Source organism: Thalassotalea nanhaiensis, assembly GCF_031583575.1.
Classification (GTDB): Bacteria; Pseudomonadota; Gammaproteobacteria; order Enterobacterales; family Alteromonadaceae; genus Thalassotalea_A; species Thalassotalea_A nanhaiensis.
Window position 1 is genome coordinate 3,921,657 of record NZ_CP134146.1, and the last position, 57,671, is coordinate 3,979,327.

At 40.4% G+C, this 57,671-nt stretch carries 40 protein-coding genes, 1 tRNA gene and 5 rRNA genes (2 of these 46 cut by a window edge); 14 read left to right on the top strand and 32 right to left on the bottom strand.

The genetic code is table 11. The annotated features are described in order from the left end of the window. The 4 genes in view from RI845_RS17015 to RI845_RS17030 are tightly spaced (at most 19 nt apart) and all read right to left on the bottom strand, a layout consistent with a single transcriptional unit that may run on beyond the window. On the bottom strand, window positions 1-519 hold the 5' portion of the coding sequence (locus RI845_RS17015) for an arylsulfatase (RefSeq protein ID WP_348387371.1). Its footprint begins 1,374 nt before the window's first position; only the first 519 of its 1,893 coding nucleotides appear in the window; its start codon is at window positions 517-519; its stop codon lies beyond the left edge, outside the window. Window positions 520-538: 19 nt separating this feature from the next. Then, window positions 539-1,753 carry an alpha/beta hydrolase family protein gene (locus tag RI845_RS17020; RefSeq protein ID WP_348387372.1) on the bottom strand — a complete coding sequence of 405 codons (1,215 nt, stop codon included), beginning with the start codon at window positions 1,751-1,753 and terminating at the stop codon, window positions 539-541. Between the two features lie 18 nt (window positions 1,754-1,771). Next, window positions 1,772-3,673 carry an arylsulfatase gene (locus RI845_RS17025; RefSeq protein WP_348387373.1) on the bottom strand — a complete coding sequence of 634 codons (1,902 nt, stop codon included), beginning with the start codon at window positions 3,671-3,673 and terminating at the stop codon, window positions 1,772-1,774. A gap of 14 nt (window positions 3,674-3,687) precedes the next feature. Continuing rightward, window positions 3,688-5,337, bottom strand: coding sequence for a sulfatase-like hydrolase/transferase (locus RI845_RS17030; protein ID WP_348387374.1), 1,650 nt, complete (start codon window positions 5,335-5,337; stop codon window positions 3,688-3,690). Between the two features lie 293 nt (window positions 5,338-5,630). Here RI845_RS17030 and RI845_RS17035 point away from each other — a divergent pair, with 293 nt between their 5' ends. Further along, window positions 5,631-6,542, top strand: a complete 912-nt coding sequence (locus RI845_RS17035; protein WP_348387375.1) for a GntR family transcriptional regulator — start codon at window positions 5,631-5,633, stop codon at window positions 6,540-6,542. Between the two features lie 77 nt (window positions 6,543-6,619). Here the strand turns inward: RI845_RS17035 and RI845_RS17040 are convergent, their stop codons facing one another. The 12 genes from RI845_RS17040 to RI845_RS17095 form a co-directional block, all read right to left on the bottom strand. After that, window positions 6,620-7,999 (bottom strand): ATP-binding cassette domain-containing protein, encoded by a 1,380-nt coding sequence (locus tag RI845_RS17040; protein WP_348387376.1) that lies wholly within the window; start codon window positions 7,997-7,999, stop codon window positions 6,620-6,622. 183 nt (window positions 8,000-8,182) lie between these two features. Further along, window positions 8,183-9,322 carry an FMN-dependent L-lactate dehydrogenase LldD gene (gene lldD / locus RI845_RS17045; protein WP_348387377.1) on the bottom strand — a complete coding sequence of 380 codons (1,140 nt, stop codon included), beginning with the start codon at window positions 9,320-9,322 and terminating at the stop codon, window positions 8,183-8,185. 47 nt (window positions 9,323-9,369) lie between these two features. After that, complete coding sequence (locus tag RI845_RS17050) at window positions 9,370-10,218, bottom strand: fumarylacetoacetate hydrolase family protein (protein WP_348387378.1); 849 nt, start codon at window positions 10,216-10,218, stop codon at window positions 9,370-9,372. Window positions 10,219-10,288: 70 nt separating this feature from the next. Continuing rightward, a complete protein-coding gene (locus RI845_RS17055; protein WP_348387379.1) occupies window positions 10,289-10,627 on the bottom strand; it encodes an L-rhamnose mutarotase in 339 nt (112 codons plus the stop codon). 23 nt (window positions 10,628-10,650) lie between these two features. Beyond that, the gene (gene fucP, locus RI845_RS17060; protein WP_348387380.1) at window positions 10,651-12,036 is read right to left on the bottom strand and encodes an L-fucose:H+ symporter permease; all 1,386 of its coding nucleotides are present in this window, start codon (window positions 12,034-12,036) and stop codon (window positions 10,651-10,653) included. 39 nt (window positions 12,037-12,075) lie between these two features. After that, the gene (locus tag RI845_RS17065) at window positions 12,076-12,852 is read right to left on the bottom strand and encodes an SDR family NAD(P)-dependent oxidoreductase (protein WP_348387381.1); all 777 of its coding nucleotides are present in this window, start codon (window positions 12,850-12,852) and stop codon (window positions 12,076-12,078) included. Window positions 12,853-12,866: 14 nt separating this feature from the next. Further along, window positions 12,867-13,694: an amidohydrolase family protein gene (locus tag RI845_RS17070; RefSeq protein ID WP_348387382.1), complete on the bottom strand. Its 828-nt coding sequence runs from the start codon at window positions 13,692-13,694 to the stop codon at window positions 12,867-12,869. Between the two features lie 11 nt (window positions 13,695-13,705). Continuing rightward, window positions 13,706-14,728, bottom strand: a complete 1,023-nt coding sequence (locus RI845_RS17075) for an aldo/keto reductase (protein ID WP_348387383.1) — start codon at window positions 14,726-14,728, stop codon at window positions 13,706-13,708. 13 nt (window positions 14,729-14,741) lie between these two features. Then, entirely contained in the window at window positions 14,742-15,935 is a 1,194-nt protein-coding gene (locus RI845_RS17080; protein WP_348387384.1) for a UxaA family hydrolase, read from the bottom strand. Beyond that, window positions 15,935-16,237: a UxaA family hydrolase gene (locus tag RI845_RS17085; RefSeq protein ID WP_348387385.1), complete on the bottom strand. Its 303-nt coding sequence runs from the start codon at window positions 16,235-16,237 to the stop codon at window positions 15,935-15,937. Before RI845_RS17085 ends, RI845_RS17080 begins: the two co-directional genes overlap by 1 nt. Before the next feature lie 298 nt (window positions 16,238-16,535). Then, complete coding sequence (locus tag RI845_RS17090) at window positions 16,536-18,308, bottom strand: bifunctional protein-serine/threonine kinase/phosphatase (protein ID WP_348387386.1); 1,773 nt, start codon at window positions 18,306-18,308, stop codon at window positions 16,536-16,538. 19 nt (window positions 18,309-18,327) lie between these two features. After that, on the bottom strand, window positions 18,328-19,797 hold the full coding sequence (locus RI845_RS17095; protein WP_348387387.1) for a NarK family nitrate/nitrite MFS transporter: 1,470 nt from the start codon (window positions 19,795-19,797) through the stop codon (window positions 18,328-18,330). A 238-nt stretch (window positions 19,798-20,035) separates the two neighbouring features. Between RI845_RS17095 and thpR the strand changes: the two genes are divergently transcribed. After that, window positions 20,036-20,548 (top strand): RNA 2',3'-cyclic phosphodiesterase, encoded by a 513-nt coding sequence (thpR, locus tag RI845_RS17100; RefSeq protein WP_348387388.1) that lies wholly within the window; start codon window positions 20,036-20,038, stop codon window positions 20,546-20,548. Between the two features lie 80 nt (window positions 20,549-20,628). Then, a complete protein-coding gene (locus tag RI845_RS17105) occupies window positions 20,629-21,528 on the top strand; it encodes a UbiA prenyltransferase family protein (RefSeq protein WP_348387389.1) in 900 nt (299 codons plus the stop codon). Here the strand turns inward: RI845_RS17105 and RI845_RS17110 are convergent. Together RI845_RS17110 and pepB are read right to left on the bottom strand one after the other, a co-directional pair. Beyond that, window positions 21,525-23,147, bottom strand: a complete 1,623-nt coding sequence (locus RI845_RS17110; RefSeq protein WP_348387390.1) for a mechanosensitive ion channel family protein — start codon at window positions 23,145-23,147, stop codon at window positions 21,525-21,527. The genes RI845_RS17105 and RI845_RS17110 overlap by 4 nt on opposite strands. Before the next feature lie 198 nt (window positions 23,148-23,345). Next, complete coding sequence (gene pepB / locus RI845_RS17115; protein ID WP_348387391.1) at window positions 23,346-24,635, bottom strand: aminopeptidase PepB; 1,290 nt, start codon at window positions 24,633-24,635, stop codon at window positions 23,346-23,348. 386 nt (window positions 24,636-25,021) lie between these two features. Here pepB and RI845_RS17120 point away from each other — a divergent pair, with 386 nt between their 5' ends. The 8 genes from RI845_RS17120 (at window position 25,022) to panC (ending at window position 31,448) form a co-directional block, all read left to right on the top strand. Beyond that, the gene (locus tag RI845_RS17120; RefSeq protein WP_348387392.1) at window positions 25,022-25,468 is read left to right on the top strand and encodes a MaoC/PaaZ C-terminal domain-containing protein; all 447 of its coding nucleotides are present in this window, start codon (window positions 25,022-25,024) and stop codon (window positions 25,466-25,468) included. Beyond that, window positions 25,458-26,165, top strand: coding sequence for a DNA/RNA nuclease SfsA (sfsA, locus tag RI845_RS17125; RefSeq protein ID WP_348387393.1), 708 nt, complete (start codon window positions 25,458-25,460; stop codon window positions 26,163-26,165). Before RI845_RS17120 ends, sfsA begins: the two co-directional genes overlap by 11 nt. Before the next feature lie 175 nt (window positions 26,166-26,340). After that, window positions 26,341-26,790 carry an RNA polymerase-binding protein DksA gene (gene dksA / locus RI845_RS17130; protein WP_348387394.1) on the top strand — a complete coding sequence of 150 codons (450 nt, stop codon included), beginning with the start codon at window positions 26,341-26,343 and terminating at the stop codon, window positions 26,788-26,790. 19 nt (window positions 26,791-26,809) lie between these two features. Continuing rightward, window positions 26,810-27,706: a tRNA glutamyl-Q(34) synthetase GluQRS gene (gene gluQRS, locus RI845_RS17135; RefSeq protein WP_348387395.1), complete on the top strand. Its 897-nt coding sequence runs from the start codon at window positions 26,810-26,812 to the stop codon at window positions 27,704-27,706. 129 nt (window positions 27,707-27,835) lie between these two features. Beyond that, window positions 27,836-29,221: a polynucleotide adenylyltransferase PcnB gene (gene pcnB / locus RI845_RS17140; protein WP_348387396.1), complete on the top strand. Its 1,386-nt coding sequence runs from the start codon at window positions 27,836-27,838 to the stop codon at window positions 29,219-29,221. Window positions 29,222-29,231: 10 nt separating this feature from the next. Further along, a complete protein-coding gene (gene folK / locus RI845_RS17145) occupies window positions 29,232-29,729 on the top strand; it encodes a 2-amino-4-hydroxy-6-hydroxymethyldihydropteridine diphosphokinase (protein ID WP_348387397.1) in 498 nt (165 codons plus the stop codon). A 75-nt stretch (window positions 29,730-29,804) separates the two neighbouring features. Then, window positions 29,805-30,599 (top strand): 3-methyl-2-oxobutanoate hydroxymethyltransferase, encoded by a 795-nt coding sequence (panB, locus tag RI845_RS17150; protein ID WP_348387398.1) that lies wholly within the window; start codon window positions 29,805-29,807, stop codon window positions 30,597-30,599. A 3-nt stretch (window positions 30,600-30,602) separates the two neighbouring features. Then, window positions 30,603-31,448 (top strand): pantoate--beta-alanine ligase, encoded by an 846-nt coding sequence (gene panC / locus RI845_RS17155; RefSeq protein WP_348387399.1) that lies wholly within the window; start codon window positions 30,603-30,605, stop codon window positions 31,446-31,448. Between the two features lie 172 nt (window positions 31,449-31,620). Here panC and RI845_RS17160 read toward each other — a convergent pair whose 3' ends face one another. From RI845_RS17160 to RI845_RS17180, 5 genes are all read right to left on the bottom strand, one after another. Further along, entirely contained in the window at window positions 31,621-36,888 is a 5,268-nt protein-coding gene (locus RI845_RS17160; protein ID WP_348387400.1) for a S8 family serine peptidase, read from the bottom strand. A gap of 504 nt (window positions 36,889-37,392) precedes the next feature. Continuing rightward, window positions 37,393-39,027, bottom strand: coding sequence for a pyridoxal-dependent aspartate 1-decarboxylase PanP (gene panP / locus RI845_RS17165; protein WP_348387401.1), 1,635 nt, complete (start codon window positions 39,025-39,027; stop codon window positions 37,393-37,395). Window positions 39,028-39,145: 118 nt separating this feature from the next. Next, a complete protein-coding gene (gene trmB / locus RI845_RS17170) occupies window positions 39,146-39,808 on the bottom strand; it encodes a tRNA (guanine(46)-N(7))-methyltransferase TrmB (protein ID WP_348387402.1) in 663 nt (220 codons plus the stop codon). Beyond that, window positions 39,808-40,581: an ABC transporter permease gene (locus tag RI845_RS17175; RefSeq protein ID WP_348387403.1), complete on the bottom strand. Its 774-nt coding sequence runs from the start codon at window positions 40,579-40,581 to the stop codon at window positions 39,808-39,810. Before RI845_RS17175 ends, trmB begins: the two co-directional genes overlap by 1 nt. Before the next feature lie 2 nt (window positions 40,582-40,583). Then, entirely contained in the window at window positions 40,584-41,519 is a 936-nt protein-coding gene (locus RI845_RS17180) for an ABC transporter ATP-binding protein (RefSeq protein WP_348387404.1), read from the bottom strand. 160 nt (window positions 41,520-41,679) lie between these two features. Between RI845_RS17180 and RI845_RS17185 the strand changes: the two genes are divergently transcribed. Then, window positions 41,680-42,123 carry a hypothetical protein gene (locus RI845_RS17185; protein WP_348387405.1) on the top strand — a complete coding sequence of 148 codons (444 nt, stop codon included), beginning with the start codon at window positions 41,680-41,682 and terminating at the stop codon, window positions 42,121-42,123. Here the strand turns inward: RI845_RS17185 and RI845_RS17190 are convergent. Then, window positions 42,120-43,481 (bottom strand): MFS transporter, encoded by a 1,362-nt coding sequence (locus RI845_RS17190; protein ID WP_348387406.1) that lies wholly within the window; start codon window positions 43,479-43,481, stop codon window positions 42,120-42,122. The genes RI845_RS17185 and RI845_RS17190 overlap by 4 nt on opposite strands. Window positions 43,482-43,558: 77 nt before the next feature. Beyond that, window positions 43,559-43,954, bottom strand: coding sequence for an acyl-CoA thioesterase (locus RI845_RS17195; protein ID WP_348387407.1), 396 nt, complete (start codon window positions 43,952-43,954; stop codon window positions 43,559-43,561). A 94-nt stretch (window positions 43,955-44,048) separates the two neighbouring features. On the opposite strand from RI845_RS17195, the gene RI845_RS17200 reads away from it, so the two are divergent. Together RI845_RS17200 and RI845_RS17205 are read left to right on the top strand one after the other, a co-directional pair. Then, window positions 44,049-44,744, top strand: coding sequence for a 2OG-Fe(II) oxygenase (locus tag RI845_RS17200; RefSeq protein WP_348387408.1), 696 nt, complete (start codon window positions 44,049-44,051; stop codon window positions 44,742-44,744). A 13-nt stretch (window positions 44,745-44,757) separates the two neighbouring features. Further along, window positions 44,758-46,326 (top strand): amidohydrolase family protein, encoded by a 1,569-nt coding sequence (locus RI845_RS17205; protein ID WP_348387409.1) that lies wholly within the window; start codon window positions 44,758-44,760, stop codon window positions 46,324-46,326. Window positions 46,327-46,348: 22 nt separating this feature from the next. Here RI845_RS17205 and pssA read toward each other — a convergent pair whose 3' ends face one another. The 7 genes from pssA to RI845_RS17240 all read right to left on the bottom strand — a co-directional run. Beyond that, the gene (pssA, locus tag RI845_RS17210; RefSeq protein WP_348387410.1) at window positions 46,349-47,692 is read right to left on the bottom strand and encodes a CDP-diacylglycerol--serine O-phosphatidyltransferase; all 1,344 of its coding nucleotides are present in this window, start codon (window positions 47,690-47,692) and stop codon (window positions 46,349-46,351) included. 557 nt (window positions 47,693-48,249) lie between these two features. After that, window positions 48,250-48,364, bottom strand: a 5S ribosomal RNA gene (gene rrf, locus RI845_RS17215). Between the two features lie 209 nt (window positions 48,365-48,573). Continuing rightward, a 23S ribosomal RNA gene (locus RI845_RS17220) occupies window positions 48,574-51,463 on the bottom strand. A 478-nt stretch (window positions 51,464-51,941) separates the two neighbouring features. Beyond that, a 16S ribosomal RNA gene (locus RI845_RS17225) occupies window positions 51,942-53,484 on the bottom strand. 1,167 nt (window positions 53,485-54,651) lie between these two features. Continuing rightward, window positions 54,652-54,736: transfer RNA gene (locus tag RI845_RS17230), tRNA-Tyr, on the bottom strand. 34 nt (window positions 54,737-54,770) lie between these two features. Continuing rightward, a 5S ribosomal RNA gene (gene rrf / locus RI845_RS17235) occupies window positions 54,771-54,885 on the bottom strand. Between the two features lie 152 nt (window positions 54,886-55,037). Beyond that, window positions 55,038-57,671, bottom strand: a 23S ribosomal RNA gene (locus tag RI845_RS17240) (it continues 256 nt past the right edge of the window). Together the 16S, 23S and 5S rRNA genes with 1 tRNA gene alongside form the textbook arrangement of a ribosomal RNA operon.

Genomic DNA, 57,671 nt, shown 5'->3' on the forward strand with positions numbered 1-57,671 from the left:
ATCAGGTGTTTGACCTACGCCGCCACCGCCATGCATTAAGACATGTTCAAAACCTTGATCTTGAGGGCGGAACGGGTAGCTATCACCTAAATGCCATTTGCCTACCAGAGCGGTATTATAACCAACCTCTTGTAGAGACTCAGGTAATGTCTTTATTTCTGTCGGTAACATATGGCGTCCCATCACTGTATGCCACACACCTGAGCGTAAAGAGTATTGTCCGCTCAACAAAGCGGCTCGTGTTGGTGAACAAGTAGGATCAACATGAAAGTCGGTTAAACGAATACTTTGGTTAGCTATTTGATCCAGTACAGGAGTTTGTACAATTGGGTTTTTATTATGGCCAAGATCGCCATAGCCCTGATCATCTGTCATCACTATGATGATGTTAGGTTTTTTCTCTTGTTTAGTGGCTAATTGGCTATTTCTATCTTGTTTTTCACTAGTGCAGGCGGTTAACGCTAGCAGGCCTATTATTGCCCCACACCTTCCAATAGCTTTATTGATATCTTTTAACATTTTAGTCTCTTTGATGTTTTTATTGTTTACGCTCATATAACTCACTACTAAAGAGCAAGTTGTTATGTTCAATATTGAATATCCAGGCTGTTGCACTTGCCGGTAATTTCGAGATTAATAAAGTTCGCTCGCCTCTACTTTCAATGGTTACAGGCAACTGCTGCCAAACTCTGTTAAATGTATGGCCAACATCGTTACTGTAAAAAAGTACTGCTGAGGTTATTCTATTTGCTTGCGTAGCATTGCCTTGATGCATATTAGTAGTCACACTGACAACATTATTGACCAACTTATGCTGAGCAAAATTAGGCAACAAGTCGCCGTTGATAACAGCTTTTGCAAATTCATATTGCTCTTTTGGAGCCCAACCAGCAGGATGGTTATGTTTTAATTTAGGCTGTATGCTCTGCACATGTTGTCCATGTAATAATTTATAAGTCTTTGCTTGGGCGTCTAACGAAAAGTTGTTTTCTTTTAATCCTGTTAACCAAAAAGTGGGATTTTTAAAGTTAGCAATACGCAATGCTGGTTCCCAAACAGTTTGATAAGTTCTGTTGTCTTTGAGTGCTTCGCCATAATGATTTTCCAAATCATTAAGAAAGCCACTGCCATAAATTGGAATAGCAAAAGCAAACCTTTGATCAAAACCAATAACCGTTGAGGTAACAACTCCGCCCCAAGAAATACCTGATAAGCCTATTTGCTCTTGATTTATTTCAGCGAACGAGCGTAGTAAATTATGGGCTTTAATTACCGCACTGGATGCATGAAACATCCACTGATCAAATAAAGGATTATCTGCGTCTTCATAAATACCGGCGCGTTTAGGGCCACTCCACTGATGCTTTTCCCATTTATTTGGTGGGCGTTTATTTATTTGTGTTCCCGTTTGTCCTTCCACAGCAATTGAAATAGCAGCAAAACCGGCATCATTCCATTTTTTTACCCATTGCTTATACGCACTTCCACCACCACCGTGTACCAATACGATTGCAGGGAAAGGGCCGTCACCCGCTGGCTTATTGTAATAAGCAAATATCCTGGTGGCCTTTCCTTTATATGGCGAACCTTCGAAATAAAACGACTGAACACCATCGGCTAACACTTGCTGCTGATGAACAATAGGAGCCTTGTTATTTGAGGCAAGGCTATTAAGTTCATCTATGACCGTATTTGCGGAAGAAGTACCAGCAATTAAAGTCAAACTGAGCAGCAAGTAATGGGCAAAATTCATTGTATATTTTCTTTAGCTTTACTTTTCAACGTACATATAAAATGCCGGTAAGCCTGTGCTTAAACCGCTATCATTGGCTTGGTTATCAAACCAAGCACGAACATCTAAATCGCCAGCTTCTAACATAACCTTAAAGTTTACTGACTTAGCTCCTTCAGCAATCGCTAATGTTTCGACCTTGCCGTTTAATTGCAAATGTGCAAAACGCTTGCCGATCACTTTTTCAGCAGGAATATCATGCAAATAAAGCGTCATACTGTATTGGCCTTTTGCAGCAACCTTTAATGCCCATGGTGATATTAAAAATTGATCTTCCTTACCTAGCCAAGCAACGTTACTTTTTTTACCCCATTTATCATCACCAAAGCCTGGCCACCAAGGTACTTGCTCGGTATTAGGTGATAACCAGTCCATGCCAGTTAAACGAGACGGGTTCTCAAAAGCACTACCAATTACAATGCGAGTCGTTGGTGTCCCTGCGCCCGTTGCATGTAACCACCACTGCTCGTAAGCTTTTGCCAGTTCTTTAACTTTTTCAGGGTGTTGAATACTAAGATCATCTTGCTGGCTCGGATCTTCGCTGACATAAAATAATTCGATGCCGCCTTCCTCATCACCATGAACGTAACGCCAATTGCCCTGCATAACCGCATATGGTCGGTTAGGATCGGGATGCAATACGCGCTGGTTAGTTACTATTAGTGTTCTGTCTGGCAAGCTTTTACTGTCACGAAGTGCTGGAGCTAATGAAATACCGTCTGTATCAATAGTGCAGCTATCAATGCCGACAAAATCAAGTAACGTTGGTAGCACATCAAAATGTGCAGTTAAATCACTAATGTCTCTTGGCTGCCCTAACTCACCATTTGGCCAATGAATGAAAAATGGTACACGATGACCACCTTCATAAGTAGAGCCTTTGCCCTGACGCATAGCACTGTTTAGTGTCGTTAAGCGTTGACCAGTTTTTGCTTCAATCGCAGCAATGGTATCTTTATCTAATCGATTAAGTGGTTCGCCATCGCTTTTTGCCGCCATTGATGAACCATTGTCTGTCATAAATATAAAGATGGTATTGTCATCAATATTACTGTCTTGCATCGCCACGCGAAGACGAGCCAGATTATCATCGATATTAGTGATCATGCCGTAGAAATTAGCCAAGTCGTCCCCTAAGCCTAAGGCTTTGTATGGCTCTATGTATTGCTCGGGTGCACGCCATGGCACATGTGGCGCATTAAGTGACAGGTAAAGGAAGAATGGCGAATCTTTTGTCGCTTCTTGTTTAACAAAATCTATTGCTTCATCAAACCAAACATCTGTTGCAAAGCCCGGATAAGCCTTTTCTTCGCCATTTAAATAATAGGTATCATCAAATTGCGTATTTCCCCAATAATCTGGCGCTTGCCCTACACCACCGCCGCCATGCATCAACACATGATCAAAGCCTTGGTCTTGAGGGCGGTACGGGTAGTTTTCACCTAAATGCCACTTACCTAACATTGCCGTACGGTAACCATTATCTTTTAAAATTTCGGGCAAGGTATAATGTTGGTCATTTAACATATGACGTCCCATCACGGTATGCCACACGCCTGCTCTAAGTGAGTACTGGCCACTTAACAGTGCCGCACGGGTTGGTGAGCATGTCGGATCTACATGAAAATTTGTTAAACGCTGGCTTTGTGCGGCTAACTGTTCAAGATTTGGCGTTTTAACGATAGGATTATTGTGCATTGAAAAATCACCATAACCTTGATCGTCTGTCATCACTAAGATGATATTTGGCTTGTTGTCTTTAACGCCACTTTGGCTTGCTGAAGCTTGTTGTTCTGATTGGCCACAGCCAGTGATAGCAGCGGCACAAAATACCATCATTGCGATCAATTTATTTTTTCTTATATTTAATAAAGTTTTCATCAATAATCCCTTATTTAACCCACAAGTGGATCAACAGCTTTAGGTTTTTCTTTACTAATATGAGTATTTAAAGGGCCTGTTCCACGATACTTTTTAACCAGTTCCGCATTTTTACTACGAAGTTGTTCAATAATTTTTTTATGCCCAGGTTCATTAATTAAATTGTTTATCTCATGAGGATCATTTTCGATGTCAAAAAGTTCTTCATAAATAGGCTGTTCACCATTAATTGAGTTATTAATGGCAACCTCATACGGGCCATCATTTTTCTTGTCAAAATAACGAATGTATTTCCATTTATGGGTTCTAACCGACTCTGTTCTTGGATAATTTTGGATCATCATCATATTCTCTAAGAATATTTCTTGACGCCAATCAGTGGTTTCGCCTTGCATTAATGGTTTTAAACTTTCGCCATGCATTTCCTCAGGGATTGGGGTAGAAGTTAAATCAAGCAAAGTCGGAGCAATATCAACTAGTGCCACTAAATCGTTATTGTTATCAGCTTTTTCAGTAGCTGGTTGGCGAGGATCATATATCACCATAGGAATACGAACTGACGGTTCATATAAAAGTGTTTTTCCGCCCATACCAAATTCACCATGCATTAAGCCATGATCTGAGGTAAATACTATAATGGTGTTATCGGCAACACCTTGTTCTTCAAGGTGCTTAATCAGCTTACCAACTAATTTATCTATGCCTGAAATGGTTTGCATTTCTCTGATTTTTCGCTCTTTAAGCGTCTCAGGTGTTTTAACGTAGTTGTAGGTTTTTATATATTCACCGTTATACACATGCTTAGGCAGTTTCGGTTCTTTAATGTCTTTTTCGGCGATATAGGTTTTAGGTACAGTGATTTCATCAATTTGATCACGATAAGCTGTTTTATATAAATCTAAGTCAGTATCACGCAGCTGCATTGAGCTCGTACTGTTGGCATGCGGCACATTAAAGTTTAATAATAAAGCAAACGGCTGATCTTTAGGGCGACTATCTAAAAAGCTATAACCCGCTTTAAAGGCTTCATTAGGCGCCATGAAGTTTTCAACGCCTTCTTCCATAATTTCAATTTGGGTGTCGGCCTTAGCATTTTTAAATATCTTATGTGCTTTTTTATCTTTTGGATAAAAGCTCAAATGTTTATGGCTGGCATACCAGTAATCAAAACTGGTATCCATTAAGCCACTTTTATAACCAAAGCCACCATCTTGGTTTATACCAATTGGCGTATGGTTTTTACCAACATAACCAACAAAATATCCTGAATCTTTTAATAACATAGGATAGGTATTGGCCCATGCTTTTTCAGTCATTGTACTGTTCGAACCAAAGTTTACACCATGGCGACGCTCATAAAGGCCAGTAAGTAGATTCGTACGACTAGGCGTACAAACTGGACTCGTTGCAAATGCTTTACCAAAAACTGTTCCCCCTGATGCTAATTTATCAAGGTTGGGGGTTTTTATTATTGGGTGTCCTTCATGCCCCGTTACCCCTTTTTGCATATCATCAGCAAGAATTACGATAACATTAGGTCGGCTCTGTTGTTCAATAGCAAAACTTGCTGAAACATTCTCACCTTCATTATTTTTCGATTCACTGCAGCCAGTTATAGCTAGCGTTAATGAAATTCCAAATAGGACAAATGCATTAATTCTCATAAATTTTCCGTATTTTTATTATTTATATATGCAATGGCGCTTACTCTAATAGCTAAACCACACATCAATGTCTTTTTATATATAGAAAGTACAGATTATCGTGAGAAATTGCACAAGTCAACTGTTGGATTTGTAAAATTCCCTATAATTTCAACAAATATATTGGTGTATTTATTTTTTAAAAAGCATAACTTTTTCATAAAAAGCTATACTAATGTGCACAAATACTAGTAATATTATTTATAATAAAACCCAAAGTTAAATTTAATATCAATTAACACTAAAATAAGGTCATGGATGTGAGTAATAAAACTTATTTATTCAAAAAATCAATAAACAGCATGCTTAAATTAATCGTTGATCTTACTGACGGGCAAAATGTTATGCCTAACGATATTGAATTGACTCGATTACTGGGTATTAGTAGAACAACGGTCAGAGCATGTGTTGAGCACCTCTGTGATTCTGGTATCGTCAAAAGGGATGGAGCTGATAAAGTTGTATTGCGCCAGCCTAACACGAAAGATTATTTTGATATTGAAAATAAAAACTCCACCAAAGATGAACAAATAGAAAAGTATTTCCTCAATCTAATTAACACAGGCCAATTGTTACCAGGTGACAGATTTTCAGAATTAAGCTTAGCTAAAAACTCGGGCTGTACGACCATCACCGTGCGTGAATTTTTGATCAAATTTTCGAATTACGGTCTAATTGAAAAAATACCTCGTGGTCGCTGGGTGATGGTTACGTTTGATGAAGAGTTTGCCAGAGAACTGATTTCATTTAGAGAAATGGTTGAAATGAAAGCCATTACAGAGCTTTTAAAACTACCCAAAAACCATTCAACTTGGCTAGAGTTACAGGAGTTACTACATAAGCATCAGGAAGTGCGAAAAGATATGGAGAACCGTTATCAAGAGTTCCCAGATTTAGATAGAGCGCTTCATCTTATTATTCAAAATTGTGCAAAAAACCGCTTTACTAAGCAGTTTTTCGACATCGTATCATTTGTTTGCCACTATCATTACCAATGGGATAAAACAGGTGAGTTAGAACGATTTACCGTTGCAATTGATGAACATATCGATTTATTAAATAATTTGATCACCCATAATAATGCTGGTGCTATCATGAGTATGGAAAAACATTTAAATAGTGCCGAAAGCACTTTGTTACGTTGTGTGCATGGATTAGAAAGTTAATAGAAATTCACCTACGCAATTTCTGCTCAGAACCAATAAAAGGCAATGTTAAAATTGCCTTTTTTATTTCTAATAAGCTACAAGCAAATGTGTTGCTTAAATATTGATAAATGCTCATCTTTTCGATGACTTACTAAAATCATAGTACTGTGTTTTTGCTCGGCTAAATGCTCGATAAAATTCAGTACTCTATGTCTATTTAATTCGTCTAAACCTTGGGTTGGTTCATCTAAAATTAATAAATAGGGCGATTTAACCAAGGCTCTGGCGATAAGTGCAAGTCGCTGCTCACCATAGCTCAAATCTTTAAAACTCGTGTATTGATGATCCAGCAAACCTACTTTGTTTAACCATTGTCGCGCGATATCAATTTGATAATGTTCTGGTTGTTTATAAAGGCCGATTGAATCATAAAAGCCTGAGGTCACCACAGTTAACAACTCTCCGTTTACTCGATATTGCCGATGCAATTCCGAGCTAACAATGCCCATGTGTTTTTTTAAATCCCAAATACTCTCGCCTGAGCCTCGCTTATGCCCAAGAACTTGAATGTCATTACTGTAGCACTGGGTACAATCACCGGTGATCAATTGCATTAAGGTAGATTTGCCACTGCCATTGGCGCCGGTTATCAAGGTATGTTGCAGAGGTTTGATAGCTACATCTAAACCAGAAAAAACGTTAGTACCGTTATAATGCACCTTTCCCTGCGTTAATTTAACTAAATAAGGATGCTGATAGTCTGATAATTGATTGCTAGATTTAGGCCAATCCAACTCGTCAGGTACCGGGGCTAATAAAGCATCTAACTGCAGTTGAGTATCAGTGCAGTTAAGGCTGCCGATAACATCAAGCTGTCCTCGCTCTATAAAGGCAACCTTATTACACCAATCTGGAATGTCTTGGCGATTACTCAGCATCAACAACACCGTGATCCCGCTTGCAGATAAACGCTTTAAAGCTGTAGATAAAGCTAAGCAAGAGTCTTCATCTAAGCTATCAAAAGGATTGTCACAAACTAAAAGCTCGGCGCCATTTAATATGGCTTGCAGAATAAGTAATTTGCGCCCTTCTCCAGTACTTAATTGCCGATAACCACTGTCGAGACGATGAGATAAGCCTAGCTCACTAATAAGTGGATCTGTAAGTTTGTCTTGTGGAAGAAAATCTTTAGCCTTGGTGCCTACATCATTAATATCGAGGTAGTCAGTAGCATCAAGCTTTAATTCATTTTCATAAATTTGTTGTTGTACTTCAAATGACACTAGCGCCACTTTGTCAAAATGGGGTAATTGACACAACTTAGAAGTTGCATCGGTTAACTCCCCCGTAAACAATTGGTTTAGATACTGTTTACCGGAGCCATTTCGCCCTAAGACACACCACGCATCATTGTGAGTGACCTGCCAATGATTGATACTTAGTTTAGGATGATGAAAATTATTAATAGTTATCATAACTGCTCTGTAAAATGCAAAAATATAGATTCATCGCGGATTAGAGAAATTTGAAACTTACCGAAACTTTTACATCCGTGTAGTTTCGGCATACCCCACGTCGTGTGGGGCAAAAAATAGCGCTATAAAGCCAATTATAGCGCTAATTAATTTTCAATTATAACGTCGTTTACAATGATTGCACTAAAGCGATTGCATTAGCGAATTTTGATTTATATCGCCAATACTTTTCGCGCCAGTTAAGGTCATTGCTACTCGCATTTCCTGCTCATAAAGGTCAAGTAAGTTTTCAACGCCTGCTTGCCCTTGGGCAGCTAATGCATAAATATATGATCGACCTAACATGGCGCAATCTGCTCCTAAAGCAAGCATACGCACAACGTCTAGTCCTGAGCGAATACCTGAGTCTGCAAAAATTTTCAGGTCGCTTTTTACCGCATCAGCAATAGCAGGTAATGCTTTGGTTGAAGACAATACACCGTCTAATTGACGTCCGCCATGATTAGAAACAACAATACCATCAGCACCAAACCTCACTGCATCTTTTGCATCTTCAACGTCAAGGATCCCTTTGATCACCATTGGGCCATCCCAGAACTCTCTGATCCACTCTAAATCTTTCCATGATATTGACGGGTCAAAGTTATTACCCAACCAACCAATATAGTCTTCAAGATTTGTAGCTTCTCCACGATAAGCTGAAACGTTACCTAAATCGTGGGGTTTACCAAATACACCCACATCAAATGCCCATTTAGGATGTCGCATTGCTTGAAAAATGCGGCGAGCAGAAGAGAATGAGCCACTCATGCCAGAATGCATATCACGATAACGCGCACCTGGAATAGGCATATCAACGGTAAAAATAAGTGTTTTAACCCCTGCCGCTTTTGCTCGCTCCAAGACGTTCTTCATAAAGCCTCGGTCTTTAAGCACATAAAGCTGGAACCACATAGGTCTTTGAATTTCTGGTGCCACCTCTTCTATAGGACAAACTGAAACTGTAGACATGGTAAACGGAATGCCTTTGTTTTCAGCGGCCTTTGCTGCTTGTACTTCCCCCCTCCTAGCATACATACCCGTTAAACCAACGGGAGACAGCGCGATAGGAAGGTTAAGTTTTTCACCAAATAGCTCTGTCGACAAGTCTAAACCGGTCATGTTATTTAACACACGTTGTTTTAGTGCAACATCAGCTAAATCATCAACATTACGTCGAAGTGTATGCTCATCATAAGATCCACCATCAATGTAATGAAACAAAAATGGCGGCAAGGTTTTCTTAGCAGCAGCACGGTAATCGCTAGGGGCTGAAATAATCATGTTAAGTTTTCCTAATGGTTATACCAAGTCCAATAATGATCGGATTACTAAGCTTTGTATCGTTCAACTTTTTGTTGTTGCACACCGAGTCCTGAAATACCTAAGCGCATGGTATCGCCTTCTTTTAAGTATTTAGGTGGATTAAAGCCTAAGCCAACTCCTGGAGGTGTTCCGGTACTAATAATATCGCCCGGTTGTAAGCTCATAAACTGACTAATATAAGAAACTAGGAATGGTACTTTGTAAACCATGGTACGTGTATTACCATCTTGGACACGTTCACCGTTTAGCTCTAACCAAATATCTAATTCATTAGAATCTGTTATTTCGTCTGTTGTTACCAGATAAGGACCAATTGGGCCAAAAGTATCGCACCCTTTGCCTTTACACCATTGGCCTTCTTTTTCTATTTGAAATTCGCGCTCAGACAAATCATTCACTACACAGTAACCGGCAACATGATCTAAAGCATCAGCTTCAGATACGTATTTTGTTTCTTTACCTATAACGACACCAAGCTCTACTTCCCAATCAGACTTCTCTGACTTTGGCGGCATTAATACAGTATCGTTTGGACCAATGATTGAAGAAGTCGCTTTCATAAACAATACCGGCTCTGAAGGTACATCCATTCCGGATTCTGCAGCATGATCAGCGTAATTTAAGCCCACGCAAATGAACTTACCTACCTTTGAAATAACTGCGCCTTTACGTAAGTTATTATCAAGCACAGGTAATGAGTTCAGATCAAGCGCAGCAATTTTTTCAGGATTGCCGTTTGCAAAAAAATCTCCATCAATATCAGCAATATGAGCAGATAAATCGCGAATAACACCAGCGTCATCTAGTATTGCAGGCTTTTCTTGACCTAAGTCACCTACTCGTAATAATTTCATTTATTTAATCCTATTTACAACGTCAATAATACTTCACATTTAACACTAAATTAGTCGCTCTAATTTAGTGTTAAAGCGTAAAAATTTGTTCCATCAACAGCCATTTTTCATTACCTTTTGCCCAAGGCAATTGCTGCTGAAATGTCCACATTAAATCTTCCCAGGCAACCACTTTAGGATTACTTTCATCGGCTGTTTGTTTATCTTCAAATGAAAAGGTTTCATTAACTTCCATGATCATAAATAAACGGTTACCGACAAGGTATATGTCTAATGATTCAATGCCTGAGCCTTTAATACTGGCAACTATCTCTGGCCAAATATGCTCTGCACTATGGTATTTTTTATATTCTGCAATTAAGCTTGGATCATCCTTTAGATCCAGAGCAAAGCAATGTCGTTTGGTCATTTAGCCTAGTACCTTAATTTGATTTAGTTTGGTAAATGTTGCTGAGAACGTTTACCGTAAATCGCAATCACTACAAAACAAAGTAGCGGTAATATAAACGATGCTTTTGTTGCTGAAAAACTGTTGAATACAACGTTCATATCAATAATTGTTGCCTGTGCCATTGGTAAGAATGTTCCGCCGACAATTGCCATAATAAGCCCAGCTGCGCCTAACTTAGCATCATCCCCAGTGCCGGTTAAAGCAATACCATAAATGGTTGGGAACATTAGTGACATACAAGCAGAAATACCAACTAAGGCATACATGCCCATAATGCCTTCAAGGAAAATAGTTGCGCCAGTAAAGCACATACCACCAGCAGCAAGTACCATTAGTAACTTACCTGGGTTGATGTACTTTAATAAAAACGTGCAAACAAATCGGCTTAAACAAAAAATGACCATGGCATAAATATTAAACATTTGCGATTTAGCTTCTGCCGCTTGTTCAGTCATTCCCAGCTTCATAAAAACTTCAGTACCGTAATGAATAATGAAGGTCCAACACATTATTTGCGCGCCAACATAAAACATTTGCGCTACAACACCTTCACGATAATTTTGATTAGCCGTTAGACGCTTGAAGGTTCCTTTAATATCTAAATTCGTAGATTTCTCTTCTGTGCGTGGCATTTTTTTAATCGCTATAATAACCAGCATTAAAATAACCACGGCACCAATCGCTAAATAAGGGTCGCGAATAACCGCTAAGTCGTTTGCCGTTATTAGCGATAGCTGATCTAGGGCACTTTGTGAACCTTGCGCTGCTAATTCTCTGCGCTCAGCATCTGTTGCAGGATTTAATTTTTGAATAATAAACTGAGTGGCGACAAACATACCAAGTAATGAACCTACCGGATTAAACGCTTGCGCCAAATTTAAACGTTGTGTTGCTGTAGCCGCCGGCCCCATAGACAATACATAAGGGTTAGCACTGGTTTCTAAAAATGATAAACCACAAGTCATCACAAAAAAGGCTAATAAAAATGCAGTAAATGACTGAGCGCCTGCTGCTGGGAGAAACAGCAAGGCACCCAGTGCATAAAAACCGAGCCCCAACATTAGCCCTGCTTTATAGGAGAATTTTTTAATAAAAATAGCTGCAGGAATCGCCATTGCACCATAACCACCGTAAAACGCCACCTGTACCCAAGTGCCTTCAGCAGCTGACATTTGCAACACCTTTGAAAATGCTTTTACCAACGGGTTGGTAATATCATTTGCGAATCCCCAAAGAGGAAAACATAAGGTGATTAATATAAATGAGATTAAATACTTCTTTGGTACCACTTCGGTTGGAGTTGTCACAATAGTATTGTCTTGCATACTGCTAGCACCCTCGTTGGTTGGTATAGTTTGCTCTGTCATTTTAAATCCTTATTTTTATTATTATTTTGTATTAAACAACTAGTTGTTCAGAGTGACAAAACCGCCATCAATCGGGAAATTGCTGCCAGTGATAAATGCGGCATCATCAGAGCATAAATAGCTAATCAAAGCCGCCATTTCTTCCACTTTACCCATACGGCCAATTGGTTGGCTTTTAGATAACTTGGCAAACACTTCCTCTTGATTGTCTGGGTAATTTTTCTCGATGAAATTATCAACAAATGGGGTATGAACTCGACCTGGAGAGATGCAGTTACAACGGATGCCGTCATTAATATAATCTCTGGCAACAGAGTAAGTCATGGTAAGCACTGCACCTTTACTCATTGAATAGGCAAATCGGTCTTCAATACCAACCGATGCTGCTATTGAGGCCAGGTTTAGAATAACGCCAGACTTGCGCTCTTTCATTGAGCCTATAACTGCCGACATCATATTGTATGCGCCTTTCACGTTCACATTATAAACACGGTCTAAATCGTCTTCGCTGGTATTCTCTATATTACCAACATGAGCAATGCCAGCATTGTTAATAAGAATATCAATGGCATTGTTCTTTAAAATTGTGCCAATAACATCTTTTACTTGAACATTATTTGCGATGTCGCATTGGTAACTACTCGCGTTGCCGTCAAATTTCTCAATCAGTTCTTTTGTTGCATTGGCAGCATCAATATCTAGATCGACAATAATGATATGTGCTCCCTGCTGAGCAAGTTTTATTGCTGTGCTTTGACCAATTCCGCTACCCGCACCAGTAATTAATGCATATTTTCCATCAAACTTATTACTCATCTAAAAAACCTTTACTATTGAATTGCATAGAATTTTTGCGCCGTAGCAGCCCAAATATTTTCTTGTTGTTGTGTGGTTAATGACTTAACGAAAGTCTCTACTTGTTTTGTCCAACTTGAATAATTGGAACTAAGGTAAACAACTGGCCAATCACTTCCCCACATTAATCGTTCAGCGCCAAAGCATAATAAAAGATGCTGCATATAAGGGCTGATTTTATCGAGTTCTGGATTAATTCCGGCTTCAGTCACTAAACCGGATAATTTACAGTAAACTGAAGGGTTACGCGCAATGCTAGATATTTTTTCATACCACTGTGTCGTTAAGCCGCTCTCTATAGAAGGTTTGGCGCCGTGATCTATCACTACTTTAAGGTTCGGGTATCGCTTAATTAAGATAGACAAAACATCTAAATGCTTAGGCAAAATCAAGGCATCAAAGGTTAATTCTTTAGCAATTAACATGTCAAAAATAGGGGCAAGCTCAGGTTTGAGTATCCAGTTAACATCGTCAATATCTTGCAGCATTGGTCTTATTCCTTTAAAAAAAGGATTTTGACTAAAACGTTGTAAATCGAGTAAGCCTTGCTCACTTTCCATATTTATCCAACCGACAACACCCGCGATAAAGTCATGCTCGCTAGCGAGCTCTAACAAATATTCGGTTTCTGCAGTTGTTTCGGCCGCTTGAACTAAAATGGTTTTACTCACCTTTGCATCACTTAGTAGTGGTTTAATATCGATTGGCTGAAAGTCTCTGTATAAGCTCTCTAATTCTGGCGTTAACCAGTCATAATCACCTCGAGATACTTGCCAAAAATGTTGATGAGAGTCTATACGCATAATTTTTTACTCTATTTATCCGTAGGCACTGGCGCATCAGGGGACAATAAACCTGAACGTTGTAACGCTGACCAAAAGTCACTAGGGATATCATATTGCATTTGCAGAGCGGTAGTTTCTACTCGATTTGCTGAGCTTAACCCCGGAATGACACTAACCACGCTTGGGTGAGCTAAAGGAAACTGCAGTGCGGCGGCGGCAAGAGGTACATTATACTCTTCGCAAATACCTTCAATTTTGGCGACTTTATTAATAATATCTTTACTCGCCGGTTCATAATTATAATGAGGAATTACACCGTCACGCTTAACGCCAGTGGCAAGAATACCAGAGTTGTATGGACCACCTAACACAATAGAGCTGTTTTCTTTTAAACAACGTGGGAGAAAGCTTTCAATCGCTTTTTGCTCTAATAAGGTGTAACGACCGGCAAGTAAGAAACAATCAAAGTAGCCGTGATCCATTGCTTGTTCACATACTTCATATTCGTTAACGCCCAAACCGATAGCAGAAACCAAGCCTTGTGAACGAAGCTCATCCATGGCTCTATAGCCACCTTCCATTGCTATTTTAAATAATCGGTCATGGTCATCACCATGTGTTACTCGGCCAATATCATGCATGTACAAAATATCAATTTTTGACAATCCGAGTCGTTGAATGCTGTGCTCAAATGAACGCATAATGCCGTCGTATGAGTAGTCATATTTTGGCTCAAAAGGCATTGGTGAACAAAAACCATATTTGTCTTCAGCTTTGGCGCAAGGCTCTAAAATTCGACCAACCTTGGTGGAAAGGACAAAGTCATTGCTATCATATTCTCTTAAGGCATTACCAACTCGACGTTCGCTTAAACCAAAGCCATAAAAAGGCGCTGTATCAAATTGATTCAACCCAAGGTCGATGGCTTTTTTAATACTCAGCTGTGCATCTTCATCAGCCATAGGACGGTATAAATTGCCAAATGTTGCTGCACCGAACCCTAACTCAGTTACCTTTAAGTTAGTATTTCCTATTTGTCTTTTTTTAAACATTTTTATTTCTCAATTATCTGACAGTAGGCAAACATGAAGGCCCAATCGCTTCAAACCTTTTATAGGTGATAATACTCTCTTGGTGACCTAATTCTTCTGACTTAGTTTGCTTGCCAGACGCAACCTGGGCAACTAAATCAAATACTTCATCGCCCACTTGAGCAATGGTAGCGGTACCAGTAATAACTTTACCTGCATTAATATCCATGTCATCAGATAAATTTTCATACGTTTCAGGGTTTGCACACACTTTTATCACAGGTGATATAGCAGATCCAACAACAGAACCTCGACCGGTAGTAAATAAAATAAGGTGAGAGCCCGATGCTATCATTTCCATAATTTCTGCATTATCTGAAATATTTGGGAAACCAAATAACGGAGTGTCATCTGGTACAACATCCATTAAATACAGCCCGCCCTGTTTAGGGATATCGCCTGGTTTAATTAAGCCATGAATTTTAGAGCTACCCGATTTAGCATAAGCGCCCATGGACTTCTCTTCTTGAGTTGTTAATCCGCCTTCAGCATTACCTGGCGCAAAACTGCCGTAGCCCATTAAGGTGTAGTAATTTTCAGCTTTCTCAACTGACTTCATAATTTCTTCACCAAGCTCTGGCGTTATTGCACGGTCAGCCATGATTTGTTCACAGCCAATCAACTCGCCTGTTTCTTCAAAAATACATGCAGAGCCTTGCTCAATTAATCGGTCAAAACAATGTCCAACGGCAGGGTTTGCACCTATACCACTTGTGCCATCAGAGCCACCGCAAATTGTACCAACTATTAATTCGCTCATATCCATGGCAACCATTTCACATTTTTGTGCTGCACTTACAAGATCTTTAACTCTATCTAGTCCTGCTGCTATTGTACTTTTGGTACCACCAGCTTTTTGTATAACCAAGGTTTCAACCGGTCTTCCACTGGCTGCTATTGTTTGTGATAACTGCTCTCGATTAAACCCTTCACAACCTAATGAAACAACCAACACGCCGGCAACGTTCGGATGAGAACAAAGATTTTCCATAATATTTAGAGAATATTCATTAGGGTAACAACCTGGAAAACCGATTAATTGCACATCGTCTGACTCACTTTGATTGACAATTTCTCGTGCAACATGATGAGCGCATTCAACTAAATAGGTAACTAAAACTAAATTGCGAATACCTTTGCGACCATCTGCTCTTAAATATCCTTGCATTATTCTTCTCCTGCTCGCTTTTGACGAGTATGACTGGCGATATAATCGCTTTTCATATTATGCATATGAACATGCTCGCCAAACGCTATATTTTCGGTTGTTGAACCAATTGGTGCACCATACTTGATCACTTTGTCACCTTGGATTAAGTCAAATCTGGCAATTTTGTGACCCACATTAATTTCGGTCTGAATGGTCAGCATTCTTTCCTCTAAGCATACTTCAACACCAGCCTTTACCTGCTCACAACAGACAAAAACATTATCTTCCTTGCTTAATAAAACAAAACGCTGATCAATCATTTATTAAATAAACCTATAAAAATTATGTACCCACTTATTTATCGTCATAACACTAAAAGACAATTAATGAGGGCTTTTAAAATATAAATTTATTTAAACACTAACATTTATCAAGGTCAATATATTTTATGTATTTTTATATATAGAATATACACAATTAATTCTTAACGAGGCAAAATTAGTCGAAAAAAGCAAAACAGCTGAATCAACTATAAATATATAGACAATAAAAATTGGACATTATTAAAGTAGTAAAAAGATAAAGTGTCTTGCTTTTCAGACGTTGAAATTGCTTGTACTAGTTGGCCACTGACAAGATAAGAGCAATAAATAAAATTAGAGATACGCCTTGCCAAAACTTAACTGGATTGCGCTGAAGAATTGGCTGCTTTTTATATTCTTCAACGGCGACTAAATTTGGTTTGGTTAAGTCGGCGGCTAATTCAGAGAAGGCCTGATACCTTGTCTTTGGATCTGCCTGTGTACATTGTTGCAGGCTTAGGTCTAACCATAATGGCAATTCAGGTCTGAACTGTTTAATACTGCGATATTGCCATTGCTGATAGCTAGTTTGAGTAATTGTAGTATTTTGCATCGGTTTGTAGGGTAATTCGCCACAAAGCATTTCATAGCAAATAACCCCCAGTGAGAATATATCACTCACATTGGTGGCGCTTAATTCTAATAACGTTTCCGGGGCAATGTAATTTAACGATCCCTGCGGCACAGTTTCGGTTAATGTGTCGTTATTTTCATCAAGGGAGGCGATTAGCGCCGTACCATAATCAATTAATTTTACCTGACCAAATTTATCGATCATTATATTGTCAGGTTTAAGATCTCTATGGACCAATTCTAAGCGTTGAAACGTTCTAAGTGCGGCAATAACCTGGCTGACGATTTCCCTTACTTGGGCAATACTTGGCTTGGGGTTATCAAACATCCACTCGCTTAAGGTTTGACCTTCAATATATTCGCACACATGATAAAGAAAACGGCTATCTTTTTGATCGCTTTTAACCCGCATTATATTGCTATGCTTAATGCGTTCTCCAACCCAAGCTTCACGCATAAAGCCTTGTAGATAAATGGTGTCGTCGGCAAAGTTTTGTGACGGCACCTTTAGAACTACCGGCGTTGATTGCTCTTCATGTTGCGCTAAATATAGGTGCGAGCGGTGACTTGCATGGATAATTTTAGCTATTTTATAGCCATCAAGCTTAGTGCCAACGTTAAGGGCTGGAGGAATGCGCCGACTTAATAAGTTGCGCTCTATTTCTTGGGTTTGTCGATTAGGTGTTGTGTGAATATATACTAATAGGCAGCTAACATTGTCATCACTGCCTTGCTCAATTGCGTATTCAACAATTTGCTTACTGAGTTGTTCAAGTTCTATATTGCTAGGATGTTTTGGCAGAGTAGATAATTGCTGTTTAACATATTTAGCCGATACATAATCGTGCACACCATCACAGGTTAACGCATAAATATCGCCATTTTGAATATCCACTTGATGAACATCTACTTGCAGCCTTGAATCGGCGCCAAGCGCACGAGTAAGCACTGCGTTATTCGCACCTTGTTTACGATTATGATCACTGGTTATTATTTCAAGTTGCTGATTTTTATAAACACTGATGCGTGTGTCGCCCAAGTGAAAGATATAGCCGGTTGATGACTTAACAATAAATGCAGAAAAAGTGGTTAACCATTGTTGTGCCTGACCACTTATCGAGTCGGTTTGAGAATACAGCCATTGATTCAAACTGGTTAATACTTTTGCTGCCGACTTACGTGTAGACCAAGTTTGTGGGGTTGAATAATATTGCTCAATAAATTGAGTAACAGCAAGCTGTGCAGCTTCTGCCGCTTTGGAGGCACTTGATACACCGTCGGCAATGGCAGCAACCGCTCCTTTGGATGACAATTCACTTGCTTTAGGAATAAAAGCTGCGAACGCATCTTGGTTTTCAGCTTTTTTACCGGCACAAGAATAACCACCAAAGTGCAACTGCAATTGAGCGGTTACACTTAGGTTCTTCTCTATATTCTTTACTTCATTTGCCGACATAATATAGCTCTACTAAAACTTAAGTAACATTAATTAATTCAATCGTGCCGTCTTCGCGAACCTCTGTCATAGTGCCCTCTGGCTCTTCCATAAACAGTAATGTTATAAAGCCAACTACCGCTGTTGCCGCAATCACTAAGAAGAACTGTTGATAACTTACCATTGATAGTACAGTTAAATACACTACTGCACCAACGTTACCATAAGCCCCCGTCATACCGGCAATTTGTCCGGTTAAGCGACGTTTAATTAATGGTACTGCTGCAAATACCGCACCTTCGCCAGCTTGTACAAAAAACGAACACGCCATTGCAGCTAATACCGCCAACGCTAATGGCCAGCTGCTGTCGATACTAGACATTGTTAAATAACCGAGAGCTAATCCTGCAGTTAATATTAACAGTGTTTTTTTACGGCCAAATTTATCACTTATCCAACCACCACCTGGTCGAGACATTAAATTCATAAACGCATAAAGTGATGCTAATAAACCGGCGTACACCATATCCAATGAAAATACTTCGGCAAAAAATAATGGCAACATTGAAATAACAGCTAACTCTGAGCCGAAAGTAGCAAAGTACAAGATATTAAGCACAGCAACTTGTTTAAATTTATACTGATGAATTTCTGGTACTGGCTTTTTAAAGACGTGACCATTTACTTTATAGGTTTGTTTTACTTCATAAATAAACAACAAGACTAGAGCAAAATAAGCAATAAGCGCACTTTGCTCGGAAAACAAACTTACGCCATTTGGTGATAACTTCCAGGTTAATAAAGACAAGGCACCATACATTGGAATTTTCATTACCAGTAATAACCAAAAGTCGCCTTTACTGGTTACTTCCATTGCACCGGTTTGCTTAGGTTTAAAGTACGTTGACCCTTTTGGGGTATCTGACACATTTAAATACCAAACAACACTAAATATTAAGCTAAGTAAGCCTGACAAGCCAACGGCATAACGCCAGCCATCATCACCACCGAATAATAAAGCGATTGCTGGTAGTGACATAGCTGCAGCTGCTGAGCCAAAATTACCCCATCCACCATAAATACCTTCAGCAGTGCCTAGCTCATTAGCAGGAAACCACTCGCTGACCATACGAATGCCAATAACGAAACCAGCACCAATAAAACCAAGTAAGAATCGTGCTATTGCTGCTTGTTCAAAATTACTGGCTGTGGCAAACATAAAACAAGGAATGCTGCATAATGCTAACACCCAAGTGTAGGTAAGTTTTGGACCATAACGATCGGTTAGCATACCGATAATCACCCGAGCTGGAATGGTTAATGCGACATTCAAGATCAATAGCGTTTTAATTTCACTTGAAGACAACCCCAAGCTGTTAGCAATAACCGCCAATAGCGGCGCATGGTTAAACCACACTACAAAGGTGATAAAAAATGCCATCCAGCTTAAGTGAAGGGTTTTCATTTTCCCTGTAAATGACCACAGTTTAATACCTGCATGCTCACTCATATTTAACTCCATATGTTTTTAATACTGCAATTAAAAAGAATATTGCAAAGCCAATGCCAACTAAAAAACAAACAAAATAACCATTAAAAACAGCAACATAATAGGATGTACGAAATAAGCTGAGTAAGCTAATTGCACTCAATATGAACTTATGCACGTTTTGAGTGCGACTCACACTTTTGACATTTAACCTTAATCTACGCCAAAATTAGACAGGCACTTTTTTAGAGAAACATCTGTGGGCAGATATTTTTTTGGCTTGAACTTAGCAAACAACAGCAAGCAAGATATTGCGAACTGGCGTGAGCAATACTTACCGAATGATACTAAGTCGGTAACATCGGAGAACTTTCATATTACTCTGCTTTTTCTAGGGAATGTTGATGAGGAAACCATGAGCCTGTGCGTTAAAGCCGTTAATCATATATACGCTGAACAGTTTTCAATTTCGTTAAACAATATTGGCTTTTGGGCGAAACCGAAAGTGTTGTTTTTAGGCAGTGACCGTGTTGCGAATAACCTTGTAACATTAGTGGAAAAACTGACTAATATCGCGCTCGAACTTGCCGTTAATATACAACAACGGCCGTATATTCCACATTTAACCTTATGCAGAAAAGCCAAACACCTGCCAGATGTTCTTGTCAGCCCAAACTTTAACATTGAGTTCAGTAGCTTTTGTTTATATGAATCAATATCAACAGACCAAGGTGTTAAATATAAGGTCATTCATAGTTGGCCATTACGGTAATATTTAATCTTTAAAATGGCAGAAACGCAGTTAATTTTTGTGTAATATAGTGCTCTGAATTTTTAGACGCCTAACTCTTTATGCCTGTAGCAATTAATTTATTTTTATCCGCAATTCGACCAATTACCTTTTTCATGCCTTGTGCAGCAATAATATTAGGTGCGGGTTTATCCGCGTATAGTGGTGTGGTTGATGGCTCGTTATTTATTTCATTATTAATTCTTGCGCTATTGGCTCAAATTACCGTTAATCTGGCTGATGATTATCAACGAGCATTCATTACCAACGCACAAGCATTAGATCAACAAAGCCCGTCCAGCCAAAAACAACTGCATGTTCGCCATCAAATGTTAAAGTTAATACTTGGTTGCTTCTCAGTGTTTACTTTGGGATTAACCGTGCTTAGTAAAATGACCACTGATGGTAGTTTTCTTGCGTACGGCTTAACCGCATTATCGGCACTAATAATGTTGATGATATTACGCCTAAAAACAAGACAGCCTGGTGATGTTAAAGCAATATCGATCAGTTCAATATTTGCTCATGTATTATTACTTGGTTTTTCACCAACCCTAGTTAGTTACTACTTACACACATCACAGCTAAGTTATACAGTAGTAGGATTAGCTTTTTGCTCAGGGTTATTGGCATTAACCGTGTTATTTATCAGAAATTGCAAACGACAAATAAACAATGAACCAAGCATTAACAGTGAAAATTTAACGCCTGCGTTTAAATTATTATTGAACGTGCAACTGGTCATAGTCGCGATAGTATTTATTTCGGTTTTAGCGATTATTTACTTCGGCCAATTACCGTTGTTTTCAGGGTTATTTATCTTTACCCTACCGTCATTTGTTGGCTCCATAATGACCGTTAAACATATGCCTGAAGAAGACGTAGTACAAACGCAAATAACCAAAATTATATTTACCGGCTTTGCCTTTTGGATATTGTTTGTTATTGGCTTAATGCTTTAGGCTGGCTTTGTTAAGTCATTCATTGATAACCGCTGCTCAGGAATGGCAAGTTCAACTTTATGCTGATCAATTATCTGCATAATTTGAAAATTGATTTTTTCTTCTATTTCTTTATATTGAACTCGACCAGATACTGTTGAATAAGCATTTACTACAACGATAAATGCATCTTCCTCAATATCTTCAAATCTGACATAGCGTTCTAAATCGGTAGTGTTTGGATGTTCGTCAATTAATTTGCGTATCGCTTCGACTAGGGCTTTTAACTTGTCTGTTGGAGTGTTTAAACGAATACGTAAGCGTTTTAAATAGCGACGGTTATCTATTTCTGAAATATTTTCAAGTTCCATCGATGCTATGGTGGAGTTTGGAACATGTACAACTTTTCTATCGAGTTTTCTGATTTTGGTAGAGCGTAAGCCTATTTCTTCAACTCTGCCCTGAGTATTACCAAATTTACACATATCTCCAGGCTTTATTGGTCTGGCAACAAATAAAGTAAATGCGCCAAATACATTCTCCAAAGATTTTTGTGCGGCTAAGGCAATTGCCAAACTACCTATACCCAAGCCAGTAATTATTGCAGTAATATTAAAACCGGCATCTTTGAACCAGTTTAATGCAATCACTATCACTGTGATAATTTTTAACGTGGTAACCATAGGCTTTAAAATAACTACACTGTTATTATCTTGACTGGCGCGGCTGACATACAAGGCAAAACAAAATTCAATGATCCCCATTGAAAGAAAAATCGATGCCAAATAGTTTAATGTTCCGGTATCGAGCCAAACCCTTGCATATATAGATAGGCCTAGGTGCCCTGTAGCCCACTGTAAAAAAATAAAAAACAAAAACAAACGCAGCGGCACTCTAATAAAGCGACGCATTGTTCGCCGGTACACCTCTGAATACGACACAAGTTTAATCAAAAAATAGCGAATAAAATCGGTTAGATACCAAGAGCAAACTAAAATGATAATAAAGCTGACAAATTGCCAATTTTGCATGTCGAAGATATGAAATTCCGGCAAATACTCACCAACTGACTCAGCAATAGGATGATAACCAAATTCACTCCACAGTTCAGGAATTTGCCCTACTGTCTTACTCGATATTTTCCAAATCTGTTTTCCATTTTCAACCTTTACTCGTTGCAAATAGATAGGGACATCTTTTATTGAGGAGTCTATTACACCGAGTAGGTCACGATAACTAGGCAAACCATCGTCAAGATGACCTTGCGGTTCATCGCTTAAGGTAGTGATATCTAAGGAATGATGCTGTGACCAAACAATGTCTAACTGTTTAATTAACTCTGTTTTTTGCTCTACAGAAATACTGTCGGCCAAGATTCGAAAATCAAAATACTTTTGGGCTTCCAAATAATCGTTACTTCGTATTGCTTTTGCCAGCGCCAGCATTGAGGATAAAGGTGTGTTACCAATTTGGGCGGGATTTTGGGACGATAACTGCGCATCTTCAAGGGCTTGTTTAGCTAATTCTTGCCTTTCTTTTACCTGCTTTAACGTTGGCTCTTGAGCAGTCGCCATCATACTGATTAACATGCATACAATAAATCCTCCTCTAAGGAGTAGAGCAGTTACTGTTTTTTGCATATAAGAACCTAAATCAAGATTAAACACTCACTTAATTAAAGTTGTTTACCCCAATAAATGCAAAAACTGCAGTCTAATCAGAGGACTTATGCCGCTTTCAACATGGATATGAAGGAATGCTAGGTAGAATTGCTAAGTTATTTGTTCGCTGAATGAACAAGGCGAAACTAAATTTCGCCTTGTTAACGAATAAGTTATTTATTGCTCTAACAGTAAACCGGTAATTGTTGCGATACCTGAGCCCGTAGCACCTGCAGCCCACATACCGCTGCTATGTTCGTTATAACACGCAGATAAGTCCATGTGTAACCAGCCTTTACCTTCGTTGCCGACAAAGCGTGACAAGAAACCAGCAGCATTGCTTGCACCGCCGGCACCACCACCTTTTTGAGTTGTACTGTTAGCAGTATCCGCAAATGCAGATGGGCATTTTCCTTTATGGAATGATTCTAATGGTAATGGCCAAGCAGGATCATTCTCATTGTCAGCAACTTGTTGGGCTTTAACAATCATGCTGTTATCTAATGCGAATAATGCATTATATTCTCCACCAGTTGCTCCCATAGCAGCACCGGTTAGTGTCGCGGCGTCGATGATCATTTCACCACCGAATTCAGTTGCGGCAATTAAGCCATCGGCTAACACTAAACGACCTTCGGCATCAGTATTGGCTATTTCTACGCTCACACCATTTTTATACTTTAAAATGTCGCCAAGCTTATAGGCATAACTACTAACCATATTTTCAGCGCAGCACAGAATTAACATCACACGTTTAGACAAACCACCTTTAATGGCTAGACCAAGCGCAGCCGTTACCGTTGCGGCGCCGCCCATATCACATTTCATTGAAAACATGCCGGCACTCGGTTTAATTGAATAGCCACCTGAATCAAATGTAATACCTTTTCCTACTAGCGTTGCAAATATCGGCTCAGCAGGGTTTCCAGTTGGATTATAATCAACAATCAACATACCAGGGTCATTGATGCTGCCTTTACCGACATTATAAATACCGGTCCAACCTTCACGTTCTAAGTTATCACCACTGATGATTTCTGCACTGACATGATCCGGTGCTAAATCCTTAAGATACATCAGTGAATTTTGTGCGAGCGTTTCTGGTACTAATTGCGATGGCGTTTGGTTAATTAAATCTCGAGCCCAAGCATATGCGCTTTGCTTATCATTCAAACGTTTTACGGTTGCTTCATCACCAGTAAATTCAATTGCTTCCAATTTACCCACTTTACTAAAGCCCTGAGCAAAAGCCCATTGACTAAGCTCGCACCAATTTTCGCCTTGTAAACTTGCGCCTTCAACACCTAAGCCTTCGATTTTTCGACCGGCCTGCTGAATTTTTCGAAAATTAAGCGCGGCTTCTTCAACATAAATATGAATTTCATCACCATGAAAACTAAAGTTAGCCGATGCTTGCCAATTACTCGGCTTTTTATTGGTGAGTTTGATGATTGCTGATTGTGTCATTACAAATCCTGTTAAAAGTTATTCTATTTTCTAATGAAAGATTGCCTAGCTCTCATCATTAATTCCAAGGTATGATAAACCAAGCTTATCAAAATTTATATATATACGCGTTACCTTTCAGAGTGTAGGTTTTCAGTGGGAATTGAAAACAATTTATGCAAGGCATTAAATTTAGAGAATGGTTATTCCATTGTTAAAATTAATAACGCTGCATAAATTATTTTCAAAACCATCGTAGAAGCGCTTGAGCAATCCCACTATTGTGTTACAGCTATTTATAAGGGAATAACCATTACTACATAGCTGTGCCTGATATTGAAATTGCTCAAGCACTCTGAAACCTGTATCTTGAATGGTAACGTGTATAGCATAGCTCAGGAATTAATTTGCACTACCATCAGTTACAAATTGGCGAAACTTTTATCTCTCGCTCCAGTTATTACGTTAGTGAGCAAGAACTTATTGAATTTGCTCAAAAATGGGATCCACAACCTTTTCATATTGATAAACAGGCAGCAAAGCAACACCAAATAGGTAAGCTATTCGCCAGCTCTGTACATACTATCGCAATTGCAACAAAACTCGCTCATAACAACCTTTATTTTAAAGTAGACGCGGTTGCAGGTTTAGGAATAGATGAACTTAAAATGCTCAAGCCTGTTTTTGCCGGTGAGACATTGAGTTTAAAAATTGAATTAATTGATAAACGACTTTCAAAAAGTCAGCCTGATAAAGGTGTAATTACTAAAAAGATGTTTGTCACCAATCAAGATGATGAATTAAAAATGACATTTTTAAGCTCAGCACTGGTGCACGTAACCGATGAAATTTGACCCCTGTTTATACCCTGCAACGTTAATTAAGCGTTATAAACGTTTTTTAGCGGATATCGAATTACCAAACGGTGATATAACCACCATACATTGCCCAAATACAGGAGCTATGACCGGCTGTGCAGAGCCAGGTTTTAAAGTTTGGTATTCGTTATCTGACAACCAAAAAAGAAAATACCCTGGAACATTTGAACTCGCTCAGAATAACCAAGGTCACTTAATCGGTATTAATACTGGACGCGCTAATCACCTTGTTGTCGAAGCAATTAAAAACAACAAGATTAATGAATTTGCTGATTACCAACAGTGTAAAACGGAAGTAAAGTATGGCCATGAAAACTCTCGCATAGATGTTCTTTTAAGCGATGACAATAAACCAGACTGTTATGTAGAAATAAAATCAACAACTTTGTTAATCGATAATTGTGGATATTTTCCAGATGCCGTTACTACACGTGGTCAAAAACATATTCGAGAATTAATGACACTTATTTCTGAGGGAAAACGCGCGGTATTATTCTTTTGTGTGCAACACTCAGGTATAAAAGAAGTTAAAGTTGCTGATTTTATTGATGAAAAATACGGAACCCTGTTAAAAGAAGCAATTAAAGCTGGGGTCGAAGTGCTCTGTTACGGCTGTGAAATTAATGAAAACAGTATTGAAATAGATAATAAGTTGAATTTTATTTGCGATTAAACCTTGATATTGAAATTTTAACCCTTATATAGCCTGTCTAGTAGGATGTATATTTATTTTAATGAAGAAAAATTTGGCAAATGTAAGACAATCGTTGCCAGCATTTAAACATTCTGTTATAGATATTCAATTGAATTTTAGCTTTTCGAATTAAGTAGTATTTAGGAGATTCGGCATGCCAACAAAGAAAGCAAGTCAGACAATAGGTATTTTGGCCTTAGCCGGTGTTAAACCGTACGCAGAAAAAGCTGGCGAAGAGTACATGAACCCAACTCAAGAAGATCACTTTAAAAAGATTCTTGAAGCTTGGCGCGTACAACTTCGTGAAGAAGTAGATCGTACTGTTACTCATATGAAAGATGAAGCATCAAACTTTCCAGATCCAGTAGATCGTGCAGCACAAGAGGAAGAATTCAGCTTAGAATTACGTACTCGCGATCGTGAACGTAAACTAATCAAGAAAATTGAGAAAACTCTACAGTTAATAGAAGAAAGCGATTTTGGCTTCTGTAATACCTGTGGAATTGAAATTGGTATCAAGCGTTTAGAAGCTCGACCAACAGCAGACTTATGTATCGAGTGTAAAACATTAGCAGAAATTAAAGAACGTCAAATGGCGGGTTAATTCCTCACTAATGCATTCTATGCAAAATCCAATATCTCAACGGCCACCTAGTTCCTATCGTGGCCGTTTTGCTCCCTCTCCTTCAGGTTTACTTCATTTTGGCTCTTTAGTTGCGGCTTTAGCGAGTTACTTACAAGCGAAAAGTTTGCAAGGTAAATGGCTCGTTCGTATTGAAGATATCGATAAACCTCGTGAAATGCCTGGCGCCGATCAAGAAATTTTAACAACCCTTGATGCTTACGGCTTACATTGGGATGAACAAGTCCTGTATCAAAGCCAGCAATCGGACCTTTATTACGATGTGCTTGCATACTTACAAGAGCAATCTAAAAGTTACTATTGCCAATGTACTCGTGGCCAAATAAAAAAAACCGGTGGCATTTACTTGGGTACCTGTAAAACGTTAAACCTTGACGCAACTGGGTGTGCCACTCGCCTGATAAATGAATTCCCCTTTGCCGACTTTACCGATGGTATTCAAGGCAAAGTAGTTTTTGATAAAGCCCTTGCCGCAGAAGATTTTATCATCCACCGAAAAGATGGGCTTTTTGCTTACCAGCTTGCCGTAGTAGTAGATGATGCGCTGCAGGGGATTAGTGAGGTTGTACGAGGCTGTGATTTATTAGAACCAACAGCGCGTCAGCTTACCTTATTTAAAACCTTAAACTTAGCGGCGCCAAGTTATGTCCATGTGCCTCTTGCGGTGACCGATGAAGGGTATAAATTGAGTAAACAAAACGCCGCGCCAGCAATTAACAATAAGCAGCCACAACCTGCGCTTATTAAAGCCTTACAGTTTCTTGGGCAAAACCCTCCCGTTGATCTGGAATTTGAATCTGTTGAAAATATTGTTAATTGGGCTGTTACGCATTGGCAATTGAGTAATATTCCCAAGCAACGGGAAATAATGCTCTAAAAAGAATATAAGATACGGTTTTCGTTCTCTTTTTAACCGCTTTAATATATTATTGCGCCCATATTCTATGCCTTAGCTACAATTATTAAGGAAACTGCTATTAACGCATTTACTAGGCTTATTAAATCAATGTTCGCTAAAGACAAAAAAGCTAACAAAAATAAAGCAAAAAACTCTGATATTGAATTTCCAATAGTGTTTAACCGTGGTGATCACAATATCTCCCGAAAAGACTTCAGTGAGAATGCTTTAAAGGTACTTTATCGCTTAAATAAAGGCGGCTTTGACGCTTACCTTGTTGGTGGTGGTGTGCGTGATATTTTACTTGGTGAACATCCAAAAGATTTTGACATAGCTACCAATGCTACCCCTGAACAGATAAAAAAATTATTCAGAAATTGTCGTTTAATTGGCAGAAGATTTCGTTTAGCACATATTGTTTTTGGCCGAGATATAATCGAAGTGGCAACCTTTAGGGGCCATCATGATAATGCGCCACAAATAAAGCAGACCAAAGCGAATAAAGATAAAATTGTTTCAAAACAGTCCGAACATGGCATGTTATTACGGGACAACATTTATGGCAGCATAGATGAAGATGCCGAGCGCCGAGATTTTACTATTAACGCGTTATATTATTCGATTAAAGACTTCAAAGTGTATGACTTTGCCAATGGTGTACAAGACATCAACGATAAAGTCATTCGTTTAATTGGTGATCCTGAAACACGATATCGCGAAGATCCGGTACGTATGTTACGTGCCATTCGCTTTGCCACTAAGTTAGACATGACTATCGAAGCAGAAACTGAGCAACCTATAAAAGCACTTGCTCCGTTAATGGCAAATATTCCTGCTGCGCGTATGTTTGAAGAGTATTTAAAGTTATTTCTTGGCGGCAAAGCTCAACAAAACTTCCATATGTTAGCTAAATACGACTTATTACAGTATTTCTTCCCACACATTAGTGAAACAGTTAAGAATGAACCTGATTCATTAGCACTTAAATTTGTAGAACGAGTATTAATTAATACTGACAGACGAATTAATGAAGGCAAGCGAGTAACGCCAGCATTCTTATTAGCAGCAGTCATTTGGTACAAATTAGAAAGCAGTGTGAAAGACATCTTGGATAACACTACAACCCCATATCAAGATGCATTCTTCTCGGCCATGAGTGAAATTATGAGCGAACAACAACGTTGTATCGCTATTCCAAAACGCTTCCAACAGCCAATGAAGGATATCTGGTTTTTACAACAAAAACTTGATCGCAGAGAAGGCTCTCGTGCGTTTAAAGCATTAGAGCATCAACGCTTTAGAGCTGGCTATGATTTCTTACTACTGCGTGGTGAAGTTGAAGGTGGTTATTTACTAGAATTAGCCGATTGGTGGACGCACTTTCAAGAAGCAACGCCAGACACTCAAGAGCAAATGATAAAAAGCTTTAAGGGTACTCGTACTAACAAACGTCGAACTACCCGTAAACGCCGTAAGCCCGCCAATAAAGAGTAAAAAAGCAAGTATGACTATTGTTTATATCGGCCTTGGCAGCAATTTAGATGATCCTGATGTTCAAATAGAGCAAGCAGTTATTCAGTTAGGTCAACTAACGAAAACTAAATTTGTTGCCGTTTCTTCGCTATACTCAAGTAAGCCCATGGGGCCACAAGACCAACCTGATTACATGAATGCCGTTGCTTGCATTGATACTATGCTTACACCTATTGAGTTACTTGATCAATTACAAGCGATAGAATTAAGCTTTGGCCGGATTCGAAAAGATGAACGTTGGGGTGCTAGAGTTCTTGATTTGGATATTTTATTGTTTGGTGACCAAGTAATAAACAATGAACGCTTAACCATTCCCCATTACGGAATGAAAGTTAGAGAGTTTGTTATTTACCCATTAGCTGAATTAAACAGCAATTTAGTACTTCCAGATGGAACAAATGTATCTAATTTGAAAATACAACTAGATGATAACGGCTTATTTGTTGTCCGTAAGTTGCAGTTACTGTAATTCTGTGACACTGTACCAAAAATTTATATATTGCGTTAAGCGCACTAACTATATTTCAGTTTTAAGATAAATATTATGAGTAGAATTACAGTAAGCACCTTACAAAAAATGAAAGATGCTGGAGAAAAAATTTCCACCATTACTGCATATGACGCCAGCTTTGCTCGTCAATTTGATAATGCCGGCATACACGCTATGTTGATTGGTGATTCACTAGGTATGGTGCTACAAGGCCAAGCAGATACATTACCAGTAAGTGTTGATGATATTTGTTACCACACTCGCTGCGTTCGCAACGGTGTTAACAATGCTCTTGTTATTGCTGATCTACCATTTATGTCTTATGCCACGCCTGAACAAACCTACGCCAATTCAGCCAAGTTAATGCAGGCTGGGGCAAATATGGTAAAACTTGAAGGTGGTGAATGGCTGTATGAAACAGTTCGAGGCTTAGTTGAGCGAAGTGTTCCTGTTTGTGGTCATTTAGGGTTAACACCACAGTCAGTAAATGTATTTGGGGGCTTTAAAGTACAAGGCCGTGACAACGAAAAAGCTCAGCAAATGATTGACCATGCGAAAGGCTTAGAACAAGCGGGTATTCAATTATTAGTATTAGAGTGTATTCCTACTGAATTAGCAAAAGCAATTACCGATGCAGTTTCTATTCCAACCATAGGCATTGGTGCAGGTAATGTTACCGATGGTCAAATATTAGTAATGCATGATGCCCTTGGCATTTCATTTGGCAAAATTCCAAAATTTTCGCGCAATTTCTTAGCTGAAACTGGCAATATCGAAAAAGCAGTTGAGCTTTATATTAATGACGTAAACACCGGTTCTTTTCCAGGGCCTGAACACAGCTTTAGTTAATAAATGAATACAGTTAGTAATATTATAGAGTTACGCCAGCAAATAAGAGATTGGCGTAAACAAGGCTTAAAAATAGCATTTGTGCCTACCATGGGTAACTTGCATGCTGGCCATATTTCTTTGGTAGAAGAAGCGCATAAACACGCAGATAAGATTGTTGCCAGTATCTTTGTTAACCCAATGCAGTTTGGTGCGAATGAAGATATAGGTAATTATCCTCGCACCATGGATGATGACAAACAAAAGCTGACTGCAGCCAATACTGATTTGTTATTTACGCCTACCCCTGAAATTATCTACCCTAAAGGCCTAGATAAACAAACCTACGTAGAAGTTCCGAACGTTTCTGATGGCTATTGCGGTGAGTCACGTCCTGGACATTTTCGCGGTGTTTCGACCGTTGTTTGTAAGTTGTTCAATTTAGTACAGCCTGATGTTGCCTGTTTTGGTTTAAAGGATTATCAACAAGTACAGGTAGTACAAACCATGGTTGACGATTTATCTCTACCTATAGAAATTATTCCTGTGGCAACGATGCGTGAAGAATCTGGCTTGGCGATGAGTTCACGAAATAACTACCTAACTGCAGCCGAAAAAGAAACAGCGGCAAACTTAAGCAAAGCATTGCATTGGTTAGCTGATCAATTGCCTATCAATAAAGATTATAATGCCCTTACTCAAACGGCGATCAAATCGATAAATGCCTCTGGCATGAGAACTGACTATATCCATATCTGTCATGCTCGTACGTTAAATCCAGCGACAACTAACGATAAAGAGTTGGTTATTTTGGCTGCTGCCCATTGCGGCAAAGCCAGGTTGATAGATAATATCCAAGTGACGTTATAACTATATCGCCAATATTTTTTGATTCAAAAAGGGCTAACGGCCCTTTTTTTACATCTCAACAAATTAACCTAAAAACCATATTGCCCATCGCCCAATCGAAGATAAGAATATTCGCATACAAAAAAGGCGACCAAATGGTCGCCTTTTAAATTAGTTAATGATTAACAGTTGATTAGTGTAGCTTCTTGCGACGCACCATTAATAATGGCAGAGCAAGTAACATCCAACCAAATGAACCGCTACCAGAGCTAGACTTGTCAGATTCAACTTCCGGCGCAGGTTTAGCATCAACTTGAACGACTACCGTTGCAGTAACTGTTTCTGTTCCATCAGTTACTGTTAACGTAAACTCATGAGAGCCAACTGATAAAGCAGACACTTCAGTCAATGCAGCAGACGCATCAGCAATAGTACCAGGACCTTCCCAAGAGAAAGTTAACTCATCACCGTCAACATCTGAAGATGGTGTTCCATCTAGAGTTACAACCTGTCCTTCTTCGATAGTAACTTCAGCAGTAGCAACAGCAGCCATTGGCATATCATTAGTTGGTGTTACCGTTAAGATGAAGCTTGTTGTTGCAGCATCACCACTATGCTCCATGTCACGGACCGTAACGAATACTTCAGTTTCACCTGAGAAGTCTGCATTAGGAATAAGATTAAATATCATACCATCGACTTCAGCAGTAACGTTTTCACCACTAACTTCAAGCATGTTATCTACATTGTTCGCATCTATATGTAATACTTCAATAGCATCGATTCGAGAATCTTCTGCAACTGTCATATCATCCAGCTGAGCAACTTTGATGTTACCTTTAACTTCAATGCTGTGCGTTACTGACTCAGTAGGTTGACCTGCAATAGAGTAATCAAATACGAAGTCATGTACCGAGCCAACTGCTTCAGGTGCAACGACCACTTTAAATGATACTTCCATTTCTGATTGCTCAGGACCGTGGTAATCAAAACAAATTACTAGATCGTCTTGTAAAACTTCATCTAAATTGTCAAATCCTACGAAAGAATATAAGAAACCTTCTTTCGGACCTGCATTAATAGAGAAATTAGAATCAAACCCTTCAAGATGAACCGCACCTTTTTTCAGGTTCGCGCTTAGGTTGTCGTAAGCATAGATAACCTCAAACATTCCTTCGTTGTAATCCATACCATTACGTAAAATCATTTCGTAATCGTAAAGGTCACCAGTGTACTTATCTTTAACATTATCAAATTCCATAAATACAAGGTCGCCAAGATCTGGACGGTCGGCAGCATATTGTGATGCAAGGGTTAAACCTTTTGGATCTTCGTAGTGACGCTGATATTCCATTTCAAAATCGCCATTCCAGAATGGTGCTAGACCTTCGTATAAGAAACCAGGACCACGATGCCAGCGCATAGACCAATAAGTGTTATTAAATTTATGAGCACCTGTTGGATTCAATCTTAGGTAACCAGCATTTTCCTGATTATAGATATTGAAGTTAGCACCGCTCTTATAGAACAACCAATCGATTGGTACATCAAAGTTTTCTTTGTAATCACCAACAAACCAATCAGCTTGTGGCTGGATACCAAACTCACCTTGCAAGTCAATATAACCACCAGTTGAAAATTCATCAATTAATGGTGTATGACATTGCTCAGACGTCAGGTTAGTAGTCACAATATAGTCACGTTGTACGTTACGTGTCGTTAACTGAGTGCCCGCTAAGTTAAAGCTGTTATTATCTGCAATAACCATCTCTTCAAGATATTTATGGTTAGCAGAGACTGTACCAGTTGCTAAACGGAATCCTTCAGGAATAGTTACATTCAGATCAAAGTCACGATCACCCGCTTCAAGGTTAGGTAATACCTTCATGGTTACGTCAATAATATCCATGTTACGTGCAGCATCTTTATCAACTGACCAAGAAACAGTATCACCACCATGAGCAATATTAAGTGCGGTAAACCCTAAAGTACCTTCTGCACCAGGCATATTGCCTAGATCGAAACCACCATAGTAGACTTCACCTTTTTCACTGCCAGGTAAGTCCCAAGAGAACTCAAGGTTATAATCACCGTTGCCGTCATGTGATTCAGGACCAGACATCGTCATATTACTGGCATCGCTGTCGGCACCAAGCACTGCCCAACGCATCTCTGATCTAACGCGAGTGGTTAAGTCGGTTTGTGGATTTTTTGCCATCTGTGGTGATGCAATCCAGTAAGTACCAGGAACCGGGTCAATAATACTACAGATATTTTCTTGTGATTCACTCATTGAACCACAAACAGCTTCACCATCAAACTGCTTTCTCCAAGCATATGATTCATAACCGACTTCTTCAACAGCATCGGCATAATCTTGCTCAGTAGGGATAAAGCTACCACTATTATTTTTATCTAGACCAATAAGTACCGCAGGCCAAAATTTGATTAATGAAGGGTTTGAATTTTCATAACCAATTTCAGTAGTTGCTTGACTGGCAGAAACAACTAAACGTTTAGTGCCCTCAGGAACAACGATGGTTTTGAAGCCCCAGTGATCTTGAGTAACGTATTCATCTGACATCAACGGACGAGTCATTAACTTGTTTTGCGTTTCTGTTTCCGCTTTAACTAAACCGTAATTACGTGGTGTAAATTCACTGTAATTATCAGTATTTACTCTAAATGGAATCGAACCCGTGTCAGCATAAATATCGAAGTCTTTACTAAATGGTAATTGGTTAAAGACAGCAGTAACAACAATCGGCATATGCGCTTCAGGAGCAGCATTGTTCACTTCAGTTAACGTAAGCATTGCATTGTAGATTGAGTAGTTACCGTCAACAGCTTCCCATGGAGCACCGGGCTCTGAAGGTTCGGTTTTCAACTCTTTGATGCTAGGTACAGTTACCTTAACAAGCACATCTTTAGTTTCACCCGCTTTAAGATTAAACGAGCTTGGCATTACCGTTATTTCAACATCTGAATCTTCAGCTAACACTGCCGCATTCCAAGAGCCATCTTGAGTTGCTTTTACTGTACGCATAAATGAACAAGACTTTTCACAATCCATGTCTACCATAGATGGAATGTTTGTCCAATTATCAACACCACCGTTATTCGGGTTGGCAGATTTGTAGCCTTCAATTGACTCATCTAAAACTAAGCCAGCTTGAGTTGCTAATGACACATCTATTGCGCCAGCACCCGCCATAAAGTGATAGAAGGTCGGCACATATAAACCGCGCCCTAAGTGTAATGACACCGGCTTAGCCGTCATCATTAGCGCTGACTGAATTTCAGCAGGCGTCCAGTCTGGGTGCATTTGGCTTAATAACGTCATTGCACCCGTTACATGAGGGGCAGCCATAGAAGTACCGCTCATCATCGTCCAATCAGACGAACGAGGGTAAGCTGTAAATGGTTGATCATCAGCATTTGCAGCATAAATATCAACACCAGGAGCAGTTAAGTCAGGTACCAAGGTATTGGTTGTTTTCGCCGGACCTGTTGAACTGAAAATAGCCAAGCTATTAGCGACACCATCAGTAGTGTAAGTGTTTACACCAGCGGGGATAGTCGCTGTATAGGTGCTGTTTTCCCAATCTGTGCTATCAATCCAGCGTACAATTTTACCGCCATTAGAAGCATCAATGTGTATACCCGGAATTACATAGTTGTCTGCAACTGTGGTTTCACTCCAGCCTGCATTGTAAAGGATAAAACCACCAGCGCCACCAGCGGCAACGTTTTCAGCTTTTGCAACACGGGCAATATCACCACGCTTACATACTACGATTTGATCAGAGGTAAAAGTATCTGCTGGGAATGGTGCATTACACAACTCAACCGCGTAACCATCGCCTGCATCAGGATCATCATAGTGCTTAGCAAGAACTAGATTACCTGTAAATTCGCCATTAAAACCTTTACCTTCGATGTCACGATTTGGTTTTGACCAATGATCAGGACCAGTAAAATCGCTGGCAAGCATCATTTTATCACCAGCACTCAACACACGATCATGTGTTGATGCACCAACGGTAGTTACCCATGGAGAAGTGTGATCAGCAGTCCAGTAAGCACCAGAGTTACCTGCTGCTGCTGCAACAGAAATACCAGCTTCACGAGCTGCTAAGAACGCTAATTCCATCGGATCTTCCCAAGGGAAAGACTCACTGCCACCAATCGAGAAGTTAATTGCATCTACGCCATCAGAGATTGCGTCTTCAAATGCCGATAAAATCGCTGATTCAGGACAGCCCGCATATGGGTCACCGCCGCCACCAGGCCAACAAACTTGGTAAGAAATAACATGTGCACGCGGTGCAACACCAGAAACACCTTCAGGGAAGGTAAATGGAAGATCTACACCATCACTAACCGCTTCGCCGTTAGCCGTTTGTAATGCAACAACATCAATGGCATTACCTGCAGCGGTACTAGCAGTATGTGAGCCATGACCATTATAATCTTCGCCGTTTTCTGGGCGAATTTGGTCATTTCTCCATGGGCTACTTTGAAATTCTTTAGCGTTATAAATTTTAGTAATTTCAGGGTATGAATACACACCGATTAATTTATCATTACATAAGTTATACGCTTCGTTTTCTTCTAGCGCACAATCTCCGTAATACTCGCCCGCATTACCACCACGAGCGGCAGTGAACTGCTCATCTGAAGCGAACGCTTCATGATCTGTATTAATACCCGTATCAATGATACCAACAACCATGCCCTCACCTTTAACAGGTAAAGAATCTGGTGTTACCGAACCATCCCATACTTTATCTGCGCCAATATTTTTTGGGCCTCGGTCAGTACGAAGTTCAAATATGCGGTTAGGTGTTATGCGTTTAACACCATCTTGTTGCGACATTAAAATTGCGTCTTCTTGCGTCATTTCAACAACCATAGCGTTACTGGCTATTGAAAATTGCTTGGTCACTTCAACATCTGCACCAGCGTTTTGAACGCTAGAAATGAAGCTATTTTGCTCATTCAAAATAAAGTTACTGTATTTAGTTGCATCTGCACTAGTAACATTTACTCGACCTTTAGCCATTAGTGAACGGTTTGTTGGTGCTGTTGTGGCAGCAAAACCTTCAATACCACCATTATAAACAGCAACAGGTTCTGCATTCATTTGCACAATATATGTTTGCTTGCCAGAAACACCTTCTTCTGGTTGAAATATTTGTTCAGGCGTCAGTTGCTTACGAACAACATTTACATTGCCGATAAAATCGTTCAATAAGTCGCTTTGCAACATCTCTTGACGTTGTTCATTATATTTAAGAACATCTTCTTTGGTGAACGTCGGTACAGTCAACGACGTTCCTTCTACAGACTTAAAACCTGCCTCTGCATATGCTTGACCCACGGCACCAAAGTACAATGCGGTAAGAGCGGCAAGCGTAGTACGTTTAAATACTACTTTTTCTCGACTTGATACAGTCATATCATTCTCTCTCTTGTTGTAGTTTTATTATCTATATGCCATTGAATTGATTGACCTATGTTTTTTATTTTTAGGTATTTTCAAACTGTTTTATCGCATTTAATACATGGTAATTGCATAAACAAGCAACTAACCACCAGTTAACATTGACGCCACAAAGCAGCAAAATTTAGATAACGTTTTTTTCACCCTGTTTTTCTACAGAAGGGCCAGAATATAGACAATAGAGGAAAGACCTCCAATCCAAGATTGGAAGATAATTAGAAGTGAATAGAGAATTATTAGATGCTTAATTTAACGAATTTTTTACATCCGCTTAAACTTTAAACAGACTTTGAAATAATAAAATAGAATGTGCTGAAAATTTAAAATTGTGAATATAAGCTAAATTTTAATCAGTCGAACAAGGTAATGCATAAAACTACAAAAAAAGTGATAAATTATTAATAATATTGCAGACCTTTTTGCCAAAGCAAAAAGGTTAAAGGATTTACTAAAACTAAGTTATTTTAAAACCTTAGATAATACTTGTGGTAAAAACTGTAAGCTTTCTGCAGCCAGCAACTTTTGTTCCGTTAACACTTCATTCAGTATGTCTTCAGTTGTTAATGGATTGGCAAGCACAACTCTAAACACCAGTACTTTTCTACCATGGTAATGGCCCACTTCAATTCGAGTGCGTGATACAAACGATTTTCCAGCTTCACGTTGACGTTTTTGTATAAACTTAGTCAGTTTATCTAAAATAACATTAATTTCTTCTTGTTGTGCTGGCTCGGCAGTTTGCAAAAATTGCTGGACGATCTGCGGCACATATCGATAAGTTAATAAACACAGTTCAGGCTCACTAACCAATTCAAAATCATCATCTGCTTTTATTAAGTCGGCAAAATATTTTGCTTTTTCAATGCTTTGATTTACCAGTAACTCATAACCTGGACGAGAGATTATATGCATACTTGCGTACACCATCATGGCCATACCAGGACGAGAACCTTCTAAAGTATGACTACCTAAATCTTTAGAGCCTTTTCGTAGAATATACTCAGCATGATGCTCAATAGATGCAACCGATTCGGGGTTTTTAAACACCACTAATCCTGCGCCCATAGGGACGTACATTTGCTTATGCGCATCAATAGTAACTGAGTCTGCTAACTCAACACCATCCAGTAAAGAACGATATTTATTTGATAGTAACGTTGCACCACCCCAAGCAGCATCTACGTGAAAATGACAATTAAATTGTTTAGCAATCGCAGCCATTTCTCTCAACGGATCAATATTGCCAGTTTCGGTAGTACCGGCAACACCGACAATTGTCATTACCTTAATATTGTTCTGCTCTAGTCGAGCACATTCTTGCGCCAATGCTTTACAGTCAATACGATTATTAGCATCCGTTTTAATGGCAATAACATTATCACGGCCAATACCTAAGATATCAGCTGCCTTTTTAAGGGAGTAATGACCACGTTCAGACACTAAAATAGCGACATCATCATAACCATAATGCTTTAGGCTTTTGAATAATCCTTCTTTGCCGACTCCAGTAAAATCGCCATCTGCTTTTAATAAATTATTACGAGCAACCCAAAGTGCCGTTATATTAGCAACGGTACCACCAGAGCAAAATGCACCCAATGAATGTGCGGCGCTATGCATCCATTCGTTATAGAATCCATCGTCTTGTTGATACACCATACGATGCATCATCCCCAATACTTGACGCTCAAGTGGAGTGAATGCTTTTGAGGTTTCTATTTTTACTAAATTTTGATTTAACCCTGTCATTAATTTTGATAACGGTAAAACAAAATATGGTAGTGCCGAAGTCATGTGCCCGATAAAGCTTGGCGCTGAGGTATGCACAGATTGTGAAATAAGCTTATCGAGTAAGTGATGAGTATGATCGGACACGTACTGTGGCTGTTCAGGAATTTTTGAGTCGGCAAAGTCTTTTTCAATTTCAATCAACGGTTTTTCAGTCGCAACGATATGATTGCCTAAAAAGCCATTAAGATTCTGTGAGATCTCGGCCTCAATGCGGCCAAGCGTCGAATCTGGCGCTTCTGGAATTGTAAAAATTTGATGTAATGATTCTGGCGTAGCTTGCGCGACGCGTTTTTTATTTGTCATGACTTACCAAACCTGAAATCAATCCTTGAAGGTTTATATACAGTTGAAAATTAATTTGCCGAACTTTAATAAATATTAGTGAAAATGTCTTGTTTTTTCAGGCAATATTCAATAATTCCTACAATTTTGCCGATAATGACCAACATTGTTGTCCACTTGCCTGATATTTAGCTTCGAACGGTGTTAACGCTTCTTCATCCGTACTAACTTCATTTAATACAGAATCAATATTAGCGATGGCTAACGCGGCTTGAAATTCTTCTAAATATAAGCGCCAGTTACTTCTTAATTCCAGCACTTTTCCTATTTTAAAAATATATGGGAACACGGCACTGCCATGCCATCGGCGCTTAACGTGTTTTGCTTTTGGCCATGGGTTTGGATAAAGAATATAGTGTTTATCAACCGGCCAATTTGCGGCATAGACCAAGCGATAAAAGTCGTTAAGATCCGCGCGCACTAAATGGAAATTATCTACTTGCCACTTCTCTTCAACATTACGTGTTATGCGGTTATCCGATTTATCTACGCCAATCACTAATGCCTTAGGATTTTGTTTGGCAATAATGCGTGAACTTTGTCCTACGCCACAACAAGAATCAAGAATGATTGGTCCATCAAATTCTTTTACCAAGCGATCAATTTCTTCAAAAGCCTGCTTTGTATGGGCTGAGATTGGCTTTTTAAACTCATGGGTTAAATGCGTATTAACAATATCCGCGAGGTTTTCATGTATTCCCGGCTGATTAGTAATAATTGCTTTTGAATCACCAAATGACATTAGCTGCGCAGTCCTATACCTTTAGAGATCAGTACCATAGCAACCGTATAAAGAGTAATAATAAATACCCCTATTACACTAAACGCAACAGTTAATGACACATCACTAATACCTAAGAAACCATACCTAAAAGCGTTTACCATATAAACTATTGGGTTGATTTGAGATACACCCTGCCAAAACTCAGGTAACAGAGAAATTGAATAAAATACCCCTCCTAAGTAAGTTAATGGCGTTAATATAAACGTAGGAATAATTGATATGTCATCAAAGCTATTAGCAAAAATGGCGTTTATTAGCCCTCCTAACGCAAACACAGCAGACGTTAACATTACTGTGATAATGATCACCGCAACGTTATGTATTTGGATATCAACAAACAGCAAGGAAATTAAGGTAACAATTAAGCCTACTAAAATACCGCGAGTCATACCGCCGCCAACATAACCGGCGACAATCACCCAATTAGGCACTGGCGCAACAAGCATTTCTTCAACATTACGCTGCCACTTGGCACTAAAAAATGACGATGCGACATTAGAATATGAATTGGTGATTACCGACATCATTATAAGACCAGGGACAATAAACGACATATAGTCAAAACCGCCCATTTCACCGATGCGGGAGCCGATTAATGAACCGAAGATAACAAAATACAAACTTATGGTTATCGCTGGTGGAACGAGCGTTTGTACCCAAATTCGCAAAAATCGGTGCACCTCTTTATGCAATATACTCGTTAAGGCAATGCGGTTTCTAAATGCAGACATAATTAGCTAGCCTCTTCTGTTTTTTGTTCTTTATTCGACACTAAGGTAACAAATAACTCTTCAAGACGGTTCGATTTATTGCGCATACTTTTAACGCTTATTCCTTGTTCGGTCAGTTCACTGAAAACCTCATTAATTGACTGCGACTTCTCCACATCAACTTCGAGGGTATGATCATCTATCACTCGATATGGATAACAATTTAACTTAGGTTGCTGATCTGTAATGCTTATATCTAATACAAAGGTTTCAATATTTAATTTCGAAAGCAATGCTTTCATGCTGGTATTTTCAACAATTTTACCATGGTCAATAATGGCAATATTACGACACAGCATTTCAGCTTCTTCAAGATAATGAGTGGTTAATATAATGGTTATGCCTTGAGCATTAAGTTCACGAAGGTAATCCCACATATGACGGCGAAGCTCTATATCTACGCCGGCAGTTGGCTCATCTAAAATTAATACCTGTGGTTCGTGCATTAGTGCTCTTGCAATCATCAGGCGACGCTTCATGCCACCTGATAAGTTACGCGAAGGTTCGTTTCTTTTTTCCCAAAGATCGAGCTGCTTAAGGTATTTTTCCGCACGTTCGAATGCAACTTTACGTGGCACACCATAGTAACCCGCTTGATTAACCAGAATTTTAAACGGTGCTTCAAATTGATTAAAATTAAATTCTTGTGGCACTAAGCCCAGAAAACTTTTCGCAAGGTCGAGCTCTTTATCAATATCATGGCCAAATACTTTTACCAGACCTTCAGTTTTATTTACCAGTGATGTGATCACACCAATGGTTGTAGATTTACCTGCACCGTTAGGACCCAGCAACGCAAAAAAGTCACCTTGTGCTACTTGTAAATCAAGGCCTTTAACCGCCTGAAAGCCGCCTTTATACGTTTTTTTTAAGCCGGAAATTTCTAATGCTGGCTGCATATTACCTACCTTAATGATAAATGATCTTGGGGAGTACGTTATTTCTGATAGTGCTGATATATGGGCAATCACTCAAATATCAATGTATTATAGCAATTGGATAATAGAATTAAGTAACTAAATGACGCTCGATAAAAAACATTTGATAAATACAATTATCATGCAACTTGAACAAGAGTTAAAAAATGCAATTAATTCAGCTGAAATGGCAAGACTTGCCGCCACTGACGATCAAAGCGTAGCTGAAACTCAATATGATACTTTAGGACTTGAAGCTTCTTATTTAGCACATGGACAGTCGGAACGAGCTGAGCAAATAAAAATACAAATAGAACAATATCAAAATTTGCACATTAAAGACTTTGATGAGCATGATGAAGTGAGTATTGGCTGTGTTGTTGAACTGTTAAGCAGTAATGCAATGAAGCAGTATTATTTTATTGGCCCATGCGGTGGAGGATTAAAAATAGTAGCCAATGATATAAGCATTATTGTTATAACCCCTCAGACACCATTGGCTAAGGAATTAATCGGAAAATTTCAATACGATATAATTTCTTTACCTGGTAATAACCAGCAAATGGAAATTATTAACCTCTGCTAATGCATCAATGCTCGTAACTTTTCTATATCAACCGTTTTTTCATCGATTTTAAGATAAGCAACTGAGTCTGAATACACTATGGTTGACTCTAATACGCCAGACATTTTAGATAATTGCGAAGCAAGGGTTTGTGCATGTTGTTCATCGGTAAAGTTTACATTGTAGCTAATACTCTTTGAACGTTTCGTCTCTGCCATTCCCAATGCAATAATAAACCAAAGCAATAGCAGCCCAGCACTAAATAAGAACACGGTCGCTAGATCAAAGTAAGTTTGTATTAAGCCACCAAATACGCCGCCGATGAATGCACCAAAAAATTGACTGCTTGAATAAACCCCCATTGCAGAGCCTTTTTCACCGGCAGGAGCAATGCGCGATAATGTCGATGGCATAGTCGCTTCTAAATAATTAAATGCGATAAAAAACATCACGACAAAGGTAAACATTAAATAAAAATCATCATGCTTTTGCCAGAGCAATAATAAACTCAGCGTCATTAAAACAATTGCACTGCAAAACACTAACTTTTCTTTATTTTTCTTAATCGCCCAAATCATAAATGGCACCATTAAGGCGAAAGAAATAAGTAATGCAGGTAAATATAATTGCCAATGGTCACTGACAACAAAGCCAACCTTGGTAAGCATGACAGGTAAGGATACGAACATTGCAGTTAATGCTAAGTGAAGAATAAATACGCCAAGGTTTAAGCGCAATAATTGTGGCTCTTTTACCAATGCTAGTAATTTATTTGGTACTGCAACTAAATCACCTTTCGGTGCAATATTTATCGAATTAGGTACAACAAATACCACTAACAAAATACCAACAACAGAGAATATAGCAGTAAGATAAAACAACCCCGCTAAACCAAAACTGTCAGCGACTAATGGCCCCAACACCATCGCAACTGCAAACGATAAGCCAATAAACATCCCTATGGTCGCCATCACTTTAGGTCGTTGCTCTTCACGGCTTAAGTCCGCAGCTAAAGCCAACGTAGCACTGGCAATAGCCCCCATTCCTTGTAACGCTCGGCCAAATACTACACCGTAAATGGTATCTGCAAGGGCCGCGACAATACTACCGATACAAAATACCACTAAGCCGGAAACTATTACCGGTTTGCGGCCAAATTTATCTGACAAAATACCCATTGGTATTTGTAATAGCGCTTGCGTAAACCCGTAAGCACCAATTGCCAAGCCTAACCATATCGGGCTGTAGCCCTCAAGTTGCACGCCATAAATAGCAAACACAGGTAAAATCATAAATAAGCCGATCATACGCATACCAAAAACGGTAGCTAGCGACAACGAGGCTTTCTTTTCAATACTATTTAAACCGGTAACATTCATACTTGTATCATTTGGGGAATAAAAACACGTTATTTTAACATGAAGATTAACTAAATTTCATCATAACTATAAGTAAATCAAGCTTGATAAAGATGCTCTGTTAATTTGCTGCGCATTTCATCGGGTATAGGCTTAGATTTTTGCGACTCAAAACAATAGTAAACCATAATTGCAGTACCTGAGGCACACTTTTGATCCTGTTGCCAAATCTCTTGGTAAACGTGAAAAGATGTATTACCCACCTTAGACAGATAAGTTTTTACCTCAATATCTTCACCAAAAAATAATTGCGCATGAAACTCTATTTCGGTTTTAGCTAGGATCATTGGCCACTTCTGCAAATCCAATTTAGGCGATAATATTTTAAATACAGGATTTCTAGCTCCTTCGAACCAAATAGGAATAGCTGTATTGCCAATATGACCTAGGGCATCAGTGTCACTAAATCGTGGGGTTATAATTTCTGAAAACATTCAAATACCTGCAATTGAATAAAAATGATAGGCTAAATTTTAGATTTAATGCATAGTAGCGTTATTCAATCAAATTGTTAAATAATTATCACCTATGACTGATTTTATCGAAATATATGAAAATGCACTAAGCAAAGAGTTTTGCTCAAACTTTATAAGCCAATTTGAGGCAAGCCCACATAAAACTCCCGGAAGAACCGGCAGCGGCGTAGATACGAGTAAGAAACTGAGCGAAGATATTTATCTAAATGAACATCAAGAGTTTCATCCACAATTACAAACCATATTACAAGCAACAACACAATGCGTAAGTGATTATGTTAGTAAATACTTTTTTAGCCTGATCAGTGGCATTAGTCTTACTCTTAAACATCCAAAAACAGGTGTGCCAACACTATTAACTGCGGATAATTTTGAAGAAGTTGGTAAGCCGCAAGCGATGAACTTAATTCGTTACTTATTTCGTTTAGCACCTGTTAATGCGCAAAAATACCAACGAGGAAAAGGTAACTATGGTTATTGGCATTCTGAAATTTATCCACAACTCAATGGTAATGAACCCTTGCACCGGGTGTTGTTATTTTTAATTTACCTAAACGATGTTGAAGATGGCGGTGAAACTGACTTTTACTATCAAGAAAAAAGTGTTAAACCCAAAGCCGGCAGTATCGTAATAGCGCCGTGTGGATTCACCCATACTCACAGAGGTAATGTACCAATATCATCAGATAAATACGTATTAACATCTTGGGTTTTATATAACCCGGCTGAACAAATTTATACCGTATAGAAGGAGTATAAACATGAGACACATTCTAATAATACTAAGCTTATTTATATCGTTTAACATATTCGCTGCACCGCCCAAAGCTCCTGATAGAGAGCAAGGTGAAGGTCCTTATAAAAGATTGATCCTACGTAATGGCTACATGGTTAATGGTGAAGGTGCCCCAGCACAAGGGCCAGTAGATATCGTTATTGAAAATGATCGCATAAGTGAAATTGTTGTGGTTGGAAACCCCGGTGTTCCGATCAAAAGTGACAAACGCCCTGTAGCAAACGCTAATGATAAAGAAATGGATCTAAATGGCAGTTATATTTTACCAGGTTTTGTTGATATGCATGGACATATTGGCGGCAGTGCCAAGGGCATTCCAGCTGAGTACGTTTTAAAACTTTGGTTGGCACACGGCATCACCACAGTAAGAGAGCCAGGCAGCTTTAACGGTATTGATTGGGTAATGGAGCATGTTAAGAAGAGTAATAAAAACAGTATAGCCGCGCCTAGAATCGTGCCATATGTTGGTTTTGGCATGGGTCAGAATGCAAAAATTAACACCCCTAAACAAGCTAAGACTTGGGTAAAAGAAGTTGCAGCAAAAGGTGCGAAAGGCATAAAGTTTTTTGGTGCTCGACCAGAAATAATGTCAGCCGCGTTGAGTGAGGCTAAAAAACATGGTCTAGGAAGCATGATGCATCATGCTCAATTAGATGTTACTCATATGAACGTTATTGACTCTGCTCGTTTAGGGTTAACTACAATGGAGCATTGGTATGGTTTACCTGAAGCACTTTTTGAAAACCAAACTATACAGAACTATTCGCCAAACTATATTTATCAAAATGAGCAGCATCGTTTTGGTGAAGCCGGCCAGTTATGGAGCCAGGCAGCAAAACCAAATTCAGCACAATGGAATGCTGTACGCGATGAATTAATCAAACTTGATTTTACCATTAACCCGACCATGACAATCTACGAAGCAAGTCGCGACTTAATGAAAGAAATGCGCGCTGAATGGCATGATGAATATACATTACCAACGCTTTGGAAGTTTTTTCAACCTAGCCGTTATGCGCATGGCTCATACTGGTTCGACTGGACAACAGATAACGAGATTGCCTGGAAAAAGAATTATCAATTATGGATGACCTTTTTAAATGATTACAAAAATCACGGTGGTAGAATAACTACCGGTTCAGATGCCGGGTATATCTTTAAAATTTATGGCTTTGCATACATTCGCGAGTTGGAACTGCTTAGAGAATCAGGGTTTAATGCCTTAGAAGTCGTTAAATCTGCTACATACAATGGCGCTCAAGCTCTGGGAATGGAAGATGAAATAGGTTCTATTCGCATCGGAAAAAAAGCCGATTTGGTGATCGTTGAAGAAAATCCATTAGCTAACTTTAAAGTGTTATACGGCACTAAACATTTCAGACTGAATGATAATAATGAACCGAGCCGAGTAGGCGGCGTTAAGTACACCATAAAAGATGGTATCGTTTACGATGCAGAATCTCTATTAAGTGATGTACGAGCTATAGTAAAACAGGCTAAAACAGAGTTACCAACTAGCCCAGAGCAACACTAATTAAAAAGTAGAAGAAGCGGTTTTATAGAAACCGCTTTAATATTCTATCTATTTGGGTCAGTTTAATTTTACGTAACAGCTCTCTTGGCTTATCAGGGTAATCTTGAACTGATTCAATGTCATTGATTGAAGTGACGCGGGTAGTATTCGCTAAAACCCCATTTAACTCCTGCTGCCAGCCTGCTTTAAGCTGTTGGCTTTTATCACAAACCAATAGTCCATTTTCAAGATCCAAGCTCCATGCTCGCGGGTTTAAGTTACTACCGGTAATAAGGTGGTAAGTATCATCAGCAACAACACCTTTTAAATGATAACTGTTCGTCCCATCTAACCACAGGTGTAGATTTAATTGGCCTTTATCTATGTATTGTTGATTACGTTTGATGAAATTTCTCAGCAGCATTTCATAAATATAAGGCACAATTCCGATAGTTGAAAACTTGTCTGGCTCAGAAATATAAAAATCATTCGCTCTTTTATCACCAACTACAATTGTAACCTCTACTCCCCTTTTAAGAGCACGATTTAAATCAGCACTTAATGATTTAGGAAAGTTAAAATAGGGTGTAAACACCACTAAAGAATTTGAAGCGGCTTTAAACACTCTTCTAGCCGTAATATTAAGTTGATTTCCACGTGCTCCTAAACCGACCATTGGCGCAACAATCAAATCAGCTTTAGCTGTAGCTGCTCCTTGTACTTTATATGGTGCATGTTTAATAGACGCTTTCAACTTACTAATTAACGGCTTAATTTGCTTTTTATTTGGCACTTGTGCCTGGTTTAATTTAGGCGCACAACCGCTATGAACAAAGTTAGTATTTAAAAAGTTAACGAAACTGTCTGCGAGGCTGTCGTTATGAAATTTGTGATATCTATCACAACGGTATTTATCGCCAACGTTGAGGTAAATGTCATTGATACTGGCACCACTAAACAACACTGTATCATCAAAAATGAAACCCTTAAGGTGTAATACTCCTAAGAACTCGCGTCGCTTTACAGCTACACCATAAATATCAATACCATGTTCATATTGCTCAGTTAGGTCTATGTATAATTGCCGGTTGCCAAGAGATTTTTCTGCACCAATTAAACCGCGTTGCGCCCGATGAAAATCAACAAATACACGTATATCCAGATCTGGATTTTTTTGCTTAGCCGCAAACAATGCATGCAACACTTCTCTACCCGCTTCATCATCTTGTATATAGAGCGCAGTAATATAAATACGAGTTTTAGCTGTATTGATTAAGTTTAATAACTCAGTTCTATATTGTTTAGCTGAATGTATTATTTCAAAATCGTCAGCATTAAATGGAATAGCATCTTTAAGAGATAGCTTACTTTTGCGGGATAGGATCATCGAATTAGTTTATTTATTATCTATATTTTGATTATAAACGGATTTATAAGGATTGTAATAGTACAGCAATAAAAATATGACTTTAGATAATAAAATGTGAAGTGAGGAGAAGTTATTAGCTGTAATTTAGCCGTTTAGTGGCAGGAGGCCCCAAATCTGGTTACTCGGCAATTGCTCCGGTGTTGTTTTACCTTCTGCATTCTTGAAGTCGTCGTTTGGGATAACTTCATAGTTTGAAACGAAAAAAGCCCCTAGCGTTAGCTAGGGGCTTTTCGGAATTAGGAGCCTGGCGGTTTTGGCCATGGATGGCCTATATAGCAAAATTGCAGGAGCAATATTTTGTAGACCTCGGCTCTGGCATCCTGCTTCGCTCTACCTCCTGCATCCATGCATCCATGCAGTCGTACTCTCACATGGGAACTCCCACACTACCATCGGCGCAACTGCGTTTCACTTCTGCCAGTTTTGATATTAGCGCATGGGATCAGATGGTTATTTTTCAAATAACACAAAGCAAAAAAGGCTATCCGTTAGGATAGCCTTTCTTTTAATTAGGAGCCTGGCGATGACCTACTCTCACATGGGAACTCCCACACTACCATCGGCGCAACTGCGTTTCACTTCTGAGTTCGGCATGGGATCAGGTGGTTCCACAGTGCTATTGTCGCCAGACAAAAACTGTTTCGTTAGAAACACCCTGAACTTGTTTCAGGGTCTCCTGACGCTTATTGTGCATCAGAGTTCTAACGTATTTAGAAAGCTGTATAGATCCTGAAACAAGTTCAGGACGCGTATTAAACCGTGACTTACTCAAGTCGTATTCTTTAATGCGTGATTTTCATCAGACCATACAAACTCAAGCAAAACTGCTTGGGTGTTGTATGGTTAAGCCTCACGGGCAATTAGTATCAGTTAGCTCAATGCCTCACAGCACTTACACACCTGACCTATCAACGTTGTAGTCTCCAACGACCCTTTAGGGGACTTAAAGTCCCAGTGAGAACTCATCTCAAAGCCTGCTTCCCGCTTAGATGCTTTCAGCGGTTATCAGTTCCGAACGTAGCTACCGGGCAATGCCACTGGCGTGACAACCCGAACACCAGAGGTTCGTCCACTCCGGTCCTCTCGTACTAGGAGCAGCCCTCTTCAATTCTCAAACGCCCACGGCAGATAGGGACCGAACTGTCTCACGACGTTCTAAACCCAGCTCGCGTACCACTTTAAATGGCGAACAGCCATACCCTTGGGACCGACTTCAGCCCCAGGATGTGATGAGCCGACATCGAGGTGCCAAACACCGCCGTCGATATGAACTCTTGGGCGGTATCAGCCTGTTATCCCCGGAGTACCTTTTATCCGTTGAGCGATGGCCCTTCCATACAGAACCACCGGATCACTATGACCTACTTTCGTACCTGCTCGACGTGTCTGTCTCGCAGTTAAGCTGGCTTATGCCATTGCACTAACCGTATGATGTCCGACCATACTTAGCCAACCTTCGTGCTCCTCCGTTACTCTTTGGGAGGAGACCGCCCCAGTCAAACTACCCACCAGACAGTGTCCCCAAGCCCGATAAGGGCCCTAGGTTAGAACATCACGCATACAAGGGTGGTATTTCAAGATTGGCTCCACCACATCTAGCGACGCGGTTTCAAAGCCTCCCACCTATCCTACACATGTAGGAGCAATGTTCACTGTCAAGCTATAGTAAAGGTTCACGGGGTCTTTCCGTCTAGCCGCGGGTATACGGCATCTTAACCGCAAATTCAATTTCACTGAGTCTCGGGTGGAGACAGTGTGGCCATGATTACGCCATTCGTGCAGGTCGGAACTTACCCGACAAGGAATTTCGCTACCTTAGGACCGTTATAGTTACGGCCGCCGTTTACCGGGGCTTCGATCATGAGCTTCGCAGAGCTAACCCAATCAATTAACCTTCCGGCACCGGGCAGGCGTCACACCGTATACGTCATCTTTCGATTTTGCACAGTGCTGTGTTTTTAATAAACAGTTCCAGCCACCTGGTTACTTCGACTCTCCTGTGCTTACTCCGCAAGGGATTCACACTAGAGAGCGTACCTTCTCCCGAAGTTACGGTACTATTTTGCCTAGTTCCTTCACCCGAGTTCTCTCAAGCGCCTTAGTATTCTCTACCTAACCACCTGTGTCGGTTTGGGGTACGGTTCCTATATATCTGAAGCTTAGAAGCTTTTCCTGGAAGTATGGCATCAACAACTTCAATTCCGTAGAATCTCGTCTCGTATCTCAGCCTTAAGAAGAACCGGATTTACCTAATTCTTCAGCCTACATACTTTCACATGGACAACCAGCGCCATGCTTGCTTAGCCTTCTCCGTCCCTCCTTCGCAATATATAGAAGTACAGAAATATTAATCTGTTTCCCATCGACTACGCGTTTCCGCCTCGCCTTAGGGGCCGACTTACCCTGCCCTGATTAACATGGGACAGGAAACCTTGGTCTTTCGGCGGGGGAGTTTTTCACTCCCCTTATCGTTACTCATGTCAGCATTCGCACTTCTGATACCTCCAGCAAACCTTACGATTCACCTTCAACGGCTTACAGAACGCTCCCCTACCACTTGAACCTAAGTTCAAATCCGCAGCTTCGGTGCATAGTTTAGCCCCGTTACATCTTCCGCGCAGACCGACTCGACTAGTGAGCTATTACGCTTTCTTTAAAGGATGGCTGCTTCTAAGCCAACCTCCTAGCTGTCTATGCCTTTCCACATCGTTTCCCACTTAACTATGACTTTGGGACCTTAGCTGGCGGTCTGGGTTGTTTCCCTTTCCACAACGGACGTTAGCACCCGTAGTGTGTCTCCCGCATATCACTCATTGGTATTCGGAGTTTGCAAAGGGTTGGTAAGTCGGGATGACCCCCTAGCCTTAACAGTGCTCTACCCCCAATGGTGTTCGTGCGAGGCTCTACCTAAATAGATTTCGGGGAGAACCAGCTATCTCCCGGCTTGATTAGCCTTTCACTCCGACCCACAAGTCATCACCGCATTTTTCAACATACGTGTGTTCGGTCCTCCAGTTGATGTTACTCAACCTTCAACCTGCCCATGGGTAGATCGCCGGGTTTCGGGTCTATGCCCTGCAACTAAACGCGCAGTTAACACTCGCTTTCGCTACGGCTCCCCTAATCGGTTAACCTTGCTACAGAACATAAGTCGCTGACCCATTATACAAAAGGTACGCAGGCACCGGACTAAATCCGGCTTCCACTGCTTGTACGTATGCGGTTTCAGGTTCTATTTCACTCCCCTCACAGGGGTTCTTTTCGCCTTTCCCTCACGGTACTGGTTCACTATCGGTCAGTTAGGAGTATTTAGCCTTGGAGGATGGTCCCCCCATATTCAGTCAAGATTTCTCGTGTCCCGACCTACTCGATTTCACTATTAGGTTGTTTTTGTGTACGGGGCTATCACCCTGTATCGCTGTCCTTTCCAGAACATTCCACTAACGCCCAAATAGCTTAAGGGCTGATTCGCGTTCGCTCGCCGCTACTAACGAAATCTCGGTTGATTTCTTTTCCTCGGGGTACTTAGATGTTTCAGTTCTCCCGGTTCGCCTCAATTAGCTATGTATTCACTAAAAGATACCCAACTTACGTTGGGTGGGTTCCCCCATTCGGACATCTGTGCCTATAACGCCTTTTATCGGCTTAACACAGCTTTTCGCAGATTAACACGTCCTTCATCGCCTCTAACTGCCAAGGCATCCACCACATACGCTTAGTCACTTAACCATACAACCCCAAAAAGTCTTGCAACTTCAAGAATGTCCGGAGACTAATCCGAACTAAGTTATAGGTCTGACATTTTCACGCATTCATAAGAATGTTGACATCTTCATGTCAAACCCACAGTAAACTGTGAGCCTTGAGTAAGAACTAATGACAACACGATAAGAGTTGCCATTAATAATGTTGAGCTGTTGTATAAAACAGCTCGGTGATAGCTAACAAGTTAGCTATCGTGGTAATTCGTACTCTCTATTTCAAGAGCGGGTTTATGATTGGAGGTCATAAACACGAATTACCGGGTTTAATATCAGCTTTCCAAATTGTTAAAGAGTTAATCAACACACGCATTCGGTGCAGATTTTGGTAAAAAACCAAAGGTAAGCTGTGCTTACCTTTGATTTCTTATTCTTTACTTTCGTTATCATGTAATTTGTGTGAACACTCGCAGAGCCTAAGCTCTCATTAAGTTGTCTACTTAAGGTAAGGAGGTGATCCAACCCCAGGTTCCCCTAGGGTTACCTTGTTACGACTTCACCCCAGTCATAAATCACAAAGTGGTAACCGTCCCCCCGAAGGTTAAACTAGCTACTTCTTTTGCAACCTACTCCCATGGTGTGACGGGCGGTGTGTACAAGGCCCGGGAACGTATTCACCGTGGCATTCTGATCCACGATTACTAGCGATTCCGACTTCACGGAGTCGAGTTGCAGACTCCGATCCGGACTACGACAGACTTTCTGGGATTCGCTCCACCTCGCGGTCTTGCTGCCCTCTGTATCTGCCATTGTAGCACGTGTGTAGCCCATCCCGTAAGGGCCATGATGACTTGACGTCGTCCCCACCTTCCTCCGGTTTATCACCGGCAGTCTCCTTAGAGTTCCCGACACTACTCGCTGGCAAATAAGGATAGGGGTTGCGCTCGTTGCGGGACTTAACCCAACATTTCACAACACGAGCTGACGACAGCCATGCAGCACCTGTCTCAGAGTTCCCGAAGGCACTAATCTATCTCTAGAAAATTCTCTGGATGTCAAGGGATGGTAAGGTTCTTCGCGTTGCATCGAATTAAACCACATGCTCCACCGCTTGTGCGGGCCCCCGTCAATTCATTTGAGTTTTAACCTTGCGGCCGTACTCCCCAGGCGGTCAACTTATCGCGTTAGCTGCGCTACCCACAGATCAAGTCTACAGACAGCTAGTTGACATCGTTTACGGCGTGGACTACCAGGGTATCTAATCCTGTTTGCTCCCCACGCTTTCGTGCCTCAGCGTCAGTATTTGTCCAGGTGGCCGCCTTCGCCACTGATGTTCCTTCCAATCTCTACGCATTTCACCGCTACACTGGAAATTCCACCACCCTCTACAATACTCTAGCTTGCCAGTTCAAAATGCAGTTCCAAGGTTGAGCCCTGGGCTTTCACATCTTGCTTAACAAACCGCCTACGCACGCTTTACGCCCAGTAATTCCGATTAACGCTCGCACCCTCCGTATTACCGCGGCTGCTGGCACGGAGTTAGCCGGTGCTTCTTCTGTTGCTAACGTCACAGCTAGCAGTTATTAACTACTAACCTTTCCTCACAACTGAAAGTGCTTTACAACCCGAAGGCCTTCTTCACACACGCGGCATGGCTGCATCAGGGTTTCCCCCATTGTGCAATATTCCCCACTGCTGCCTCCCGTAGGAGTCTGGGCCGTGTCTCAGTCCCAGTGTGGCTGATCATCCTCTCAAACCAGCTAGAGATCGTCGCCTTGGTAAGCCTTTACCTTACCAACTAGCTAATCTCACTTGGGCTAATCTATAGGCGAGAGGTCCGAAGATCCCCCCCTTTGGTCCGTAGACATTATGCGGTATTAGCAGTCGTTTCCAACTGTTGTCCCCCACCTAAAGGCATATTCCCAAGCATTACTCACCCGTCCGCCGCTCGACGCCGAAGTAGCAAGCTACTTCTCGTTTCCGCTCGACTTGCATGTGTTAAGCCTGCCGCCAGCGTTCAATCTGAGCCATGATCAAACTCTTCAATTAAAAAGTTGTTACATATGCATCGACAAGCGATGCTACTCAATGAATTCTGAATGTTTCGTCTAACCAGAAGCTGGTTAAACTAAAACGTACTAATTAACCTATCGCTAGATAAAGTTAATTAATTTGTTTGTGTGTTCATCATCATTAAGTGATTTTTGATACCGAAGTATCTATGTTGTAAATCAATCTTAATGTGAGTGCCCACACAAATTGCATGATAACTAATTGTTAAAGAACCGTTCTATTCGAACGAAGAGCTAATCGCATTCGTTAGTCTCTTTTGCTTCAAACCGGCTAGTAGCCTTGTCTGAAGTGGATGCGCATTGTACGTCATCCAGTGTTGATGTCAACAGTTATTTTAAATTAAATTTAAAAGTTTTGTTGCCTGTTAAATTAACAATTAAGCAATTTAACTTATCAAAACTCTTCGTAGCAACTTGCCGTTGAAGAGGATGCGTATTTTATGTATTTTTCAGATAAGATCAAGCATTAATTTAAATAATTTTCATTTTATTTAATATTGTCTATTCTTTCTACAGCCTTTGTATAATAACGATTAAAAGTTAATCTATCCGTACAAATGGGTTACACATTACGGACTAAAGCTTCTAATAAACTCCAGCTAAAAGAACTTAATTTATCTGGACAAAATGACATTTTAGTCACTAAAAACTTAATAAAATAGCCAGTTTATTTAGTATTTATTAAAAACTATAAATAACCATCACTTTACAGCAAAAAATTAAATTGATTTTTGGGTAATAAAGTGACTTTAATTGCATTTAAATTATAAATGTCTTACCGACTAATTTTATCACCAGCTGCATCTATTTGATTCGATCAACTTTATTTTTATTTTCTTAGACACTTCCCGCTGGTGTTCAAACGCAAAGTATTCCTAGTTGATGCGGCCATAACATCATTACCAAGCTTTATGGTTTAATTTGATGCGAAGAGTTTATACATTAACGATGGAGATCTAAGGGAAAAAGGTCGGACGCATTAAGTACTTAAACAAACACCATATATTGGAGTGTACGTTATGTAATGACAACCAGGTAAGGCTCATCTCGATTGGTTCGGGTGTTATCGCAGCCTGTAACGTTATTTTTTATAAATAAAAGCTGGAAACAAAAAAGCCTGCTCGAAAGCAGGCTTTAAGTATGATGGTGGAGGGAGGTGGATTCGAACCACCGAAGGCTGAGCCGTCAGATTTACAATCTGATCCCTTTGGCCACTCGGGAACCCCTCCAAGATATAACGCTTCGCGTTAATCTAAATTGGAAGCCTGGCGATGACCTACTCTCACATGGGAACTCCCACACTACCATCGGCGCAACTGCGTTTCACTTCTGAGTTCGGCATGGGATCAGGTGGTTCCACAGTGCTATTGTCGCCAGACAAAAACTGTTACGTTAGTAACATCCTGAACTTGTTTCAGGAACTAACGTTAATAATCTAGAAAGCTGTATTAACAACTTACTCAAGTCGTATTCTTTAATGCGTGATTTTCATCAGACCATACAACTCAAGCAAAACTGCTTGGGTGTTGTATGGTTAAGCCTCACGGGCAATTAGTATCAGTTAGCTCAATGCCTCACAGCACTTACACACCTGACCTATCAACGTTGTAGTCTCCAACGACCCTTTAGGGGACTTAAAGTCCCAGTGAGAACTCATCTCAAAGCCTGCTTCCCGCTTAGATGCTTTCAGCGGTTATCAGTTCCGAACGTAGCTACCGGGCAATGCCACTGGCGTGACAACCCGAACACCAGAGGTTCGTCCACTCCGGTCCTCTCGTACTAGGAGCAGCCCTCTTCAATTCTCAAACGCCCACGGCAGATAGGGACCGAACTGTCTCACGACGTTCTAAACCCAGCTCGCGTACCACTTTAAATGGCGAACAGCCATACCCTTGGGACCGACTTCAGCCCCAGGATGTGATGAGCCGACATCGAGGTGCCAAACACCGCCGTCGATATGAACTCTTGGGCGGTATCAGCCTGTTATCCCCGGAGTACCTTTTATCCGTTGAGCGATGGCCCTTCCATACAGAACCACCGGATCACTATGACCTACTTTCGTACCTGCTCGACGTGTCTGTCTCGCAGTTAAGCTGGCTTATGCCATTGCACTAACCGTATGATGTCCGACCATACTTAGCCAACCTTCGTGCTCCTCCGTTACTCTTTGGGAGGAGACCGCCCCAGTCAAACTACCCACCAGACAGTGTCCCCAAGCCCGATAAGGGCCCTAGGTTAGAACATCACGCATACAAGGGTGGTATTTCAAGATTGGCTCCACCACATCTAGCGACGCGGTTTCAAAGCCTCCCACCTATCCTACACATGTAGGAGCAATGTTCACTGTCAAGCTATAGTAAAGGTTCACGGGGTCTTTCCGTCTAGCCGCGGGTATACGGCATCTTAACCGCAAATTCAATTTCACTGAGTCTCGGGTGGAGACAGTGTGGCCATGATTACGCCATTCGTGCAGGTCGGAACTTACCCGACAAGGAATTTCGCTACCTTAGGACCGTTATAGTTACGGCCGCCGTTTACCGGGGCTTCGATCATGAGCTTCGCAGAGCTAACCCAATCAATTAACCTTCCGGCACCGGGCAGGCGTCACACCGTATACGTCATCTTTCGATTTTGCACAGTGCTGTGTTTTTAATAAACAGTTCCAGCCACCTGGTTACTTCGACTCTCCTGTGCTTACTCCGCAAGGGATTCACACTAGAGAGCGTACCTTCTCCCGAAGTTACGGTACTATTTTGCCTAGTTCCTTCACCCGAGTTCTCTCAAGCGCCTTAGTATTCTCTACCTAACCACCTGTGTCGGTTTGGGGTACGGTTCCTATATATCTGAAGCTTAGAAGCTTTTCCTGGAAGTATGGCATCAACAACTTCAACTCCGTAGAGTCTCGTCTCGTATCTCAGCCTTAAGAAGAACCGGATTTACCTAATTCTTCAGCCTACATACTTTCACATGGACAACCAGCGCCATGCTTGCTTAGCCTTCTCCGTCCCTCCTTCGCAATATATAGAAGTACAGAAATATTAATCTGTTTCCCATCGACTACGCGTTTCCGCCTCGCCTTAGGGGCCGACTTACCCTGCCCTGATTAACATGGGACAGGAAACCTTGGTCTTTCGGCGGGGGAGTTTTTCACTCCCCTTATCGTTACTCATGTCAGCATTCGCACTTCTGATACCTCCAGCAAACCTTACGATTCACCTTCAACGGCTTACAGAACGCTCCCCTACCACTTGAACCTAAGTTCAAATCCGCAGCTTCGGTGCATAGTTTAGCCCCGTTACATCTTCCGCGCAGACCGACTCGACTAGTGAGCTATTACGCTTTCTTTAAAGGATGGCTGCTTCTAAGCCAACCTCCTAGCTGTCTATGCCTTTCCACATCGTTTCCCACTTAACTATGACTTTGGGACCTTAGCTGGCGGTCTGGGTTGTTTCCCTTTCCACAACGGACGTTAGCACCCGTAGTGTGTCTCCCGCATATCACTCATTGGTATTCGGAGTTTGCAAAGGGTTGGTAAGTCGGGATGACCCCCTAGCCTTAACAGTGCTCTACCCCCAATGGTGTTCGTGCGAGGCTCTACCTAAATAGATTTCGGGGAGAACCAGCTATCTCCCGGCTTGATTAGCCTTTCACTCCGACCCACAAGTCATCACCGCATTTTTCAACATACGTGTGTTCGGTCCTCCAGTTGATGTTACTCAACCTTCAACCTGCCCATGGGTAGATCGCCGGGTTTCGGGTCTATGCCCTGCAACTAAACGCGCAGTTAACACTCGCTTTCGCTACGGCTCCCCTAATCGGTTAACCTTGCTACAGAACATAAGTCGCTGACCCATTATACAAAAGGTACGCAGGCACCGGACTAAATCCGGCTTCCACTGCTTGTACGTATGCGGTTTCAGGTTCTATTTCACTCCCCTCACAGGGGTTCTTTTCGCCTTTCCCTCACGGTACTGGTTCACTATCGGTCAGTTAGGAGTATTTAGCCTTGGAGGATGGTCCCCCCATATTCAGTCAAGATTTCTCGTGTCCCGACCTACTCGATTTCACTATTAGGTTGTTTTTGTGTACGGGGCTATCACCCTGTATCGCTGTCCTTTCCAGAACATTCCACTAACGCCCAAATAGCTTAAGGGCTGATTCGCG

Bases quoted from the DNA above. Each gene is read 5' to 3' on its own strand.
- RI845_RS17020 (WP_348387372.1), bottom strand. From the start codon at position 1,753: ATGAATTTTGCCCATTACTTGCTGCTCAGTTTGACTTTAATTGCTGGT.
- RI845_RS17025 (WP_348387373.1), bottom strand. From the start codon at position 3,673: ATGAAAACTTTATTAAATATAAGAAAAAATAAATTGATCGCAATGATG.
- RI845_RS17030 (WP_348387374.1), bottom strand. From the start codon at position 5,337: ATGAGAATTAATGCATTTGTCCTATTTGGAATTTCATTAACGCTAGCT.
- RI845_RS17035 (WP_348387375.1), top strand. From the start codon at position 5,631: ATGGATGTGAGTAATAAAACTTATTTATTCAAAAAATCAATAAACAGC.
- RI845_RS17040 (WP_348387376.1), bottom strand. From the start codon at position 7,999: ATGATAACTATTAATAATTTTCATCATCCTAAACTAAGTATCAATCAT.
- lldD (WP_348387377.1), bottom strand. From the start codon at position 9,322: ATGATTATTTCAGCCCCTAGCGATTACCGTGCTGCTGCTAAGAAAACC.
- RI845_RS17050 (WP_348387378.1), bottom strand. From the start codon at position 10,218: ATGAAATTATTACGAGTAGGTGACTTAGGTCAAGAAAAGCCTGCAATA.
- RI845_RS17055 (WP_348387379.1), bottom strand. From the start codon at position 10,627: ATGACCAAACGACATTGCTTTGCTCTGGATCTAAAGGATGATCCAAGC.
- fucP (WP_348387380.1), bottom strand. From the start codon at position 12,036: ATGACAGAGCAAACTATACCAACCAACGAGGGTGCTAGCAGTATGCAA.
- RI845_RS17065 (WP_348387381.1), bottom strand. From the start codon at position 12,852: ATGAGTAATAAGTTTGATGGAAAATATGCATTAATTACTGGTGCGGGT.
- RI845_RS17070 (WP_348387382.1), bottom strand. From the start codon at position 13,694: ATGCGTATAGACTCTCATCAACATTTTTGGCAAGTATCTCGAGGTGAT.
- RI845_RS17075 (WP_348387383.1), bottom strand. From the start codon at position 14,728: ATGTTTAAAAAAAGACAAATAGGAAATACTAACTTAAAGGTAACTGAG.
- RI845_RS17080 (WP_348387384.1), bottom strand. From the start codon at position 15,935: ATGCAAGGATATTTAAGAGCAGATGGTCGCAAAGGTATTCGCAATTTA.
- RI845_RS17085 (WP_348387385.1), bottom strand. From the start codon at position 16,237: ATGATTGATCAGCGTTTTGTTTTATTAAGCAAGGAAGATAATGTTTTT.
- RI845_RS17090 (WP_348387386.1), bottom strand. From the start codon at position 18,308: ATGTCGGCAAATGAAGTAAAGAATATAGAGAAGAACCTAAGTGTAACC.
- RI845_RS17095 (WP_348387387.1), bottom strand. From the start codon at position 19,797: ATGAGTGAGCATGCAGGTATTAAACTGTGGTCATTTACAGGGAAAATG.
- RI845_RS17105 (WP_348387389.1), top strand. From the start codon at position 20,629: ATGCCTGTAGCAATTAATTTATTTTTATCCGCAATTCGACCAATTACC.
- RI845_RS17110 (WP_348387390.1), bottom strand. From the start codon at position 23,147: ATGCAAAAAACAGTAACTGCTCTACTCCTTAGAGGAGGATTTATTGTA.
- pepB (WP_348387391.1), bottom strand. From the start codon at position 24,635: ATGACACAATCAGCAATCATCAAACTCACCAATAAAAAGCCGAGTAAT.
- sfsA (WP_348387393.1), top strand. From the start codon at position 25,458: ATGAAATTTGACCCCTGTTTATACCCTGCAACGTTAATTAAGCGTTAT.
- dksA (WP_348387394.1), top strand. From the start codon at position 26,341: ATGCCAACAAAGAAAGCAAGTCAGACAATAGGTATTTTGGCCTTAGCC.
- gluQRS (WP_348387395.1), top strand. From the start codon at position 26,810: ATGCAAAATCCAATATCTCAACGGCCACCTAGTTCCTATCGTGGCCGT.
- pcnB (WP_348387396.1), top strand. From the start codon at position 27,836: ATGTTCGCTAAAGACAAAAAAGCTAACAAAAATAAAGCAAAAAACTCT.
- folK (WP_348387397.1), top strand. From the start codon at position 29,232: ATGACTATTGTTTATATCGGCCTTGGCAGCAATTTAGATGATCCTGAT.
- panB (WP_348387398.1), top strand. From the start codon at position 29,805: ATGAGTAGAATTACAGTAAGCACCTTACAAAAAATGAAAGATGCTGGA.
- panC (WP_348387399.1), top strand. From the start codon at position 30,603: ATGAATACAGTTAGTAATATTATAGAGTTACGCCAGCAAATAAGAGAT.
- RI845_RS17160 (WP_348387400.1), bottom strand. From the start codon at position 36,888: ATGACTGTATCAAGTCGAGAAAAAGTAGTATTTAAACGTACTACGCTT.
- panP (WP_348387401.1), bottom strand. From the start codon at position 39,027: ATGACAAATAAAAAACGCGTCGCGCAAGCTACGCCAGAATCATTACAT.
- trmB (WP_348387402.1), bottom strand. From the start codon at position 39,808: ATGTCATTTGGTGATTCAAAAGCAATTATTACTAATCAGCCGGGAATA.
- RI845_RS17175 (WP_348387403.1), bottom strand. From the start codon at position 40,581: ATGTCTGCATTTAGAAACCGCATTGCCTTAACGAGTATATTGCATAAA.
- RI845_RS17180 (WP_348387404.1), bottom strand. From the start codon at position 41,519: ATGCAGCCAGCATTAGAAATTTCCGGCTTAAAAAAAACGTATAAAGGC.
- RI845_RS17185 (WP_348387405.1), top strand. From the start codon at position 41,680: ATGCAACTTGAACAAGAGTTAAAAAATGCAATTAATTCAGCTGAAATG.
- RI845_RS17190 (WP_348387406.1), bottom strand. From the start codon at position 43,481: ATGAATGTTACCGGTTTAAATAGTATTGAAAAGAAAGCCTCGTTGTCG.
- RI845_RS17195 (WP_348387407.1), bottom strand. From the start codon at position 43,954: ATGTTTTCAGAAATTATAACCCCACGATTTAGTGACACTGATGCCCTA.
- RI845_RS17200 (WP_348387408.1), top strand. From the start codon at position 44,049: ATGACTGATTTTATCGAAATATATGAAAATGCACTAAGCAAAGAGTTT.
- RI845_RS17205 (WP_348387409.1), top strand. From the start codon at position 44,758: ATGAGACACATTCTAATAATACTAAGCTTATTTATATCGTTTAACATA.
- pssA (WP_348387410.1), bottom strand. From the start codon at position 47,692: ATGATCCTATCCCGCAAAAGTAAGCTATCTCTTAAAGATGCTATTCCA.